Origin of the sequence: Terrabacter sp. NPDC080008, from assembly GCF_040702505.1 — a bacterium.
Lineage (GTDB): Bacteria > Actinomycetota > Actinomycetes > Actinomycetales > Dermatophilaceae > Terrabacter.
The window spans coordinates 1-56313 of record NZ_JBFBLC010000003.1 but is presented as its reverse complement, the minus strand read 5'-3'; the positions used below and the strand labels follow the sequence as shown (position 1 = coordinate 56313).

The following is a 56313-nucleotide window of genomic DNA, read 5'->3' as shown; positions in this document are numbered from 1 at the left end:
CCATCCCCAAACCTCCGCAGACGTCACCCTGTCGCGGCGCCGCCTGCCGTCGCTGCGTAGCCGGCGGCCTCGAGCCCTGCCCAGTCGGACTTCTCCGGTCCCATCTGCTGGCCCTCGGGACAGTGGGCGCGGAAGTCGCACCACGAGCAGATCGCCGACGTGCGAGGGGGGAAGCGCGTCGACTCGACGCCCAGCTCCTTGAACTCCGCGTCGGCGCGGCGCAGGTCCGAGGCGATCGACTCGGCCTCGGCGACCTTGCGGCCCAGCGACTCGTCGGTGTGCTCGTGCGCGGCGACGGTGCCCGACGGCACGTGGTGCAGCTCGACCCGGTGGCACGGCCGGCGGAACATGCGGGAGGCCGCAACGGCATACAGCGCCAAGGGCAGGGACGTGCGTGCGTCGTCGTCGGTGGGCACCTGGCGGCCGGTCTTGTAGTCGACGACGACGAGCTCGCCGTCCCGGTCGTCGAGGCGGTCGATGCGACCGGTGATGGCGACCGCCTCGGTCTTGAGGGAGACGCTGCGCTCGATGCCGACCGGCTGGTTGTCGCGGTCGCTGCGCCGCAGGTAGTCGGTGACCGCGTCGCGCACCCGCAGGCGCCACGCGGAGGACTGCTCGGGATCGCGGAAGCCGACGTCGATCCACGACGAGCGCACGAGCTCGGCGACGCCTGCCGGGGTGCGCTGCCCCACCGGCAGGTCCCAGAAGTCGCGCAGCACGTTGTGGGTCGCGATGCCGACGGACGTGTGGGCCCGCTGGGGGCGCGTCTGCGGGCGGGGGCGGTCGAGGTACTGCATGCGGTAGCGGCGGGGGCAGTCGAGCCAGGCCAGCAGCCTCGACGGGGAGCCGCTGTAGAGGGGCGTGGGCATGCCGGCGAAGGTCGTCTGCTCAGGCGCTCCCGTCGTCACGCGGCCACCCTATGGGGCGCGGCCGACAGCCCGCGGCACCCGTGCACAGGGCGAGGCGATCTCGCGAACGCCCTCACCCTGCAGGCCGCAGCACCTCGGTGACCCCGCTGGCGGTCGCCTCGATGGCCTCCAGCACCTCGGGGGTCGTGGTGTTCTCGCCGAGACGGTTGCGCTTGCCCGTGCCGTGGTAGTCGCTCGACCCGGTGAGGAGCAGACCCAGGCGCTCGGCCAGCTCGGTGGCGTGCGCCACTTCCTCGGGACCGTGGTCGCGGTGGTAGGCCTCGAGCCCGGCGAGCCCGGCCGCACGCATACGGCCCACCAGGTGGTCGTCGACGGCACCCGAGCGCGTGCGGGTGAAGGGGTGGGCGAGCACGGGCACCCCGCCGGCGGCACGGACCAGCTCGACGGCGCGGACGGGGTCCGGCGCGTAGTGCCCCACGTAGTAGGGCGAGTCGTCGCCGAGCCAGGACCGGAAGGCCTCGTCACGGTGCTCGATGGTGCCGTTGGCGATGAGGGCGTCGGCGATGTGCGGCCGTCCGGGCGTCGCCCCGGGCGCCACCTGGGCGAGCACCTCCTGGTAGGTCAGGGGTATGGCGTCCGCCGCCATCCGCTCGACCATGCGCTCGAGCCGGGTGGCGCGGGAGTCGCGGGCGCGGGCCAGCTCCTCCAGCAGGGGCCGGTCGCCCGGGTCGGGCAGGTAGCCGAGCAGGTGGATGGAGGTGTGGCGCCAGGCGCAGGAGATCTCGATGCCCCTGACGAGGGCGATGCCGTGCTCGCGGGCCGCCGCGGACGCCTCGTCCCACCCGGCGACCGTGTCGTGGTCGGTGATGGCCAGGACGTCGATGCCGGCGGCCGCCGCCGAGGCGACGAGCTGCGCCGGGGACTCGGTGCCGTCGCTTACCGAGGAGTGGGCGTGCAGGTCGATGACCGGGCGCGCGCGACCCGGGTCCGGGGCCTCGGTCGCTCTCACGCTCTCCAGCGTAGGGGGCGAGAGCCGCATCCCTCGCACATCGACCCGCGGAGCTGCACGCGTGCGCGTCCGTGCGCTGGCAACCTTTATCGCACGCAGCCCGTAGACAGGGCATGAGCAGGGACAGGGGAACACCGTGAGCCGTCGCCGCGAGGCGCGTGACGCCGACTTCACCGCGTTCATGACGGAAGCCGGGCCGGCGCTGCTGCGCACCGCCTGGCTGCTGACCGGCGACCACCACAAGGCGCAGGAGCTGACCCAGGCCTCGCTCGTCAAGACGTACGTCGCCTGGCCCCGGGTGCGGGAGGGCGAGGCGCTGGCGTACGCGCGACGCGTCCTCGTCAACCACCGCACCGACGTCTGGCGTGCGACGCGCCGCGAGCTCGTCACGGATGCGCCCCCGGAGACCGACGAGCGGGCTGCCCGACGGGACGCCGTCGCCACGAGCGACGACCGCGACCTCGTCGTACGCCTGCTGCGCACCCTTCCCGAGCAGCAGCGCACCGTCGTCGTTCTGCGCTACTACACCGACCTGTCCGAGCAGGCCACCGCCGAGGCACTCGGCATCTCCGTCGGCGCCGTCAAGAGCGCCGGATCCCGCGGCCTGGCCGCCCTGCGGGCGGCGCTGGGAGCCGCCCGGGACGACGACACCCCGCCGGGCGACGACGGTCCTGACCGCGACATGTCGACCCGAGAGAGGAGCGCCCGATGAGCACCGTGCCCGACTCCGACATCCGTGCAGCGCTCGACGAGGCCACCCACGTCGACGGGCTGCGGCTCGACCCAGAGGCGGTCCTCCTCGAAGGCCACCGCGTCGTGCGCCGTCGCCGCATCGCCACCGCCGGTCTCGCCGTCGCGGCCACCGCCGTCGTCGCGGTCGTCGCGGTCCAGCTCGGGGGCGGCCAGCCGCGCGCTCTGCCCGCAGTTGGACCGAGCAGCTCGGCGACCGTTGTGGCCACCGCGCTCGATGAGTCGGCTCAGCTGTCCACCAACGGATCCTCCGAGATCCTGTCCGGACCGGGTATCCGCCTCCGGCTCCGCTCCACCTCGGCTGGCAAGGTCGAGGAGACGTGGGAGGTGCTCGAGTTCACGAAGGCAGTCAGAACAGTGCGCAGGGAGGTGCCCCGTCCCGGCGTCGGCGGCTCGAGCCTGCTGCTTCCGTCCGAGGGCGGGCTGCCCGGCGCCGTCGTCGGCTGGGTCGACACCGGAAGCCCAAGGACCCTCAACGTCAGGCCGGTGTCGGCGCCCCCTGACACGTCCGGCGAGGCCGACACGACCACGCGCCTCGTGGCCTCGGGTGGAGGCGGGTCCTCGACGCGCCATCTCTTCATCGCCCAGATCAACAGGCTCCGCCCCGACAGTCTCGTCGGCGTGGTGTGGTCTGACAGGCTCGACGACGCCGACCCCATGAAGCTGCGGTTGCGCGCGGCACTGACGGGCAATCCGCGCCCCGGCATCGACCGCGCCGTCCTCACCGCCCCCAACGGCGACCAGTGGGTGGCGTGGGCGGACGAAGGCCACTTCGGACTCCTGTCGATGCGAGGCGCGTTGCCAGGCCCCGACGGGTCAGGACCGCTGCGCGTCCTCCCTGTGAGGGGCAGCACGGGCCTCGAGACCACCCCGGACCTGGTCTTCGGGTGGGCGAAGGGCACCGGTTCCGTCACGGCCACCTCGTCCGACCCGGCGGACCACTTCGTTGTCTCCTCTAACCGGGCGGGTGGGCAAACGGCCTTCGTCGTCGCGCCCGCTCCCCCGTCGCTGAAGATCAAGGGCGCGGTGACCGTCACAGCTGGCGGAGCCTCGACGACCGTCAACCTTGCCGCCAAGGGCCGGGGCTGAGATCGTCCACACGCCCAGCGATCAGGCTCCGCGCGGGGCCTGATCGCTCTCGCGGCCGGGCCAGTTGCGGTCGGGCACCGGCACCGGCCGGCCGGGCTGCTCGCCGCCGCGAGCCTCGAGGTAGTTGGCCTTGGGCACCATGACCTTGCGGCGGAAGATGCACACGACGGTGCCGTCCTGCTTGTAGCCGATCGTCTCGACGTGGACGACGCCGCGGTCGTCCTTCGAGCTCGACTCCCACTTGTCGAGCACCGTCGTCTCGCCGTAGATCGTGTCGCCGTGGAAGGTCGGCGCGACGTGCCGCAGCGACTCGACCTCGAGGTTGGCGATGGCCTTGCCCGACACGTCCGGCACCGACATGCCGAGAAGCAGCGAGTAGACGTAGTTGCCGACGACGACGTTCTGCCCGAACTGCGTCGAGCCGGCCGCATAGTGGGTGTCGAGGTGCAGCGGGTGGTGGTTCATCGTCAGCAGGCAGAAGAGGTGGTCGTCGTACTCCGTGACCGTCTTGCCGGGCCAGTGCTGATAGACCGCGCCGACCTCGAACTCCTCGTAGCTGCGCCCGAACTGCATGCCCACTCCTCGTTGCGAGAACTCACCCGGCCCCGCTGGGACGAGCGGCTACCAGCCTGCCCGAGCACACGGCATACGCCGATGGCCGTATGCCGTGTGCTTGCTCACGGTTGGGTGCGCTCGTCGGCGACCGCGAGGGTCGTCTCGGTGGCGGGCGGGGCGTCCGACAGCAGGGGCGCGGTGCTGCCGGGAGCGTCGGGATCTGGGTCGGTCTGCAGGGTGGCGCCAGCGGCCGGGCGTGGTCGCAGGCCGCTGCTGCGCGCGACGAGCAGGCCCGCGAAGTAGGTGCCGAGCGAGACCCCGGCAGCCAGTCCCAGGCCGAGGCCGAACGCCTGCACGAGCGTGGGCACGCCGGTGGCGAAGCCGTTGCCGTCGGGGTCGGTGACGAGCTGCGAGATGCCCTCGTAGGCCATCCGCCCCGGCAGCAGCGGCACGATGGCGGCCGTCGTGACGGCGAGCGCCGAGATCGTGAGCCGGCGGGCCAGCAGGCGCGCGGCGAAGCCGATGACGAGGGCTGCGGTGGCCGAGCCGGTGACGGCCCCGAGCGCCAGCACCCGCTCCCCCAGGGCGAGCACGACCCAGCCCAGCCCCCCGGCGACGCCGGCGACCGCGACCGCCCGGCCGCTCGAGTACGACATGACGGCGAACGCCACCGAGATGACGACCGCACAGACCACCTGCACGACGACGTTGTCGCTGAGGAGGGTCTGCGACGTGATGGCGATCGGGTAGTCGAGGCGTTTGCCGAGCGAGAGCACGACGGAGATGCCGACGGCGATGCCGAGCGACAGCACGACGACCTCGAACCCACGGGCCCCGGCCGTCACGTAGTAGCCCTCGAGCGCGTCCTCGGCAGCGCCGACGACCGACAGCCCGGCCAGCAGCAGGACGATCCCGGACGCGACGACCAGCGACGGCGAGACGTCGCCCACCGCACCGATCCCCGCCGACTGGGCCACGACGACGAGCGTCGCGACCGCGGTGGGGATGGCCGCGCCGACGCACTGGGCGAAGAAGGCCGCGACCCCGGCGTTGGTGAGCCACCCGATGACCCGGTTGACGACGGTCGCCGTCAGGAAGCTGAGCAGGATGATGACCGGGCCGGCGCCGACGAGCCCGGCGGCGCCTGCCGCGAGCGCCCCACCGGCCACGGTCACGAGCCAGCGCCGGTAGGGGTGCGGGGCGGTGATGACCGCGTCGAAGCGCACCCGTGCCTCGTCGACCGGCACCGGGTCGTGCGAGAGCTCCACGATGAGGCCGCGCAGCCGCTCGAGCCGCGTGTAGTCCTGCACGCGGAAGCGCACGATGCGCATCACGGTGATCGGGTCGGCGTGCGGGCCGCGGTGGTAGGAGACGGTGACCGACGTGTAGGTGACGTCGACGTGCACCGAGCTGAGGCCGTACGCCTTCGTCAGGGTGAGCACCGTCGCGGTGACATCGGCTGCCGCTGCGCCCGTGGCGATCATCGCGACCCCCGCCCGCATGGCGAGGTCGATGACGGCCTGCGCGGTCAGGGGGTCGACACCGTCGGGCGTCGTCCAGATCGGGATCTCGTCGGTGGGCGGCCCGCTCGGGCGCATGGCGCGCCGGGTGCTGGCCCGCAGCGAGGGCAGGCTCGCACGTGCCGTGGTCGGCCGGACGGTTCGGTCGGTGCGGGGCACCCGACGACTGTATTGCCCGGCGCACCGACTGGCAGCGGCGGGGCGGTCGTGCTCACGTGAGGGGGACGTCGAGGGCCGAGTAGACCAGCCGGGAGACGGCGTCGACCGTCTCCCGGCCGTAGGTGAAGCCGTTGGGGCTGCGCGAGAGGATCGCGAGGGAGTACCACCGGCCGTTGCCGTGGACGTAGCCCACCGAGTTGACGCGGTAGCCACCCGACCGCGGCCCCCAGCCGTTCTTCGTGGCGGTGAAGACCGACGTGGGCAGCGGCGGGTCGCACACGCCCCAGCGCTGGCTCGCCGTGATCGTGGCCAGGAGGTCCCGCGCCCAGGCCCTGTTCGTGGTGGTCAGGTAGCCGGTGGGCAGGACGACGACGCGCAGCACACGCACGAGGTCTCCGGGGATCGTGGTCGAGTAGCCCCACCACGAGGCTCCGTAGGAGCCGGTCTGCACCACGGTGGAGGCCATCCCCACGTCGCGGGCGACCCGGAGGATCGCGGTGCGTCCGACCTGCGCGACGAGCGAGTCGGTCGCGGCGTTGTCGCTGTAGCGGATCATCCGGGAGGCCAGGGTCCTCTGGGCCGTGGTCAGCGCCACCCGCCGCTCCTGGCTGCGCCGGAGCAGGGTGACGAGGACGAGCACCTTGATCGTGCTGAGGGTCTCGTTCCGGAAGGTGCCGTACGCGACCTCCCGCCCGGTGTGGTGGTCGTGCAGCAGGAGCCCGAGCGTCGCCACCCGCGTGCGCAGGTATGCGTCGAGGGCGGCCTCGAGCGCGTCGGGGGTGTCGATCTCGGCTGCTCGGGCCGCACCGGCAGGCACGAGCCCCAGGACCGGAAGTGCCGCTCCACCGAGGAGCAGCGTCCGCCGGCTCACCGAGCCTGTGCCCTCCATGAGCGAACCCTAGGAGCAATCTGGTTGTCGTGCGTGCCGTTCGCCGTGACACGATGACGGGATGAGTGAAGAGCAGAAGACGTCGCCGGGCCGCAAGCGCCCCACGACCGACGAGTTCCGCGCCTTCGTGGCGAGCGGCTGGGCGCCTCGCAGCACCGGGGTGACCCCTCGGGCCGAGGTCGCCGACCACGCCGCCCGGCGCCGTGACGCAGTGAGCGCCGCCTTTCCCGGCGAGCGGCTCGTGATCCCGGCCGGGGGCCTGAAGGTCCGCAGCAACGACACCGACTACGTCTTCCGGCCGCACAGCGCGTTCGCCCACCTCACGGGGCTCGGCAGTGACCGCGAGCCCGACGCGGTCCTCGTGCTCGAGCCCAACCGCGCCCCGGGCGGGCAGAGCGCCCACGGCCACGAGGCCATCCTGTACTTCCGGCCCCTGGCCGACCGCGACACCGAGGAGTTCTTCGGCGACTCCCGCTACGGCGAGTTCTGGGTCGGGGCCCGCCCGACGCTCGCCGACATCGAGTCCGAGCTGGGGCTCACCGCCCGACACATCGACGAGTTCGCCGACGCCGTGGCCAAGGACGCCGGCCACATCACCATCCGCGTCGTGCGCGACGCCGACGCCGAGGTCGCCGAGCGCGTGGACGCGGCTCGCGCCGGTGCGGCCGACACGCAGGAGGCCATCGAGGCCGAGACCCGCGTCGAGGTGCAGCGCGGCGCCGACGAGGAGCTGGCCGCCTTCCTGTCGAAGCTGCGCTTCGTCAAGGACGAGTGGGAGGTCGAGCAGATGCGCGAGGCGGTCGCCGGCACCCACAAGGGCTTCGACGCCGTCATCGCCGACCTGCCCGAGGCCGTGCGCCGCGGCCGCGGCGAGCGCTGGGTCGAGGGCGTCTTCGGCCTGCACGCCCGCCACCACGGCAACGGCGTCGGCTACGACTCCATCTGCGCGAGCGGCGACCACGCCAACACGCTGCACTGGATCAAGAACACCGGCGAGGTCCGCGAGGGCGACCTGCTGCTGCTCGACGCCGGTGTCGAGGTCGACTCCCTCTTCACCGCCGACATCACCCGCACGCTCCCGGTCAGCGGCACGTTCACCGACGTCCAGCGCAAGATCTACGACGCCGTGTATGCCGCCCAGGAGGCGGGGATCGCCGCCTGCAAGCCGGGCAACAGGTTCAGCGACGTGCACGCCGCCGCCATCCGCGTCATCGCCGAGCACCTGCACGAGTGGGGCCTGCTGCCCGAGGGCGTCGACGTCGAGGGCACCCTCGACGCCGAGCACGGGCAGTACCACCGCCGCTGGATGGTGCACGGCACCAGCCACCACCTCGGCATCGACGTGCACGACTGCGCGCTCGCGACGCGCGAGGAGTACAACGACGCCGAGCTGCGACCCGGCATGATCCTCACGGTCGAGCCCGGCCTCTACTTCAAGGCCGACGACGAGTTCGTCCCGGCGGAGTTCCGCGGCAACGGCGTGCGCATCGAGGACGACGTCCTCATCACCGAGGACGGCTGCGAGAACCTCTCGGCTGCGATGCCCCGCAGCAGCGACGAGGTCGAGCAGTGGATCGCCGGCATCTGGTCGGCACGGGGCTGACCGGCCCACCGAGTCGCCAGTGCGCGAGCCGGCCCCCGACGGTCGTGACCGTCGGGGGCCGGCTCATGTCCAGGTTCGATGTGCCCGGGCGGACTGCTTAGGCGACCGGCGGACCGCTGGGCGGGCCTGCCGTCGGGCCCGCCGGCGGCACCGGCGGTGCCGGCGGCACGGAGGCGCCGAAGCCGGCGGTCCCACCCGGGCCCAGGCCGGCCTTGGCGAGGATCTCGCGCGCCTGCTGGGCGAAGTTGTGCTCGCAGAACACCTCGTAGCGCGTTGCGACGACCTGGCTCACCGAGGAGAAGTCGCGGGCGCCCCGGGTGAACGCGTAGCCGACGACCGACCAGATCAGGCCGAAGAGCGCGCCGTAGAGCGAGGTGTAGACCAGCAGCGTCAGCGGGTTGGACGGCTGCGAGAACAGCGACAGGATAAGGCCGACGAACAGGCCCAGCCACACGCCGGAGAGCAGGCCCCCGAGGGACACCCGGCCCCACGTCAGGCGGGCCGTGACCCGCTCCATCTGCCTCAGGTCCGTGCCGACGATGAGGCAGTTCTCGACGGGGAAATGGTTGTCGGAGAGCGTGTCGACGGCCTTCTGCGCGTCGACGTACTTCTCGAAGACACCCAACGACATGGGGTACTCGAGAGACAGCGTCGCGAATCCCTGGCGGCCCCCCGGACCCTTCGGTTGCAGGCTCATGCCCCCATCCTCGCATTACTGCACGGCACACGTCGGGGCTCACGACCTGAGCTTGTAGTCCTCCAGCAGCCGCCGGCCGATGATCATCCGCTGGATGTCTGCCGTGCCCTCTCCGATCAGGAGCATCGGCGCCTCACGGTAGAGCCGCTCGATCTCATACTCCTTGGAGTAGCCGTAGCCGCCGTGGATGCGGAAGCTGTCCTCGACGACCTGCGAGCAGTACTCGGACGCAAGATACTTCGCCATGCCGGCCTCGAGGTCGTTGCGTTGGCCGGAGTCCTTCTTGCGGGCGGCCTTGACCATCATCTCGTGGGCCGCCTCGACCTTGACCGCCATGTCGGCGAGCCGGAAGAGCACCGCCTGGTGGTCGACGATCTTCTTGCCGAAGGTCTCTCGCTGCTGGGCGTAGGACACCCCGAGCTCGAACGCCCGCCGCGCTACTCCGCAGCCGCGGGCCGCGACGTTGACGCGGCCCACCTCGACGCCGTCCATCATCTGGTAGAAGCCCTTGCCCGGCTCGCCACCGAGGACCTGGGCATCGGTCGTGCGGTGGCCGTCGAGGACGAGCTCTGTCGTGTCGACGCCCTTGTAGCCCATCTTGTCGATCTTGCCGGGCACCGTGATGCCCTGCGCGGTCTCGCCGAAGCCGGGCTCCTTCTCGATGAGGAAGGTCGTCATGTTGCGGTAGACCGAGTCGGCCCCGGTGTCCGTCTTGACGAGGACCGCGACGAGGTTGGCCGACCCGCCGTTGGTCAGCCACATCTTCTGGCCGTTGATGGTCCAGTCGCCGTCGTCGCCCCGGACCGCCTTGGTCTTGATGGCCGACACGTCGGAGCCGCACCCCGGCTCGCTCATCGAGAAGGCGCCGCGGATCTCGCCTGTCGCCATCCTCGGCAGGTAGCGCTGCTTCTGCTCCTCGGTGCCGTGCTGCAGCAGCAGGTAGGCGACGATGAAGTGGGTGTTGATGATGCCGCTGACGCTCATCCAGCCGCGCGCGATCTCCTCGACGCACAGGGCATAGGTCAGCAGTGACTCCCCCAGGCCGCCGTACTCCTCGGGGATCATCAGGCCGAAGATCCCCATCTCCTTCATGCCCTCGACGATCTCGGTGGGGTACTCGTCCCGGTGCTCGAGCTCGGTGGCGACCGGCAGGATCTGCTCGTCGACGAACTCGCGCACGAGCTTGACCAGCTCGGTCTGCTCCTCGGTGAGGTCGTCGGTCTGCTGAAGTCGGGACATGCGCGGATCGCCACCTTGCGTCTGGGCCTTGGGGTTCGGGCTGGGTCGACTGCGATCGAGTATGCCGTCGCGCCGCCGAGGGGTCACCGCGTCGGCCCTGTGAGGGTCGACACCTGTGGTGTCGGTCACCGGAGGGTGGGTCGTCGCCGACCGCCACGGCGCAGGCACCGGTAAATGCGTTGCGCCCGCACCCAGGCGTGCGCGACCCTCGGTGTCGACCGCGACGGTGAACGACCGGAGCACCGGACCCAAGGAGGGTGACATGTCGATGACGGCCTCGGGCATGCCTGCCCACATCTCTTCTTCCTTGGAGTTCACTTGTCTTTCAACGCTTTCCACGACGACGACGTCGAGGCGCCCCGGCGGCTGACCAGGCGGCGCGACCTCGAGGCCGAGCAGTACGCATACGACACGGACCCAGACGCCCCTCCAGAGGGCGATCGCTGGTCCAGCTGGGACGGCGCGAGCCACGGGCCCAAGCCCCGGCCGGACTGGGTCATCACCGACCTCGGCGCGGTCGAGGCCGACCTCGGTGTGCTCAAGACCGGCAAGGAGGCCGACGTCCACCTGGTGCGCAGGTGGGTGCCGGGCTCTCCCGACCGGGACGTGCTCATGGCCGGCAAGCGCTACCGGTCGAGCAAGCACCGCATGTTCCACCGCGACTCGGGCTACCTGGAGGGGCGGCGCGTGCGGAAGTCGCGCGAGACGCGGGCCATCCGCACCCGCACCTCGTTCGGCAAGGAGCTGATCAGCGGGCTCTGGGCCTTCGCCGAGTTCGAGACGCTGGCCCGGCTCTGGGACGAGGGGCTGCCGGTGCCCTACCCGGTGCAGATGTCCGACGACGAGATGCTGATGGAGTTCATCGGCTCTCCCGACGGGCAGGCGGCCCCGCGCCTGGCGCAGGTGCGCCCGGACCCGGCCCTGCTTCCCGGGCTCTTCGAGCAGCTGCGCGAGGCGATGCTGCGGCTCGCGGAGCTCGGGTGGGCACACGGCGACCTGTCGCCGTACAACGTCCTCCTCGACGGCGAGGGCGACGCGGCACGGCTGGTCCTCATCGACTGGCCGCAGGTCGTCGACGTCATCGGCAACCCGCACGGACCCGAGTTCCTCGAACGGGACGCGCGGAACATGTGTGAGTGGTTCACTCGACGCGGGTATGCGGTGGACGATGGCCTGCTCCTCGGTGACCTGATCGCCGCCGCGACGTCGCGCTGGTGACGCCGAGGAGCCGAGGACGAGATGGAGGTCACCCGTTCGTGGGGTGACCTCCATCCGCCGGGCCGGAAGCACCCGGGCAGGTGCGGCGAGCGGGCCGGCCTCAGCCGGTGAGGAAGTCCGCCGTGTGCCCGAACTTGCCGGAGTGCACGAACGCCTCGAGCGGGAGGCGCGAGCGCGGCAGCCGGGCGCGGGTGCGCACCCACTCGGGCAGCTGCGCCTCGTCGTCGGGGCCGCCGGGAAGGCCCAGCGCGATGCCGGTCGTCACGGCCCAGTGCGGCGGCACCGCGAAGCGCTCGGTGGCGGCCCGGTGGTCGAAGCCACCGAACTGGCGCACCTGCAGTCCCATCGAGCGGGCCTGCACCGTGATGTGGGCGACCGCCTGCCCGAGGTCGAACATCGCGTAGTCGCTGTAGGCGATCTCGTGGTCCTCGTCGGTCGCGACCTGGTGCAGCGTGAGGATGATCGCCGAGGCGGAAGGCGCCCACGCCTGGTTCGCCGACGACAGGATCTCCACCATCGCGGCGTGCGTGTCGTCTCCGCGCAGGCCGACGAGGAAGCCCCAGGGCTGCGAGTTGCCGGCCGACGGCGACCACCGCGCCGCCTCGAGGATGGCCCGCAGCTCCTCGGGTCGCAGCTCGTGGGAGCGGTCGTAGACCATGACGCTCTCGCGGTCGCGCAGCAGCGGCGTCAGCGTCTCCGGCTGCGCCGGCGTCACCAGGGGCGAATGCCGTCCCGTCGCGTTACCGACTGCCTCATCCGTCATGCCCGCGTCACCGTCCTCACCCACGGGTCAACCATGCCGGGGCTCCACGGCTTCCCGGCGGCCGGGGTGACCTCGGTCGCGCTCCCCTGCCCGACGGACCGCCACGAGCACGGCTGGCTCTGGCTTTCGAGGCTCAGCAGGCCAGTGGGCCGGCCTTCGTGGCGGTCGGTCGGGTCGCGGCCCGGAGTGTCAGTAAGCGCGTCCGACGACGGCGAGCACCCCGTCGGCCGACTCCGACTCGGGCACCGACCCGTCGGGCATCGTCAGGCAGCGCACGGTGACGGCGGACTCGGCGAGGCGGGCCTCCCCCTCCGGGCCGAGCGTCGCCCACGGGATGGTGGCCCAGCCGGTGCGCGCGCCCTCGGCGGCCTCTGCCTCGGTGGTGACAGCGGCGGTGTGGGCGTCCCGGTGGGCCAGCGCGGCGGCATACAGCGCGTCCTGGTCCTCCTCGAGCGCGGCGGTCAGGGTGTCGACGACCCCGCGCACGGGGACCGCCGTCTTGCCGCCGGCGATCCGGCGCACGACGGTGACGGAGCCCTCGGCGAGGTCGCGCGGACCCACCTCGACGCGCACCGGGATGCCCTTGAGCTCCGCGTCGACGGCCCGGCGCCCGAACGGGGTGTCGACCCGGGCGTCGAGCTCTGCCCGGACGCCGCGGGCGAGCAGGTCGGCGACGAGCCGGCGGGCCGCCTCGAGGACGCCCTCCCCGTCCTTGACGACGAGGACGAGCGCCTGGACGGGGGCGAGACGGGGCGGCACGCGCAGGCCGTGGTCGTCGCCGTGGCCCATGATCAGGCCGCCGAGCATGCGCGTCGAGGTGCCCCACGAGGTGGTCCAGCAGGTCTCCTGCCGCCCCTGCTCGGAGAGGTAGGTGATGTCGAACGCCTTGGCGAAGTTCTGACCGAGCTCGTGGCTCGTGCCCATCTGCAACGCCTTGCCGTCGCGCATCATCGCCTCGAGCGCGAGGGTGTTCGTCGCTCCGGCGAAGCGCTCACGGGCCGTCTTGCGGCCGAGCACCACTGGCATCGCGAGCATCTCGCGCATGAACGCGGCGTAGACGTCCTCGTGGATCCGCTTGGCGTACGCGCGGGCATCCTCCTCGGTGGCGTGCGCGGTGTGCCCCTCCTGCCACAGGAACTCGCTGGTGCGCAGGAAGATCCGCGGCCGCAGCTCCCAGCGCACGACGTTGGCCCACTGGTTGAGCAGCAGCGGCAGGTCGCGGTAGCTCTGCGTCCACTTGGCGAGGTACTCGCCGATGACGGTCTCGGAGGTCGGGCGCACGACGACCTTCTCCTCGAGCTCCTTGCCACCCGCGTGGGTGACGACGGCGAGCTCCGGGCTGAAGCCCTCGACGTGCTCTGCCTCGCGCGTCAGGTACGACTCGGGGATGAAGAGCGGGAAGTACGCGTTGCGGGCCCCCGCCTCCTTGATGCGCCGGTCCATGTCGGCCTGCATCCGCTCCCAGATCGCGTAGCCGTACGGCCTGATGACCATGGTGCCGCGCACCGGCCCGTTGTCGGCCAGCTCCGCCTTCGCGACGACGTCCTGGTACCAGCGGGGGAAGTCCTCCGCCTGGGGGGTGAGCACGGTCTTGGGCATGCGCCCGATCCTAGGGTCGGCCCGGCGGTGCGCCGGAGTCCTTTTCGCGCCCCCGCTCAGCCGCGCCGCATCGTGGCCACGAGGAAGGCCTGCCAGGCCTCGCGGCTGTCGGCCAGCTCCCCCGGGCCGTCGACCTGCTCGAGGATGCGCGTCGTCGCGGCACGGGTCACGTCGTCGAAGGCGCCCGTGAGATAGACGTCCGTGCGGCCCCAGACGTGGCGGCACATGGCCTGCACCGCCTGCACCTGGGCGCGGGACCGGCGGATCAGTCGCGGCTGCTCCGGACCGAACCGGCCGGTGTCGACGTGGATGTGGTTCGCGTGGGCGCCGTCGAACAGGTAGGTCAGCACGTCGGCGAACTCGTGGTGCAGACCGGCGGCGGTGCGCCAGTAGAGCGCGAGCCGGCGGCGCAGCTCCGCGGCCGGCGCATCGCGCCACTGGTCGTGGCGCAGCGAGACGAGGTCGCGGCCGCCGGCCCGGAGCCCGGCGATGTCGAACGCCTCGCCCGAGGCGTGCCACGAGCCGGCCGACGCGGATGCGACCCAGCCACCGTAGGAGCGCAGCTCGTCAGGTGCCGGCCCGACATGGCGCCGGTGCAGCGCGATCCACCGGTCGAGCCGCGCACCGACCGCTTCGGTGACGTAGAACGGAGCCGAGCGGCGGCTCACCTCGTAGACGAGCCGCGCGGGCCCGACCGTCGTTCGCCGCTCGAGGGCCTCTCGCCCCACGGGAACGGGCGAGCGTCGCTGCTCCGGCGGGTACGGCTCGCCGACCCCGGCGAGGGCCGGCAGCTCGAGCGTGCCCCGCGACACGGCATACGCCCCGGCCGAGAGACCGCCCAGACCGAGCGTGCCGGCCACGAGCACGGTGCGCCGATGTGGGCCGCGCCCGGTGCCGCCGCCCGGCCGCTCGTCCCTCATGCCGGGACAACGCGCGGGGAGCCGGAGCGGTTTCCGGCGTGGTGCGGAGGGTGGGCTTGGTCCCGAAGCGGCCACGCCGGGGCGGCTCGGTCGCGAGAATGGCGGTAGGCGGCTCGCTCGGGACCCGCCTCCGGTGGCCACACCGGCGGACCGAGGAGGCGACCGTGGAAGGTCCGCAATCGGGGGCGCGAGGGGAACTCGGCGGTGGCACGACCCTTCGCCGTACGCGTGCCCGCGCCACGTCCGCGACGCCCCTCGTCGCGTTCGCCCTGGCCGGCCGGGGCCTCGAGAAGTGCGGTGACGCCGTGCGCTGGGGGCGGAGCCGCCTCGAGCCTGCCCGCCGCGCGGTCGGGGCTGCGGGCGCCCACCTGCCCCGGTCGGGCTGGCTCAACGCCCTCGACGCCCTCGAGATCGAGGGGGCAGAACGGGCCGAGCGCGCCCGGCGAGCCGCCGACCGGTTCGTGACGACCTCGCTCGGCCTCGTTGCCGATCAGGTGCTCGCCCGCCTCGACGTCGCGGCCCTCGTCCGCAGCCGCGTCGACGTGGACGCCATCGTCGCCGACGCGATCGCCCACGCCGACCTCGACGCCGCCGCGGCCCGCCTCGACGTGGACGCCGTGGTCGACCGCCTCGACCTCACCCGCATCGTGCTCGAGCGCGTCGACCTGCGCGCCGTGGCGCTGGCCCTGCTGGAGCGCCTCGACCTCACCGGCGTCGTCCTCGACGGGGTGGACCTGGGCACCGTCGTCGCTGCCGCGATAGACCGCACCGACCTCGACGCGCTGACGGCGACGGTGATCGAGCACGTCGACCTCGATGCGGCCGCTGCGCGGCTCGACGTGGACGCCGTGGTCGAGCGCCTCGACCTCACGGGCATCGTGCTCGAGCGGGTGGACCTCGAGGCCGTGGTGAACGCGGTTCTCGCCCACGTCGACCTCGTGGCCCTCGCCGGCGAAGTCATCGACGGCGTCGACCTGCCCGAGATCATCCGGGAGTCCACCGGGTCGATGGCCTCGGACACGGTCCGCACCGCCCGCATGCAGGGCATCCGTGCCGACGAGGCGGTCGAGCGTGCCGTCGACCGACTGCTCCTGCGCCGACGCCGCGGCCAGCCGGGTCCGATGGGCGGCCCGGTGAACGGCCCGGTGGGTGGCCCGGCCGGCGGTCCGGCGCCGTCGTGAGCGCCGTCGGGGAGACCCCGGTCCCGCGTGAGGCGCGGCCCTACCAGGGGCGCCACGCCGGGCTGGTCACGCGGCTCATCGCCGCGGCACTGGACCTCGTGGTGGTGGCCGCCGTGCTGGCGGCGGCCTACGCCGGCTGGTGCGGCTTCCTACTGCTGCTCGACCCCCGCGGCTTCTCCTTCCCCGAGGTGGGCGTCGTCTTCAGCCTCCTCTCCGCATTCGTCGTCAGCGTCGGCTACCTCACCGTCGCATGGTCGCTCAGTGGGCGCAGCTACGGAGACCTCGTCATGGGCCTGCGCGTGGTCGGCCCCGGCGGCAGGCGCCTGCACGTCGTCAGCGCGTTCCTCCGGGCGGTCGCCTGCGTCGTGCTGCCCATCGGGCTGCTCTGGATCGGGGTGAGCCGGCAGAAGCGGTCGCTCCAGGACGTCGTGCTGCGCACGTCGGTCGTCTACGACTGGCAGCCTCGCACCGCGCACCCCCGGAAGGCCTGAGTCGTTCCGGCGAGGGGCCTCGTCAGGGCGTCACGACGTCACGACAGCGCGGCGATCGCCTCGGCAGTCGCGAGCACCTTGCGGGCGGTGTCGACGTGGAGGTTCTCGATGAGGCGACCGTTCAGGGTCGCGACGCCGCGGCCCTCCACCTGCGCCGCCTCGAACGCCGCGATCACGGCCTCGGCCTCCTCGACCTGCGCCGGGCTCGGGGCGAAGACCTCGTTGCAGGGCTCGACCTGGCCGGGGTGGATGAGCGTCTTGCCGTCGAAGCCGAGCTCGCGCCCCTGCCGGGCCTCGGCGAGGAAACCGTCGGCGTCCTTGACGTCGTTGTAGACGCCGTCGAGCACGGCGACGCCCGCCGCGCGGGCAGCGAGCACGGCCAGTTGGAGCGAGGTCTGGACGGCCGCCCGGCCCGGCGCGAACGTGGCCCCGAGCTCTTTGTAGAGGTCGTTCGTGCCGAGCACGAGAGAGGCCAGCCGGTCGGACGCCCGGGCGATCTCCTCGGCATGCAGCACTGCGACCGGCGTCTCCACCATGGCCCAGAGTCGGGTGTGCGCGGGGGCCCCTGCCGACTCCATCGCGGCCACGAGCGACCGCACCTCGTCAGCGGAGCCGACCTTCGGCACGACGACCGCGTCGGGGCCCGCGGCGACGGCCGCCGCGAGGTCGGCGTCGTGCCACTGCGACCCGATGCCGTTCACCCGGATCGCCAGCTCACGCCTGCCATACTCACCCGATCGCACTGCGGCACAAGCATTCTCACGTGCGGCGTCCTTCGCGTCGGGCGCGACGGCGTCCTCGAGGTCGAGGATGAGCGCGTCGACCGGCAGCGTCTTCGCCTTCTCCAGCGCTCGCTCGTTGGAGCTCGGCATGTAGAGCACGGAGCGGCGGGGGCGGTATGCCGTCTGCTGCGTCACGAGGTCAGCCTTCCTGCGGGACGGGCGCGGCGGCATACAGCTCCGCGAGAGCGGGGTCGGTCTTCGAGAGGCGTTCGGCCAGCTCGACGATGACGAGGCACTGCTTGAGGCTGGCGTCGTCCTCCATCTTTCCGTCGAGCATGACGGCGCCGGTCCCGTCGCCCATCGCGTCGACGACGCGGCGAGCGTGGGCGACGTCCTCGGCGGACGGGCTGAAGACGCGCTTGGCGATCTCGATCTGCACCGGGTGCAGCGACCACGTGCCGACGCAGCCGAGGAGGAAGGCGTTGCGGAACTGGTCCTCGCAGGCGACGACGTCCTCGATGTCGCCGAACGGGCCGTAGTAGGGGTAGATCCCGTGCATCGCGCACGCGTCGACCATGCGCGCGATCGTGTAGTGCCACAGGTCCTGCTGCGCCGTCGCGCGCTCACCCCGGACGTCGCCGTCGACGGGGTCGGTGCGCACGAGGTATCCGGGGTGTCCCCCACCGACGCGGGTCGTCTTCATCCGGCGGTCGGCCGCGAGGTCGGCCGGACCGAGGGACAGGCCCTGCATGCGCGGCGAGGCACCGCAGATCTCCTCGACGTTGACCATGCCACGTGCAGTCTCGAGGATCGCGTGCACGAGGATCGGGCGCGTCAGGCCCGCCTTGGCCTCGAGCTGGGCCAGGAGGCGGTCGACGTAGTGGATGTCCTCGGCGCCCTGCACCTTGGGAACCATGACGACGTCGAGCTTGTCGCCGATCTGGGTCACGAGCGTGGTCAGGTCGTCGAGCGCCCACGGGCTGTCCAGGGCGTTGATGCGCGTCCACAGCTGGGTGTTGTCACCGAAGTCGGTGGCCTTCGCGATCTCGACGAGGCCGGCTCGGGCGGCCTCCTTGCGGTCGGCCTTGACGGCGTCCTCGAGGTTGCCGAGCAGCACGTCGACGGTGCCGACCATCCCCGGCACCTTCGCGGCCATCTTGGGGTTGCTCGGGTCGAAGAAGTGGATGACCCGGGACGGGCGGGCCGGCACCTGCGTCAGGGGCGTCGGTGCCCCCACCGCGAGCGGGCGGAAGAAGTCCTTGGCGCTGCGCATGCGCGTCAACGTAGCAACGCCCGCACGGCCCGCGTTATGACGACAGTCACGCCTCCCGCCGATGAGGGCGGGATCACTATGGTGGCCGTGTGACCGAGCAGAGCCCCTCCGAGACGCCGGAGACGCCGGAGTCGCCTGCCTCGCCTGGGTCGGCGGGCGCAGCCGCCCTGCTGGGCGAGGCGATGACGAAGTCAGGGCTGCTGTGGATCGACGTCCCCGACGACCGCACCTGGCCGGCCTGGCACGTGTGGGACGAGGGCGCCGCCCTGGTGGTCAGCGGTCCCGGTGAGCAGCCACTGCCGTGGCTGCCGCCCGAGGTCCGGCTGGTCCTGCGCAGCAAGGACACCGGCGGGCGCCTGCTCACCGTCCGGGCGCACACCAACGTCCTCGAGCCCGGCTCGCCGCAGTGGGAGCGCGCCACGGAGCTGCTGCGTGCGTCGCGGCTCAACGCGGTCGACGACTGCCTGACCCGCTGGGCCGCCGAGTGCACCGTCTCTGCCCTCGTCCCCTTCGACAGCCCCGTCGAGTCCCCGGGGGCGTATGCCGCCGGTGACCACCGCAGACCGCCGGCTCGGACAACGGCGACCACCACATCATGGCGCCCGTGGCATCTGGGCGGGCGGGGCGAGGAGCGGGTCGTGCGCCGCGCACTGCACCGGGAGGAGAAGGCTGCGCGCAAGGCCGCCAAGGAGCGAGCGAAGATGCGCAAGAAGCGCCGACGCCGTGGCGGGCGCTGGACCGAGCTCTGAAGCCCATACCCTTGCCCCATGAGTGCGAGCACGCGTGTCTTCGTTGCCCGCCTGACCGGCCTCAGCGTCTTCGACCCACTGGGTGACCAGGTGGGGCGGGTGCGGGACGTCGTCGTGATGTTCTCGGCCAACCGTCCCCAGCCGCGCGTCATCGGCCTCGTCGTCGAGGTGCCCGGGCGTCGCCGCGTCTTCGTGCCGATGACTCGGGTGACCTCCATCGACGCGGGTGCCGTCATCACCACGGGACTGGTCAACATGCGCCGCTTCGAGCAGCGCACCAACGAGGTCCTCGTCGCAGCCGAGCTGTTCGACCGCACCGTGCGGGTCACGACGCCCGAGGCCATCGAGGCCGGGTTCACCACCGCACTCGTCGAGGACATCGCCATCGAGCAGGGGCCCCGGCGGGACTGGATCGGCACGCGGGTCTTCGTCCGGCAGAACACCGCCGGCGTCTCGTCGGCCTCGAAGGCCATGTCCCGGCTGACCCGTCGCCGGTCGGGCAAGACGCTGCTCGTCGACATCCGCGACGTGGTGGGCCTGCACGAGCAGCCGGGCGCGCAGAGCGCCGAGCGCCTCCTCGAGACCTACGACGACCTCAAGGTCGCCGACCTCGCCGAGGTGATCCACGACCTCAACCCCAAGCGCCGCGCCGAGGTGGCAGCGGCCCTCGACGACGAGCGCCTCGCCGACGTGCTCGAGGAGCTGCCCGAGGACGACCAGGTCGAGATCCTCGCGGGCCTGGCCAGCGAGCGCGCCGCCGACGTCCTCGAGGCGATGGAGCCCGACGACGCCGCCGACCTGCTCGCCGACCTGCCGCCCGAGCAGGCCGAGGAGCTGCTCCAGCTGATGGAGCCCGACGAGGCGGCGCCACTGCGGCGTCTGCTCGCCTACGACGAGAACACCGCCGGCGGCATCATGACGACCGAGCCGGTCATCCTCGGGCCGGAGGCCACGATCGCCGAGGCTCTCGCGACGGTGCGCCGAGAGGAGCTGGCCCCCGCGCTGGCGTCGATGGTCTACGTGTGCCGTCCGCCGCTGGAGGCACCGACGGGCCGCTACCTGGGCCTGGTGCACATCCAGCGGCTCCTGCGTGAGCCGCCGCACGCCGCGGTCGGCTCGATCATCGACAAGGAGATCGAGCCCCTGCCGGCGACGGCCTCGCTCGAGACCATCACCCGCACGCTGGCGACCTACAACCTCGTGTCCCTGCCGGTCGTGGACGACGACGGGCGGCTCATCGGCGCGGTCACCGTCGACGACGTCCTCGACCACATCCTCCCGGAGGACTGGCGCGAGGAGCGGCACGAGCTGGAGGTGAAGCCGTGAGCGAGCGCGCCGAGCGGCGGACGGTGTCGCGGCCCGCACCCGCGGACAAGCTGGACCAGCCCCGCGAGCAGCGGGCGCGGCTCCTTCCCCGCGTGACGTGGTCGCAGGAGTCCTTCGGCGTCGTCGCCGAGAAGTTCGCCCGGTTCATGGGAACGGCGCAGTTCCTCGCCTACATGACCGTCTTCATCATCGTGTGGATCGCCATCAACGTGATCGGCCTGTGGGGACTGCACTTCGACCCCTACCCCTTCATCCTCCTCAACCTCTTCTTCTCCACCCAGGCGTCGTATGCCGCGCCTCTGATCCTGCTCGCCCAGAACCGGCAGGCCGACCGCGACCGGGTGGCCATCGAGCAGGACCGCGCCCGCGACGAGCGCAACCTCGCCGACACCGAGTTCCTCACCCGTGAGGTGGCCTCGCTGCGCCTGGCCCTGCGAGAGCAGGCCACCCGTGACTTCGTGCGCTCCGAGCTGCGCAGCCTCCTCGAGGAGCTCGAGGACCGCGCCCTCATCCGCGGTCCGGAGGACCCGGCGGCCGACCAGGGCCTGCGCCGTTCGTCGGGGTGAGGCAACGCACCCCGACCGCGGTCAGGGGCCCCGGCCCGGCGGCATACGATGGAACACATGTCTGTCGCCGCACTACCCAGCCGTGATGCCCTGCTCACGGCACTGTCGAAGGTCAACGACCCCGAGATCCGCAAGCCGATCACCGAGCTCGGCATGGTCAAGTCGGTCGAGATCGACGACGCCGGCAAGGTCGACCTCGCGATCTTCCTGACGGTCTCCGGCTGTCCCATGAAGGACACGCTGACCCGCGACACGAGCAACGCCCTGCTGGCGATCGACGGCGTCACCTCGGTCGAGGTCGAGCTCGACGTCATGAGCGACGAGCAGCGCGCGGCGCTGCGCACGCAGCTGCGCGGCGGTGCTCCCGAGAAGGAGATCCCCTTCGCGAAGCCCAACAGCCTCACGCGGGTGTATGCCGTCGCGTCCGGCAAGGGCGGCGTCGGCAAGTCGTCGGTGACCGTCAACCTCGCGGCCGCGATGGCCGAGCAGGGCCTGCGAGTGGGCGTCGTCGACGCCGACGTCTACGGCTTCTCGGTGCCCCGGATGCTGGGGGTAGAGCAGCGGCCGACCCAGGTCGACGACATGATCCTGCCGCCGATCAGCCACGACGTGAAGGTCATCTCGATCGGCATGTTCGTGCCCGGCAACCAGCCGGTCGTCTGGCGCGGCCCGATGCTGCACCGGGCGCTGCAGCAGTTCCTCGGCGACGTCTTCTGGGGCGACCTCGACGTCCTGCTGCTCGACCTGCCGCCCGGCACCGGCGACATCGCGATCTCGGTGGCCCAGCTCATCCCGACCGCCGAGATCCTCGTCGTCACGACGCCCCAGCAGGCTGCGGCCGAGGTGGCCGAGCGGGCCGGCTCGATCGCGCTGCAGACGCACCAGCGCGTCGTCGGTGTCATCGAGAACATGAGCTGGCTCGAGCTGCCCGACGGCACCCGCCAGGAGATCTTCGGTTCGGGCGGCGGCCAGGCGGTCGCCGAGTCCCTCACCCGGAGCATCGGGGCCCCGGTCGAGCTGCTCGGCCAGATCCCCCTCGACACCCGGCTGCGCGAGGGCGGCGACTCCGGCACGCCCGTCGTGCTCGGTGAACCCGACTCAGCTGCGGGAGTGGCCCTGCGCGGCATCGCTCGTCGACTGGGCACTCGCGCCCGCGGCCTGGCCGGCCGCTCCCTCGGACTCACCCCCGCCGGCCGCTAGCCGCTCGGCGCTCTGCGCCCCGCTCCCCCAACCAACTCGAGAGCGCGTGTCGTCGCACGCCGTTGGGACGAGGCGCGCTCTCGACTGTGACGGGGCGTGCTCTCGACTGCCGTTGCCGCGCCCGCCAACTCGAGAGCGCGACCAGTCCCACGCGTACGTGAGCCCAAGCGCGCTCTCGAGTCGGGCCGTCAGGCCAGCGAGTCGACCCAGGCTCGGTGCAGGTCGGAGAACCGGCCTGAGCCTGCCGCGATGAGGTCGGCCGGTGCGCCGTCCTCCACGATGCGGCCGTGCTCCATGACGAGCACCCGGTCGGCGATCTCGACCGTAGAGAGCCGGTGGGCGATGACGATGGCAGTCCGGCCGGCAAGGATCGTCTGCAGGGCGCGCTGCACGAGGCGCTCCGACGGGATGTCGAGCGAGGAGGTCGCCTCGTCGAGGATCAGCACGGCGGGGTCCGCGAGGAAGGCCCGGGCGAAGGCGACGAGCTGGCGCTGGCCGGCGCTGAGCAGGCCGCCGCGGTTGGACACGTGCGTGGCGTAGCCCTCGGGCAGCGCGGAGATGAAGTCGTGCGCGCCGAGCTCCCGGGCTGCCGCCTCCACCTGCTCGTCGGTGGCCTCCGGACGACCGAAGCGGATGTTGTCGGCCACCGACCCGCTGAAGAGGTAGTTCTCCTGGGTCACCATGACGACGGCGCGGTGCAGGTCGTCCTCGGCCAGCCGCCGCAGGTCGACCCCGTCGAGGAGGACCTGTCCTGAGGTGGGGTCGTAGAAGCGGGTGGTGAGCTTGGCCAGCGTCGTCTTCCCCGCGCCGGTGGTGCCCACGAGGGCGACGGTCTGTCCGGCCGGGACGGTGAGCTCGAGGTGGGGCAGCACCGGCCAGCCGGGGACGTACTCGAACCGGACCCGGTCGAAGTGCACCTCACCCCGCGGGTCGATGAGCGGGACGGGGTCGGTCGGCTCCGGCACCCCCGGCACCTCCTCGAGCACGCCGGACAGCTTCTCGAGCGCGGCCGAGGCGGACTGGAAGGTGTTGTAGAACTGCGAGATCTCCTGCATCGGCTCGAAGAACTGGCGCAGGTAGAGCAGGAAGGCGGCCAGGACACCCACGGTCACGTCGCCCTGGTAGGCGAGGTAGCTGCCGTAGAGGAGCACGACGGCGATCGTGACGTTGCCGATGAGCTTGATGCCGGGCATGAACCACGCGACCAGCCGGAACGCGACGAGGTTCGCCTGGCGGTACTGGTCGTTGACGTCCTCGAAGATCGCCTGGTTGCGCGGCTCGCGCCGGAAGGCCTGGACGGCGCGGATGCCGTTCATCGACTCCACGAAGTGGACGATGACCAGGGCCACCTTCTCGCGAGTGGCGCGGTAGCTGCGCGCCGACGCCTTGCGGAACCAGTTGGTCAGCAGGGCCAGCGCGGGACCGCAGAGCAGCGCGACGAGGCCGAGCTTGACGTCGAGCACCAGCAGCAGCACCGACGTGCCGACCAGGGTCAGGGCGGCGGTGACGAGCCCGTCGAACCCGGTCTCGAGCATCTCGTAGATGGCGTCGACGTCGGAGGTCTGGCGGGAGATGACCCGCCCCGAGGTGTAGCGGTCGTGGAAGGCCGGGCTCAGTCGCTGGAAGTGCCGGAACACCCGGCGCCGGATCAGCAGCAGGATGTCCTGCCCGATCTGGCCGGACCGGACGAGGAAGAGGTTGCGCGCGACCGCCTGGGCGAGGGTCGCGAAGAGCACCAGACCGACGATGAGCAGGAGCGGCTGGAGGTCGCCGGACTGACGGATCGGCGGGATGCCGACGTCGATGCCCTCCTTGACGAGGTACGGGATGGACAGGCGCGCTGCGTTCTCGATGACGACGACGACCATGAGCCACCAGAGGGCGCGCCGCCACGGTCGCAGCACCTCCCCGAGCAGGCGCCGCGAGCGCGTGGCGAGGCCGGCCGACGTCTCGGCCGACAGCTCCCCCTCGATGTCGTCGGCGGCGACGCCGCGCCAGTCCTGGGCCTGCGCGCTCACGCGGACACCTCCGTGGAGATCGACGGGTCGGTGCCGCCGAGGCGGCCACCAGCCGGGTCTGGCAGGTCTGCCAAGGCGGCCGGGTCTGCCGGGTCTGCCGGGTCTGCCGCCAGCAGGTCGCGGTACGCGGGGACGGTGTCGAGCAGCTCACGGTGCGTGCCGACGTGCGTGACGGTGCCGTCCTGCAGCAGGGCCACCTTGTCCGCGAGCATGACGGTGGAGGCGCGGTGGGCCACGATGAGCCCGGTCGTGTCGGAGAGCACGTTGGACAGGGCCTGCTCCACGAGCTTCTCGGTGTGGACGTCGAGGGCCGAGAGGGTGTCGTCGAGGACGAGCACCGCCGGCCGGGACAGTACCGCTCGCGCCAGGGCGAGGCGCTGGCGCTGGCCGCCGGAGAGCGACATGCCCTGCTCGCCGATGCGCGTGTCGAGCCCCCACGGCAGCTCGTGTACGAAGCCTGCCTGGGCGATCTCGAGGGCAGCCAGGACCTCCTCCTCCGGCGCCTCGGAACGGCCCAGCGTGACGTTCTCGCGGGCGCTCATGGAGAAGAGGGTCGGCTCCTCGAAGGCCGTGGCCACCAGGCGGCGTAGCTCGTCCAGCTGCAGGTCTCGCACGTCGACGCCGTCGATCGTGATGCGTCCTCCGGTGACGTCGAAGAGGCGTGGCACCAGGGCTGTCAGGGCGGTCTTGCCCGTGCCGGTGGCGCCGACGAGCGCAAGCGTCTCCCCGGGGGCGACGTCGAGGTTGACGTCGTGGAGCACCAGCTGGTCCGGCGCGTCGGGAAAGGCGAAGTCGACGTGCTCGAAGCGCAGGTGGCCCCGCGCCGAGGCGACCTGCGGCCGGTGCGCTCCCGACACGATGTCGGGCTCGGTGTCGAAGATCTCGAGCACGCGGGCAGCGGCCGTCATGGCCTCCTGCGCCATGGCGAGGATGACGCCGAGCGAGGACACCGGCCACACGAGCGAGAGCATCAGGGTGATGAAGGCGACGAGCTCGCCGGGCGTGAGGCTGCCGCGGCCGACGCCGATGGCCCCGAGCAGCAGCACCACGACGACGGCGAGGTTGGGGATGACCTCGAGGAAGGTCCAGAACTTCGCGGAGAGCCGGACCTTGTCCATGCTCGTGGCCTGCAGCTCGAGCGCGGCCTCGTCGTAGCGGCGGGCGACGTGGTCACTGCGGCCGAAGGACTTGATGACGCGGATGCCGACGGCGCCCTCCTCGGCCTGCGTCGCGAGGTCACCCTGCTGGTCCTGGACGCGCCGGGAGATGACGACGTAGGCCTTCTCGAAGCGCATGGAAAGCCAGACGATCGGCACGGACACGGCCGCGACGACCAGGCCGAGCGGCCAGTACATCGTCAGGAGCACGATCGTGACGACGACGACCTGCAGCACGTTGACGACGAGGAAGACCAGTCCGAACCCGCTGAAGCGGCGGATCGCGGACAGGTCGGTGGTCGCGCGGGACAGCAGCTGGCCCGACTGCCAGCGGGTGTGGAAGCTCATCGGCAGGCTCTGCAGCCGGGCGTAGAGGTCGCGTCTCAGGTCGGTCTCGAGGCCGAGGACGGCGTTGGACTGGACCCAACGGCGCACGAAGATCAGCACCGCCTCGAGCACCCCGAGCACGAGCGCCAGCAGGCCGAGCGGCAGCACCGGGCCGAGCTCGTGGCGGGTGATCGGACCGTCGATGATCGCCCGGGTCACGAGCGGGATGGCGATCGAGAGGCCGACCCCGGCGATGGACGCGGCGAACATGGCCACGAGTGCCCCGCGATGGGGTCGGAGGTAGCCGCGGAGGCGCCACAACGATCGGACGGAGGCGGGCGGCTGGGTGCTGGGTTCGTCTGGCATCAGAAGCCGACGATAAACCCCAGGTCCGACACAGATGCCTCTGGGTCAGATGTTTGTCTCCGGGTGGTCTATGTCGCCTCTGAGTCCCAGGGCGTCGGCAGCGCCGGGTCGTGCCCGCGGGGCGCGCTCACCGGCTTGTCCGCGGCAGGTGAGGGGACGTAGTCGTCGTCCGGTGGCGAGGACAGAGCGTCACGCACGATCTTGCGCGGGTCGTACTGCCGCGGGTCGTAGGCGCGCCAGTCGACGTCGGAGAACTCCGGCCCCATCTCGTCCTTGAGCTGCTGCTTGGCCCGGTCCGCCATGGCGCGGGCCTGGCGGACGAATCGGCCGAACTTCGCGGCGTACTCGGGCAGGCGCTCGGGCCCCAGCACGACGATGGCGAGCACACCGAGCAGGAGCAGCTCCCACCCGTTGATGTCGAACACAGTCCCTCGCTTCTCCCGCGCGTACCAGCGGCGCCAATCCTACGGCTGCCGCCCGAGAGCTACTTGGGCGGATCGGCCTCGAGGGTCATCCGCAGCTCGAGCTCGGTGTCGCCGCGCTTGACCCTGAGCGTCACGGTGTCGCCGACCGCCTTGGCCCGGATGGACACGATGAGCTGGTCGGGCGTGCGCACCCGTTTGCCTTCGAAGCCGATGACGACGTCACCCGGCTTGACGCCGGCCTTGGCGGCCGGTCCACCCGCGGTGACGGCATCGGGCCGGTCCGACACCTGCGCCCCGTCACCGGAGTACGTCCGGTCGAGCTGCACCCCGATGACCGGGTGGGTGGCCTTGCCGGTCGCGATGAGCTGGTCTGCGGTTCGCCGCGCCTGGTCGCTCGGGATGGCGAAGCCGAGGCCGATGCTGCCGCCGGTCGAGCCACCCGTGCCCGGCACCCGGGCGATGGCGCTGTTGACGCCGATGACCTGGCCCGACATGTCGAGCAGCGGACCGCCGGAGTTGCCGGGGTTGATGGCGGCGTCGGTCTGGATCGCGTTGATGAACGAGGACTCCCCGGGATCGCCTGGTGTCACCGGCCGGTTGAGGGCGCTGACGATACCCGTCGTGACCGTCTGGTCGAGCCCGAGCGGGGCACCGACCGCGATGACCTGGTCGCCCACGACGACCTTGTCCGAGGGGCCGAGACGCAATGGCGTCAGGTCGGTCCGCTTGATTCGAAGCACCGCGAGGTCGTAGCTGGCGTCCCGTCCCACGATCGACGCCGTCTCGGTGTCGCCGTTGCTGAGCACGACCTGGATGTCGCCGCTGGCGCCCGCCTCCACCACGTGGTTGTTGGTGAGGATGTGGCCCTTGCCGTCGAGGACGAAGCCGGACCCCGTGGCGGAGCCCTCGCTGCCGCCGCTGACCTTGATCGTGACGACGCTCGGGAGCGCCACCGCCGCGATGTTGGCCACCGAGCCGGCCGGCCGTTGGGTGGCACCGGGTCCGGGCTCGGGCAGCGTGGACCCGGCGAGGTGGATCCGGTCCTCGGTGACCTGGCCGACGACCCCTCCGACGACTCCAGAGAGCAGGCACAGCCCCACGACGGCGGCGACGAGCCGCCCCCTGCCCCGACGGGGACCAGCGCCGGAGCGCTCCTCGGTCAGAAGCGTCCCGGGAGGCGGCGAGCCGCCTTCGCCGACGGTCGAGCCGCCCGTCAGGGGTGCGTCAGCGCGAGCAGGCACGCCGGCACCTCCGGACGGGGGCGCGCCGAAGACGTCGAACCACGCGTCCTCGGGCCGCGTCCGCTGGTCCGCGGTCGGGCCGGGCACCGGCCCTGCACCGCCGGCAGCACCGTATGCGGCCCCGGTCGGCGCCGCATACGGCGAGGACGAGGGCGGCGGAGGGATGGACCGCGTATCGTGCAGGTCGATGATGCCGGTCTGCTCGCCCGCCCGTGCGGGCTCCGGGGGACCGGCCGGTGCGGGCCCCGCACCGGGGGCGGGCTCCGGCGCCTTGGACTCGTCACTCATGGGGTCGATTGTGCCGAACGGACCGTGGTGATCCGCACCGAGTCCACCACCCCGGACACGAGACCAGGCGCCAGTCGCCGTCCCGGGCTGCCCGGCTCGGCGGCCGAACGCGTCGACACCAGCCAGTACGGCACGGCCCCGGAGCCGAGCTCGCTCCGTCGGGAGTCGCCCGTGGGCGGCGCGACCCGGTCGGCGGGCAGCACCGAGCCGCCGAAGCTGACGGCACTCGCCGGGCTGCCGCCGAAGTTGGCGACAGGTCCGCGCACGGAGGGCAGCCGACCGGCCGGCGACGGGGACACCGCCAGGCCCCAGGCCGCTGCGACGGAGGCGCCGGCCGCGATGGAGGCCACGACCGCCGCCCGCATCGGTGAGCGGTGCAGGGCCGGAGCCGTCGGCGGCACTGTGGGCACGGGCTCGTGGAACGGGACGGACGGCATACGTGATCGGTCGGGGACGGGGGGTACGCGATGGCCGCCGTGGTCGCTCGCGCCACCGTCGCCCGGGGCCGCGGCCGCCAAGCCCATCAGGGACGTGCGCAGGCTCATCGGCACGCCGGTGTCGGCGCGCAGCGCGGCCACGATGCGACGCTCCTGGTCAGCTGCGACCCGACACACGTGGCAGCACACGAGGTGCTTGTCGTAGAGGTGCAGCATCGCCGGGGGCAGCGCCCGGTCGACGTAGGCGCGGACGTGTCCCTTCAGATGCGGCGTCACGACATCACCTCGGGTCTTCTCATCGCTGGCTGGCGGCGACCCGACGCCCGGGCAGGCGCAGGCCGGCGCGGGCGGGACGCGACTCGGGCTTGGCAGGACGCGCTGCGGCAGCGACCTCGGGCGCCCGGTGGGCCAGGGCCTCACGCAGCTGGGCACGCCCGCGGTGGATGCGGGAGCGCACGGTGCCGAGCTTGACGCCGAGCGTGGCGCTGATCTCCTCGTAGCTGAGGCCCTCGATGTCGCAGAGGACCACGGCGGCGCGGAACTCGGGCGCCAGGGCGTCGAGCGCCCGCTGCACGTCGTCGTCGAAGCGCGCGTCGTGGTAGCTCTGCTCGGGGCCCTTCTCGGAGCTGGGCAGCCGGCCGGCCGCGTCGTCGGGGAGGGCGTCGAAGCGGATCCGCTGCTTGCGTCGCATCTTGTCGAGGAAGACGTTGGTGGTGATGCGGTGCAGCCAACCCTCGAAGGTGCCGGGCTGGTAGGAGTTGAGGGAGCGGAAGACGCGCACGAAGACGTCGTGGGTGAGGTCCTCGGCGTCGTGCGGGTTGCCCGTGAGGCGGTAGGCGAGGCGGTAGACCCGAGCCGAGTGCTGCTCGACGATCTCCTCCCAGGTGGGAGGTGTCCATGCCGCGTCGGCCTGCTCCACCGGGGTGGGAGAGGTGGACGTCACGCTGGTGCTCACTGGGGGCTGGGCCTTTCAGGCGAAGGATTCACTGTCGACAACGCTGTCGCATCTGGATTCGTTCCCCTCAGGCTCCCGGATGGCACTGTCCGTGGTGTGGCGGGAACCTGTGGGGAGGCTGTGCATCAGTGTGCCTGGGGGCTCCCGTCGTCCGGCGTCGCCTCGTGGTGGCGGCGCCCGTGGGTGCGGCGCTCCTCCTTCATCTCGGCCTCGAACAGGTGCCGTCGGCCCTGGGCGAGCTCGCCGCGCGCATCGGACTCCATGCTCTTGAACACCGAGTAGTACGAGTCGTCGTAGTCCTCGACGATCTGGAAGGTCCACCGGCCCTCGATGACGTTGCGCCCGACGAGCTCGGTCTGGAGCCGGTCGGCGAGCTCGTCGTGACCGGCCTCGCGGAAGAGGACGACGGCCTCGCCGAGGGCCAGGTCGGCCATGCCGGTGAGGCGGTGGAAGCCGTAGAGGTAGCCGCGCGCGTGCTCCACCACCTCGAGGGCCTCCGAGAGCTTGCCCAGGGCCTCGACAGTGGCGTCGTCGACACCCTCGGGACGTCGGTGGTCAGGGGTGGGCCCGTCCTGTTCGCTCATGACGTGATCCTTACCCGCTCCGCGCGAGCGGCGTGCCGAATCGTGCCGGACCACCACAGTAGGGTTGCGGGCATGAGCACGCAGAAGGTCGCCGCCTGGTCGCACGCCGAGGAGTTCGTCACCCCGGGCGAGCACGTGGAGGAGGCCGGCCGCCGTGGTGTGGAGCTCGGTGCGCCGCCGGTCGGCAACGGGATCGGGGCCGTGCTGCAGACGCTGGCGGCCGCGACCGGCGCCAAGGCCGTCATGGAGATCGGCACCGGTGCCGGGGCCTCCGGGCTCTGGCTGCTCGGCGGCATGCCGGCCGACGGCATCCTCACGACCATCGACCTCGAGACCGAGCACCAGCGCGCCGCCCGCGAGGCCTTCGCGGCCGCCGGGGTCGCGCACCAGCGCACCCGCGTCATCGCCGGCCGAGCGCTCGAGGTGCTCCCCCGGATGACCGACGGCGCCTACGACCTCGTCGTGGTCGACGCCGACAAGCAGGAGTATCCCGACTACCTCGCGCAGGCCACGCGCCTGCTGCGCCGCGGCGGCACCCTCGTGATGACGTGGAGCGACAAGGAGTCCGACCCCGCGAGCCGCGACCCTGAGACGCGAACGCTGCGCGAGGTCGGGCGCACCATCCGTGACCAGGGCCGGTTCATCGTCTCGCTGCTGCCCGTCGGCGAGGGCCTGCTCGTCGCCGTCAAGCGCTGAGAGGACGTATGCCGTGTCGCCCGCGTGACGTCATACGCTCGCCCGTCGACGTGGGCGGCCTTGCACGCGAACGGCCCCCGACCACGTGGTCGGGGGCCGTCGGCCGGTCAGGCGGAAGGGTCAGCTGACGCCGTCGCAACCCTGGATCGCGTCGCGCAGTGCTGCGGCCTCGTCCGGAGTCATCTCCACGACGAGCCGGCCACCGCCCTCGAGAGGCATGCGCAGCACGATGCCACGGCCCTCCTTGACGACCTCGAGCGGGCCATCGCCGGTCCTCGGCTTCATTGCTGCCATGGTTCCCCTTCCCTAGGAATCCTGGGTCTTTGGCTTCATTATTCCGTGTCTGGTTTGCGAGACCTAATTGGGATGTGACCGAGCACACGCCGGGCGCGTCCTGAGCCTGCTCCGCTTCCACCACGGGGCCGTTTGGGACAGAGTGGCGCCCATGACGCAGACGCCCGACTCCCCTGACTCCACGGCCACCGCTCCCCTGCTCGTCGAGGTCGTCGACGGCGTCGCCTGGCTGCGGCTCAACCGGCCGGAGGCGATGAACAGCCTCGACAACGCGCTCAAGGACGCCCTCGTGGCCGCGCTGCGTCAGGTCGCCGAGGACCCGGCCGTGCGGTGCGTCGTGCTGACCGGGACCGGACGGGCGTTCTGCGTCGGCCAGGACCTCAAGGAGCACGTCCGCAACCTCGACGACCCGAGCTCCACCCTGGCGACGACGGTGACCGACCACTACAACCCGATCGTCCTTGCGCTCTCCACGATGAACAAGCCGGTCGTCGCGGCTCTCAACGGCGTGGCTGCCGGTGCGGGGATGAGCTTCGCGCTGGCCTGCGACTTCCGTCTGGCCGCCGAGCAGGCCGGGCTCAACACGTCCTTCGCCGGGATCGCCCTCTCGTGCGACTCGGGCGCGTCGTGGTCGCTGCCGCGTCTCGTCGGGCCGGCGCGCGCGAAGGAGCTGCTGATGATGCCGCGGACCGTGTCGGCCCAGGAGGCGCTGGCCCTGGGACTGGTGACGAAGGTCGTGCCGGCCGACGAGCTCGAGGGCGCCGTGACCGAGCTGGCCCGCACCCTCGCCGACGGCCCCACCCTGGCCTACGGCTCGATCCGGCGGGCGGTGGCCTACTCCGCGAGCGCCGACCTGGCCGACGCCCTCGCCAACGAGGCGGAGCTGATGGCGCTGACCGGCGCCAGCAGCGACCACCGGGCCGCCGTGGACGCGTTCCTGGCCAAGGAGAAGCCCACCTACACCGGCTCCTGACGCAGCACTCCGACGCTGTCATCCGCACAGCCCGAGAGCCCCGCGGATGGGGCGGCGGTTGATGCTGCTTCCGCTGGCGTCATAGCCCCACCGGACGCAGCATCATGGCGCGCATCCGGCGGCGATGTGGGGAGGGCCGGTCCCGGGTGACCCCTTGTCCACAGGCCGGTCCGGCTCAACCGGTGGATCCACAGCCCGCGGAACAGATGGCGTAGCAGGTCGAGGGTCGCGGCAGGCTCTCTCCATGCATCTCTCGCTCGCCGCCACGGCACAGGCCAGCAGGCAGGAAGGGGTCCTGTCCCGGAGTCAGCTGCTCGAAGCGGGGGTGACGCCCGACGCCCTGCGTTGGCGGATCGGACGCGACTGGCGCATGGTGCTGCCCGGTGTCTACGCGCTGCAGACCGGAGTTCCGTCACAGCAGCAACGGCTCGTGGCGGCCCAGCTCCTGGCTGGTTCGGACTCCTGGTTGGCCAGCACCACGGCCGCAGCGCTGTACGGCCTGAGGTCCTGTCCGCTGTCACCTCCGATCCGGCTGCTCGTGCCGAGGCCCCGCCGGTCGCGACGCGTCGCCTGGGTCGACATTCGCGCCACTTCGCTGGCCGGTGAGGTCGTCGTCGAGCGAGGTCCCTTGCGACTCGGGTGCCTCCCGAGGGCGGTGATCGACGCGGCATCCAACGCGCCGGACGAGCAGGGAGCCCGGGGCATCGTGCTCGAGGCCGTGCAGCGACGCATGGTGAGGCTGGACGATCTGGAGCACTGGGTCGACGCCCGCGGACGGCCGGGCTCCCAGAGGCTGAGACGCCTGCTCGACGAGGCGGCGTCAGGCGCGTGGTCCGTTCCGGAGTCGGACCTGCTCGCGCTCATCCGGACCTCCCCCACCCTGCCCGAGCCCATGGCCAATCCGGTTCTCACCGGCCCTTCGGGGGCGCAGCTGACGTCGCCCGACGTGTGGTTCGACGACGTCGGCATGGCCGTGCTGGTGCAGTCCCGGCAGTTCCATGCCGACGGGCTCGACTGGGACGCGACCGTGGCCGCCGGATCGGACCTCTCAACGGCCCGGGTCGTGGTGCTCGGCGTGACCCCCGAAGCGCTGAGGCGTGATCCGGCGAGGCAGCTGCGGCGAGTCGAGCAGGCGCACGCTGCGGCCCGCCGCTCTGGGACGCGCGCTCCTGTGATCGCCTCGCCACGGACCCCGGTGCTTTCGGCGGCGTCCGCGCGGCCATTTGAGCCCTCCTTCGCACCGTGCGGTGCCGCATGGTGCTGCGCCAGCTGGCGTCCTGGGGCCAGCGGACGCAGCACCATCTGCAACAGAACGCTGTCCGATGCCGGCGTCCTCAGCCGACCGCGTGCGGCCCCGCCTGCGTCACGGCGGGTAGTCGCTCGGGGGGATGAAGCGCCAGAGGATGTCGGTCCAGTAGTACTGCCCCACGACGCAGAGCACCGCCAGCGGCACGAAACGCCACAGCAGCCGCTTCCAGCCGTTGCCGCGCCGGTCGGCCCAGCCGGCGCCCAGCAGCACCACGAGCAGCGGGAAGAGCGGCACCAGGTAGCGGTAGACGCTGGTGAACGTGTTGATGCCGGCGGTGAAGTACACCGGGTAGGCCAGCGACCACGTGCGCAGGTCGGCGCCGAGATTGCGCGCCCAAGGTCCGGCCACCATCGCGACGAGGACCAGCGGCAGCGCGTAGACCATCACCGGGCCCCACGTGTCACCGAACACGAAGGCCGACAGGCCCTCCCTCCAGGGCTGGAAGGGCTCGAGGCCGCCGGAGCCACGCCAGGTCGCCATCGTGTCGGTGTAGGCGGAGCGGACCCCGGTGCGCCACCACGCGATCGCGGGCCAGAGCAGCCCCGCCACCCCGCAGCCGATGAGCGCGGCAGCCATGGCCGCATACGTGCTCGTGGAGATCGGACGGTCGCGCCGTCGGCGCCACCGCAGCACGACCACGACCAGTGTCACGATGCCGAGCGGGACCGCGATGGGTCTCGAGAGCCCCAGCAGCAGCGCCACGGCTGTCGCGACCAGCCAGCGCTCCTTCGCCAGGGCGTAGAGGTAGGCGACGAGCAGCAGCATCGCGAGTGACTCGGTGTAGGCGAGCTGCAGCGTCACCGACGCCGGGAAGAGGGCCCACAGCGCGACGACGAGGTACGCCGCGGGGTCGCCGATGCGCTCGCGCAGCAGCAGCCCCATCAGCACCGCGGCACCCGCGCCGCACAGCACCGCGATGGTGGAGCCGACCGCCGGGAAGCTGATCCCGGTGAGCGCCATGCCCACCCGGGCGAGAAGCGGGAAGAGCGGGTAGAACGCCCACGCGTTCTGCTCGACGGAGCCGCCCTCGGAGCGGGGCAGCGGTGAGGGATAGCCCTGGTCCGCGATGATCTGGTACCACTGCCCGTCCCAGAGGGCCGTGAACGGGAAGTAGCTGACGGGCACGTCGTCGCCGCCGGTCATCCCGCTCGGCACCTGGTGCTGCATGACGACGAGCAGGACGGTGGTCGACACGACGCGCGTCAGGGCATAGATCGCCAGCACCCAGGCGACGAAGACGCGCCGAGGACGGAGAGTCAGCAGCTCACTCATCGGGCGAGTCGTCGTCGCGCGACGGCTCACCGCGCAGCACGGCGATCTCCTCGTCCTTCTCGCGCAGCTCGCGCCGCAGCCGGTCGACGACACCGTCGACCTGGCTCATCCGATAGCCGCGCAGGCCCACGTCGAAGACGAGGTCGTCGAAGTCGGAGTCGTGGATCGGCTCGTCGGGCAGCGGCTCGTGTGAGAGCGAGGAGGTCGGGCGCCCCAGGCCGCCTCCGGCGAGCCCCAGGATGAGCGCCACGACGAGGCACACGACGATGACGCCGACGAAGAGGATGAACCACTTCACCGGTGGCGCTCCTCGTAGGTGCGGATGACCTGGACCGCCTCGCTCGGGTCGTCGGTGAGGATCAGGCGGTCGAGGTCGGCAGGCCCGATCATGCCGCCCTCGAGCACGGTGTCGCGAAGCCAGTCGAGCAGGCCCTGCCAGTAGGCGACGCCCATGAGCACGACGGGGAACTCGGTCACCTTCTGGGTCTGCGCGAGCGTCACCGCCTCGAAGAGCTCGTCGAGCGTGCCGAAGCCCCCGGGCAGCACGATGAAGCCGCGCGAGTACTTGAGGAACATGACCTTGCGGGCGAAGAAGTAGCGGAAGTTGATGCCGAGGTCGACGTACTCGTTGAGCCCGGTCTCGAAGGGCAGCTCGATGCCGAGCCCCACCGACGTGCCGTCGGCCTCGTACGCGCCCTTGTTGGCCGCCTCCATGGCGCCGGGCCCTCCGCCGGTGATCACGGCGAAGCCCGCCTCGGCCAGCAGCCTCCCCACTTCGACCCCCATGGCGTATGCCGGGTCGTCGGGTCTCGTGCGCGCCGAGCCGAACACCGCCGCCGCGGGCCCGAGCTCCGAGAGGGTCCCGAAGCCCTCGACGAACTCGGACTGGATGCGCATGACGCGCCACGGGTCGGCGTGCAGCCAGTCGGTGCGCTGGCGCCGCTCGAGCAGTCGCTGGTCGGTCGTGGTGGACGGCACCTTGTGCCCACGCAGGGTCACCGGGCCGGTCTGCCGGCGGGTGCGCCTTGAGTTGCCGTGGGTCCCGTTGGTGCCAGGCGACCCGGGGGTGACGGGCACGGGCTGCGGTTCGGTCGTCACAGCGCCACCCTATGCGCAGAGGTCAGGCGAGCCACCGCAGCATGGCGGCCTCGGCCTGCGTGTACTGCTCGACGGGGCAGCGCTCGTCGTCCATGTGCGCGAGGTTCGGGTCGCCCGGGCCGTAGTTGACCGCCGGGATGCCCAGCGCCGAGAAGCGCGCGACGTCGGTCCAGCCCTCCTTGGGACGCACCGGCACCCCGAGCGCCTCGATGAACGCCTTGGCGGCGGGCAGCTGGAGCCCCGGGCGCGCGCCGTCTGCGGCGTCGGTGAGCTCCACGTCGAAGCCGTCGAAGACCTGGCGCACGTGGGCCAGAGCCTGCTCGGTGTCCTTGTCGGGGGCGTAGCGGTAGTTGACCGTGACGGTGCACGAGTCGGGCACGACGTTGCCGGCGATGCCACCGCTGATGCCCACGGCCTGCAGGGCCTCGTGGTAGTCGAGCCCGTCGACGGTGACCGTCTCGGCCTCGTAGGCGGTCAGGCGGGAGAGGACGGTGGCCGCGTCGTGGATGGCGTTGTGGCCCTTCCACGGCCGGGCCGAGTGGGCCGCGATGCCCTTCGTGACGACCTCGACGCGCAGCGTGCCCTTGCAGCCACCCTCGATGCCGCCGTCGGTGGGCTCGAGCAGGACCGCGAAGTCGCCCTCGAGCAGCTGCGGCTGTGTCTGAGCGAGGCGGGCCAGCCCATTGTGGGCCGCCTCGATCTCCTCGCACTCGTAGAAGAGGAAGGTGAGGTCGCGGTTCGGCTCCCGCAGCTGCGCGGCGACCCGGAGCATGACGGCCACGCCGCCCTTCATGTCGACCGTGCCACGGCCCCACAGCTCTCCGTTGACCTGCCGGGTCGGCAGGTTGGGCACCGACGTGAGCGGGACGGTGTCGATGTGACCGGCGAGGACGACCCGCTCGGACCGGCCGAGGGAGGTGCGGGCGACGACCGTGTTGCCGTCGCGCGTGACCTCGAGGTGCCCGAGCGGCCGCAGCGCCGCCTCGATGGCGTCGGCGAGCTGTGCCTCACCGTGGCTGACCGACTCGACGTCGCAGACGGCGGCCGTCAGCGTGGTGACGTCCGACGCGAGGTCCAGGACCACGTCGCCGTCGGCTCCGGGTGCGCCACCACTCCCGGTCGTCGCGTCGGCGCCGGCGGGGGTCGGCTGGTCGGTCTGCGGCGTGGTCGGCATACGGGGAAGGCTAGCCGCAGGTGGGAAGGGCCAGGCGTGTCGGGAGGCGCCCGGGGCGTGAGCCGCGTTTCGCAGGCGTCGCCGGTGACCCATATCCTTTCGGCCATGTCGGAGCGCAGCGCATGGGGACACGGACTGACGACGATCAGCGACGACGGGCAGGTGCTCGACACGTGGTTCCCGCAGCCGGCGCTGGGCACGGCGCCCGCTGACGCCGCTGAGCCCGCGGGGCTGGCGTCCCTCGCCGGCCCGGACACCGTGCGCCGGGTGCGGAGCGAGGTGCGGCTCGTCGAGATCGACCTCGATGCCGCCCCGGCCGACGCCCCCGACGCCTACCTGCGCCTGCACCTGCTCTCCTACTGCCTCGTCCAGCCCAACACCCTCAACCTCGACGGCATCTTCGGCGTCCTGCCCAACCTCGTGTGGACCAGCCTCGGCGCCTGCCCCGTCGAGGGCTTCGAGCAGACCCGGATGCGGCTGCGCACCTCCGGCCAGCACGTCTCCGTCTTCGGGGTCGACAAGTTCCCGCGGATGACCGACTACGTCGTGCCCCAGGGCGTCCGCATCGCCGACGCCGACCGGGTCCGGCTCGGCGCGCACCTCTCGCCCGGCACCACCGTCATGCACGAGGGCTTCTGCAACTTCAACGCCGGCACGCTCGGCACCTCCATGGTCGAGGGCCGCATCGTGCAGGGCGTCGTCGTGGGCGACGGGTCCGACATCGGCGCCGGCGCCTCGATCATGGGCACGCTCTCGGGGGGCGGCACGGAACGCGTACGCATCGGCGAGCGTTGTCTCGTCGGGGCCAACGGCGGCATCGGCATCGCACTCGGCGACGACTGCGTCGTCGAGGCCGGCCTCTACGTGACCGCAGGGACCAAGGTGACGCTGCCGGACGGCTCCGTGGTCAAGGCCAGGGAGCTCTCGGGTTCCAGCAACATCCTGTTCCTCCGCAACAGCGTGACGGGTGCCGTCGAGGCCCGCGACCGCAAGGGGACGGGCATCACCCTCAACGACGCGCTCCACGCGAACGACTGACCGACCAGGCCCCGACCGGCTCACCCCCAGCCGGAACCCCGAAGGACCTCATGCCCACCACCCGCCCCCGTCCGGCCGCCGCCCGCTCCCGGCAGCGGCCTGCCGTGCGTCGGCGCCGTCGCCTGGCCCTCCTCCTCGTGCTCGTGGTCGTGGTGGTCGGCGGCTGGTTCGGGGGGCGGCAGCTGGTGAGCAGCGTGATCAGCCCGAAGTGCACCATCACGGCCGCCGGCATGACCGAGACGTTCGACCCCGAGCAGACCGGCAACGCCGCTCTCATCGCCGCGCTGGCCGTCAAGCGGCAGATGCCCCCGCGGGCTGCGACCATCGCCCTCACGACGGCGTTCCAGGAGTCGAAGATCCGCAACCTGCGCTTCGGCGACCGGGACTCGCTCGGACTCTTCCAGCAGCGGCCGAGCCAGGGCTGGGGCACTGCGGAGCAGATCCTCGATCCCGTGCACGCGACCAACGCGTTCTACGACGCGCTCCAGAAGTACAAGGGCTACGAGACGGCCGACATCACCAAGATCGCCCAGCAGGTGCAGAAGAGCGGCTTCCCCGAGGCCTACCGCGACCACGAGAGCCAGGGCCGCGTGCTCGCCTCCACGCTCACGGGCCACTCCCCCGGCGGCCTCACCTGCCGGCTCGACGCCGTCAAGGGCGCCGCTGCCTCCCCGAAGCGCGTCGCCGGCGACCTGGCCGAGCAGATGGGCGTGACCAGCGTCCGCGCCGGCGCCGGCTCCCTCACCGTCACGGCCCCCTCGACGACGGCCGCCTGGGCCGTGGCCCAGTGGGCCGTCGCGCGGGCCGACGCCTACGGCGCCACCAAGGTCACCGTCGGCGACCGGGCGTGGGACCGCAGCTCCGGTGACCAGGGCTGGTCCTCCGGCAGCGACGGCACGACCGTCACGATCCGCCTGGGCTGACCGGCACCGGCCGACCAGCACCGCCGAGCACGCACCGGCCCACCGGCACCGACACCGGACGGCCCGACCGTGACCGCGAACGACGAACGGGAACGGCGAAGGCCCCGAACCGGTGAGCCGGTTCGGGGCCTTCGACGGGTGAAGCGTGTGACCGGGGATCAGGCCGGGTAGCTGCGCTCCGGCTCGCCGGTGTAGATCTGGCGCGGACGGCCGATCTTCGTCTCCGGGTCGTGCATCATCTCGCGCCACTGGGCGATCCAGCCCGGCAGGCGGCCGATGGCGAAGAGCACGGTGAACATCTTCGACTCGAAGCCCATGGCCTTGTAGATCAGGCCGGTGTAGAAGTCGACGTTCGGGTAGAGCTTGCGCTCGACGAAGTAGTCGTCGGCCAGGGCGATCTCCTCGAGGCCCTTGGCGATCTCGAGCAGCGGGTCGTTGTGGCCCAGCTTCTCGAGGATGTCGTCGGCGGCCTTCTTGATGATCGCCGCGCGCGGGTCGTAGTTCTTGTAGACGCGGTGTCCGAAGCCCATGAGGCGGACACCGTCCTCCTTGTTCTTGACCTTCTCCATGAACTTCTTCGGGTCGTCGCCCGACTCGTGGAGCTTGCCGAGCATCTCGAGGACGGCCTGGTTGGCGCCGCCGTGCAGCGGGCCGGAGAGGGCGTGGATGCCGGCAGAGACCGAGTTGAAGAGGTTCGCGTGGGCCGAGCCGACGAGGCGGACCGTCGAGGTGGAGCAGTTCTGCTCGTGGTCGGCGTGCAGGATGAACAGCAGGTCGAGCGCCTTGGCGACGGTCGGGTCGACCTCGTAGGGCTCGACGGGGTAGCCGAACGTCATCCGCAGGAAGTTCTCGACGAACGACAGCGAGTTGTCGGGGTACATGTACGGCTGGCCGACGCTCTTCTTGTGCGCCATGGCCGCGATGGTCGGCAGCTTGGCGAGGAGGCGGACGGTCGAGATCTCGACCTGCTCCTGGTCGAAGGGGTCGAGGCTGTCCTGGTAGAACGTGCCGAGCGCCGAGACGGCCGAGCTGAGCACCGGCATCGGGTGCGCGTCGCGCGGGAAGCCGTTGAAGAACGCGCGGAGGTCCTCGTGCAGCATCGTGTGCCGGCGGATGGAGTCCTCGAAGCGCGTCAGCTCCTCGGGGGTCGGCAGCTCGCCGTAGATGAGCAGGTAGGCGACCTCGACGAACGTCGACTTCTCGGCCAGCTCCGCGATCGGGTAGCCGCGGTAGCGCAGGATGCCCTGGTCGCCGTCGATGTAGGTGATCGCGCTCTTGCACGAGGCGGTGTTGACGAAGCCGACGTCGTAGGTGACGAGGCCGGTCTCCTTCAGCAGGGACCCCACCCCGAGCCCGTCATTGCCCTCGACCGCACCGACACCCGGGAAGGTGAGTTCCTTGTCTGCGACCTTGAGTGTCGCGTCCACTGCCTTCGTCACTGTTCCTCGCCTTCTGTCGTTCCGGCACAACAGTCGCCGGACATATCCGCGAGCGACGTTACCCCAGCGTCTGGCCGGGGTCGAAACAGCCCCTAGCACCCGAGCCGGGACGAGCAGGTGGATATCGGGGCGTGTCGAGAGCCCTCAGAGCCGTGAGCAGGCCGCGGCGATCCGCTCGTCCGTGGCCGTGAGCGCGATGCGGACGTGCCGCTGGCCCGCGGCGCCGTAGAACGACCCCGGAGCGACGAGGATGCCGCGGTCGGCGAGCTCGGAAACCGTTGTCCAGCAGTCTTCCTCGCGGGTGGCCCACAGGTAGAGCCCCGCCTCGGAGTGGTCGACGCGCAGCCCCGCGCGCGCGACCGCGGCGAGCAGCTGCTCACGCCTGCGGGCGTATGCCGTCCGCTGCGTCTCGACGTGGGTGTCGTCGCGCAGGGCGACCGCCATGGCGTGCTGCACCGGGGTGGGCATGATCATGCCGGCGTGCTTGCGCACCGCCAGGACGGCAGCGACGAGCGCCGGGTCGCCGGCGACGAAGGCGGCGCGGTAGCCGGCCAGGTTGGACTGCTTGGACAGCGAGTAGACGGCCAGCAGGCCCTCGTGGGAGTCGCCGCAGACATCGGGGTGCAGGATGCTCGGCGTCGAGGTGCCGACCTGCCCCTCGCGCCAGTCCAGCTCGGCGTAGCACTCGTCGCTGGCGACGACGACGCCGTGCTCGCGGGCCCACGTCACGACCTTGCGCAGGTGCTCGACCCCGAGCACCTGGCCGTTGGGGTTGCCGGGGCTGTTGAGCCACAGCAGCTTCGGGGTGGTGGCCGCCGTCAGGGGGCCGAGGCTGGTGAGCGACTGGGCCACGACCGCGGTGGCCCCGGCGATGCGGGCCCCGATGTCGTAGGTCGGGTAGGCGACGGCCGGCACGCCGACCACGTCACCGGCGCGCAGCCCGAGGATCGTCGGCAGCCAGGCGACGAGCTCCTTGCTCCCGATGGTCGGCAGCACGGCGTCCGGACCGAGCCCGGGCACACCGCGGCGCCGCTCGAACCACTCGCAGATGGCGGCACGCAGGTCGGCGGTGCCGACCGTCAGCGGGTAGCCCGGGGCGTCGGCCGCCTCGGCCAGCGCGCGGCGTACGAGCTCGGGCGTCGGGTCGACCGGGGTGCCGACGGACAGGTCGACGATGCCGTCCGGATGTGCGACCGCTCGCGCCTTGTACGGCGCGAGCGAGTCCCAGGGGAAGTCCGGCAGGTCGAGCCCGCGACGGGGCACGACGGGCGTGGTCACTCCGCGTGTTCCTGCGGGGGCAGCGCCTCGATGAGCGGGTGGTCCTTGTCGATGACGCCGAGCTTGGCCGCGCCGCCGGGGCTGCCGAGGTCGTTGAAGAACTCGACGTTGGCGTTGTAGTAGTCGGCCCACTGCTCGGGGACGTCGTCCTCGTAGTAGATCGCCTCCACCGGGCAGACCGGCTCACAGGCACCGCAGTCGACGCACTCGTCGGGGTGGATGTAGAGCGATCGCTTGCCCTCGTAGATGCAGTCGACCGGACACTCCTCGATGCAGGCCCGGTCCTTCAGGTCGACGCATGGCTGGGCGATGACGTAGGTCATGGGTTGCGGGCCTCCTGCTGTGGCCGTTCGAGGGCGGATGCTGCACCACCTAGTATGCCGGACATGACTGGCGATCCCCTGCGGGGCACCACGGGCCACCGGCTGACCGCCGGACTCACCGTCGGGGGCCGCGTCGTCGTGCGGTACCGGCTCCAGGAGGGGGACGAGTCCGGCGCGGCGGCCACCGACTTCCTCGGCGAGCTCGTGGCCCGCAACGACGACTTCCTGGTCGTCGACACCAAGACCGAGCGGGTCAAGCTGATCCGCGCCGACGTCATCGCGGCCAAGGACGTGCCTCCGCCGGCGAGCCGCCCCGGACGCGCGCACGAGCGTGTCTCGGCCGACGACCTCGAGAGGGTCATGGCCAAGGGCTGGCAGGCGGTCGACCAGGGAGGCCTCGGCGACTGGGTCCTTCGGGCCGCCGAGGGCTTCACCGGCCGGGCGAACTCCGCGCTCGTCGTGGGCGATCCGAGCCTGCCGGTCGACAAGGCGATCGACTTCGTCGAGCGGTGGTACGCCGACCGCGGGCTCCCGCCGCTCTTCCAGGTCCACGGACCGGCGGGCTCCGACCTGGCCGCGGCTCCCGCCGCGGCGGCCCTGCTCGAGCGCGGCTACACCGTCGGCGGCGGCCGCGAGCAGTGGGAGCGGGTGCTCGTCATGACCGGCCTGTCGGCCGCGGTGCCGCCGCTGACCGAGCAGTCGGTCCCGGTGACGGCGGACGCCGAGCTCAAGCTCGAGTGGCTGATGACCTACGGCGAGCAGCGCACCATCGTGCCGGGCGTCACCGAGGCCGTGCTGACCGGCAGCGAGGGCCAGCTGTTCCTCTCGGTGAGCGACCCGCAGAGCCGGCGGATCATCGCGCTGGCGCGCATGGCGATCCACCCAGGCTGGGCGGGCATCTTCGGGCTGTGGGTGCATCCCGACCACCGCCACGAGGGCCTCGGCTCCACGATCGTCTCGGCGGTGGCGATGGTCGCCCGCGAGAACAACATGCCGGCGATCTACCTGCAGGTCTCGGCGGACAACACCGCCGGCGTGGCGTTCTGGCGAAGCCTCGGCTTCACGGTGCACCACGAGTACGCCTACCTCGCGCGCCCGGCTTCCTGACGCGGGCTCACGGGGGCGTGGCCTTCGGGTTGGTGCACACGATGTGGTCCTCGGGCACGTAGTGCGTGGTCACCGGCTCGGACCTCACCAGCTCGGGTGACCCGGGGCGGCGCCACTCGCGCGTCACCGTGACGTCGAAGCCGGGGTTGGGCTGCTGCGGGTAGCACTTGAGGCTGTCGCTGCGAATCGTCTTGGGCGGCACGACATTTCGCCGCGGCCCCTTGACCGAGGTGATGTCCCACGTCTTGGTGCTCCACACCCGGCCGTGGACGAAGCCGCCCTCGACCCAGGTCTGCAGCAGCATCCCGTGCGGGGTGTCGTTCTTCCACTTGTTGTCGAGGGTCGGCCAGTAGACGGTGGCCTCGCGGCCCTCGGGGTAGCGCGGGATGAAGAAGGCGTGCGGGCTGAACTCGAGGAAGTGCGCCCCGGCGAAGTAGGCGAGGTTGTAGACGACGGTCGAGACCTGGCTGATGCCGCCACCCGTGCCGCGCGTCAGGCGCCCGTCGATGATGACGGTGCCGTCGGCATACCCCTTGTCCTCCGTGCGTTCCCCGAGGATGCCGTTGAGGCTGAAGGTCCCTCCGGGCGGGACGTAGGTGCCGTTGATGCGGCCGGTCGCGACGACGAGGTTCTTGGTGCGGGTGGGGTCGTCGGTCGGGAACGGCGAGCGGAAGTCCACGACGAGGCTCGTGACCCCGGCCAGCTGCGCGTCCTGGGTGGTGAAGGGCGGTTGCGCCACCGCCGGGCTCAGGTCGACCGTGCGGTCGGCGCCGGAGATGGCGGCGACGACCCGCTTGCCCAGGGCCGCCTCGTCGACGACGAGGCCGTCGACGGAGGGGACGAGCTTCGGCTTGCCGTTGTTCGGCTCGAACACCCAGCGGGCACTGCTCGCCGCCCGCGTCGACACCTTGACCTTGCCGGCGACCAGTCGCGCCAGGCCGCGCTCGTCGAAGTGCGGAGCCAGGCCGCCTGACGCGTCCGGCACGACCGAGACCATCGGGGCGTAGTCGGCCGGCGAGAGCAGCACCTTGGTCGGTCCGGACACGAGCGTGAGCGGGCGCGACATGGCGGTGCTGCCGAACTGCGAGGCGACCCGCTGCACCGTCTCCGCATCGACCCGCGGCGCGGTCTCACGCAGGGCGGCCGTGGCCGAGGTGGAGTCCGGGAACGCCCTGCGCAGGGCGAGCTTCGTCGCGGCGACGTCGAGGGTGTGTCCCGACTCGGGCAGGTCGACCGACACCGATCCGCCGGGGAAGGTCACGCGGCCCTCGACCGGAGCCACGGCGAGCGTGGGCGCGATCCGCTGGAGGTACGCCGTCAGGGCGTCGTCGTCGGCCCGGGTCAGCAGCGAGCCGCGGACCGTGCCGGTCAGCTTGCCCCAGATGAGCCGCGGGTCCAGCGTGAAGCCGACGAGACCGTCCAGCGAGCCGTCCACGTCCACGCCGAGGCCGGCATCCTTCGGCACCACCTGGACCGGCTGCGCGCGGCCGGGCACGGTCAGGGCGATCGGGGTGGCGAGCAGCGAGCGCGTTCCTCGCTCGACGGCCGCCCGAGCGGCGTCCTCGGTCATGCCGCCGACCTGGATGCCGCCGATCGACGCGGTGGCCGGCGCGTGCTGCGCCGACCAGGCGCACAGGCCCGCGTATCCACCGCCGAGCACCACGGTCGCCGTCAGCAGCCGCAGCACGGTCGAGCGCCGCTCGCGGCGAGGGTCGTCGTGCCAGTCGTCGGACATGCGCTCTCCGTGCGTGGTGTCAGGTGGCACGACGGTAGCGGCTCGGGCGGCCGAATCCTGCGAGGCGGAGCCCTCCGCGGGGTGGTGTCGGCCGGCGCCGCCTCCTGGTGCCGGGCCGGCGGCTCAGTCCAGCAGGTCCGCCCCGCGGCGTCCGGTCGGCTGCCACGTGCGGGGCTCGACCTGTCGGAAGCCCTCGCGCGCCGTGGTGCGTGCGGCGACCAGGTTGGACAGGGCGTGCACGTCCTCGGAGGCCACGATCACCTGCGTCGCGTGCGCCCGCAGCGCGTCGTTCTTGGCCGCGCGCGCGGCGTCATCAATGACGACGTGGCTGACGAGGTCGTCGTCGACGACCGAGGGCGGGAACGCGTCGTCCGTGGCGGGCACCCGCAGGCTCGGCGCCGCAGGCGAGTCGGTCCCGAGCTCCTGCTCCCCCCACCAGGACGTCGTGTCGAGCAGGGCGGTCTCGGCCGCCTGCAGCCACGCCCGGTCCTCGCGGGCCCAGCCGAGCGGCGTGAGGATCTCGTAGGTGCGCCGCGGCAGCTCCGGGTCCGCGAGCAGCTGCAGGGCCCGGCGGGTCGCTCGGTGCGCCTGGACGTGGTCGGGGTGCCGGTAGCCACCGTGCTCGTCGTAGGTGACGACGACATCGGGCTGCAGCTCGCGCACGACGTCGGCGACGAGTGTGCCGAGGAGGTCGAGGTCGGCGGCGGCGAAGGCCTCGGGCCGCGCGGCGGCGGCCGACCCGGCCATGCCGGAGTCGCGGAAGCGCGAGAGGCGCCCCTCCCCCGGGTCGGCGCCGAGCACGTGCCCCGTGACCCCCAGCCGGGACAGGGCCCGGCCCAGCTCACCGTGGCGGTAGGGCCCGAGCGGGTCGTCAGGGTCGCCCTCGAGGTGCGCGAGCCCCGGGGGGATGACCTCGCCCTCCTCACCGAGCGTGCACGTCAGCACGTGCACCTCGTCCCCTCGCGCCACGTGGTGCGCCATCGTGATGCCGCACGTCAGCGTCTCGTCGTCGGGGTGGGCGTGCACGAAGAGCAGGCGGGGCACGGAGGATCCTCTCGGTCAGCGTACGGCGACGGTGGCGAGGTCGACGATGCCGCCGACCTGGTGGTCCTCGTACGCGGTGACGCCGGCGCCGTGCAGGTAGAGCGCCTTGGTGGCCGCGAGGGCGATGTAGCCGCCCTGGTCGCGGATGGTGCGGTCCGCCTGGCGCCACACGCTCTCGCGGGCCTTGGGCTCCGGCGTCGTGTCGGCCCTGTCGAACAGCGCGTTGACGCCGTCGTCGCTGAAGTAGCCGACGTCCTGGCCCGGCCCCGACGAGTCGAGGTTGATGCGCGGGTCGAACAGCGCCGGCAGGACGCTGCCGGCCGAGGGCCAGTCCGGGGTCCACGCTCCGCGGAACAGGTCGTAGGAGGAGACCGACGTGGGCTTCTCGATGGTCTCGTAGTACTCCTCCGGGGCCACCCCGGTCAGCTCGACCTGGAAGCCCGCGCGCTCCCAGCCGGCGGCGAGGGACGCGTACGCCTTGTCGCCGAGCACCGAGCGGGCGTAGACGACGCGCAGGCGCACCGGCAGTCGCACCCCGGCCTGCTGGAGCACGCGGCGGGCAGCCTCGGGGTCGCCCTCGACGCTCGCGCCCGGCGGGACGTCGACCGAGTGCGGGTCGACGGCGGGCGACAGCAGCGACCACGTGGGAGTGCCTGCCCCCTCGCCGCCGGTCGCGGTGACGTAGGTGGCCCGGTTGGTCGACAGGGCCAGCGCCTTGCGCACCGCCGGGTCGGCCATGACCTTGCTGCGCATGTTGACCGCGAGGTAGTCGACGTTGCCGGTGTAGGGGAACGTGAGCCGCGCTTGCAGCGCGGTGCCCGCCTGGTTGCGCAGCGTCGGGCTCGCCTGCACCCAGGAGACGGCGTAGGCGTCCTCGTCCTGCTGGTTGAGCAGGCGCTGGATCACCGTCGACTCGCCCAGGCCCGAGCTGACCTTGATCGTGTCGGGGTAGGCCTGACGGATCGGGTCGGTGCGCCGGTCCCAGTGCTCGTTGCGCACGAACGTGCCGCCCTGCCCGACCTTCCACGCGCCCTGGAGGCGGTAGGGCCCGCTCGACAGGACGGCATACGACGCCTTGTCGTCGTTCTTGGGGTCCGCGGAGGCCTTGTGGGGCGCGAACTCCGGCAGGGCCACGATGTGCGGGAAGTCCGGCTCGGGGTCGCGCAGCCGGAAGGTGACGGTGCGCCCCGAGCACGACACGGCGCGGTCGAAGTCGGCCTGGTGCGCCGTGTCACCCGGTCCGGCGTAGACCGGCTTCTCGACGCCCTCGGGCGTGACGGCCGTCGGCATGGCGAGCAGGTAGCTCGCGTAGTTGGTGCCGTTCACGTGCGTGCGCCGGTCGAACGTGCGCGCGACACCGTGTCGCACGTCCTCGCAGGTGATCGCCGAGCCGTCCTGCCAGGTGACGCCGGGCCGCAGGGTGAAGGACCAGGTGCGGCCCCCGTCGGCCGGGCGGCCCGTGTCGGTCGCGAGGTCGGCCTGGATGTCGCGCTGGTGCGCGCCCGTGCCGTATGCCGTCAGGCCGCGTGCGAAGGTGCGCTGGGCGAAGAACGCCTCCGGGCCCACGTACATCTGCTGCGGGTCCCAGGTCGCGATGGTGCCCGAGACGAGCACCTGCAGCGTGCCCCCGCGCTGCGGCTGCGCCGCAGCGGAGGACGAGGCCGTGCCGGCCGCCTGCGGGGTCGAGGAGGGGGCCGGCGCCGACGAGCACGCCGCGGCGGCGACTGCCAGCAGGGCAGCCCCGGCCGCGACGGTCACCGAGCGCCGGAACCCGCGCACGACCCCGTGTCCCGCACCGCTTCCACCGCTTCCACCGCGTCCCCACCGGCCCACGACAGGCACGGGTCGGTCAGCCTTCGGCCTTCGCCGCCGACCGCGCGCGAGAGGCTGTGCGGGCGCGCTCGCCGGCGTCGAGGACGACCTTGCGGATGCGGACCGACTCGGGCGTCACCTCGACGCACTCGTCCTCGCGGCAGAACTCGAGGCTCTGCTCGAGGCTGAGCTTGCGTGGCGGCACGATCTTCTCGAAGTTGTCCGAGGAGGAGGCGCGCACGTTGGTGAGCTTCTTCTCCTTGGTGATGTTGACGTCCATGTCGTCGGCGCGGGAGTTCTCGCCGACGATCATGCCCTCGTAGACCTCGGTGGTCGGCTCGACGAAGAGGACACCGCGCTCCTGGAGGTTGACCATCGCGTACGAGGTGACGACGCCCTTGCGGTCGGAGACCAGCGAGCCGCTCGTGCGCGTGGTGATGGTGCCGAACCACGGCTCGTAGTCCTCGAAGACGTGGTGGGCGATGCCCGTGCCACGGGTCTCGGTGAGGAACTCGGTGCGGAAGCCGATGAGGCCACGGCTCGGCACGAGGAACTCCATCCGGATCCAGCCGGTGCCGTGGTTGGTCATCTGCTCCATGCGGCCCTTGCGGGCGGCCATGATCTGCGTGATCGCGCCGAGGAACTCCTCGGGGGTGTCGATGGTGAGGCGCTCGACCGGCTCGTGCACCTTGCCGTCGATCTCGCGCGTGACCACCTGCGGCTTGCCGACGGTCAGCTCGTAGCCCTCGCGCCGCATCTGCTCGACGAGGATCGCGAGCGCGAGCTCGCCACGGCCCTGGACCTCCCAGGCGTCCGGGCGCTCGGTCGGCAGGATGCGCAGCGACACGTTGCCGATGAGCTCCTTGTCGAGGCGGTCCTTGACCATGCGGGCGGTGACCTTGGAGCCGCGGACCTTGCCGACCATGGGGCTGGTGTTGGTGCCGATGGTCATCGAGATCGCGGGCTCGTCGACCGTGATGAGCGGCAACGGGATCGGGTTCTCGGGGTCGGCGAGGGTCTCGCCGATGGTGATGTCCGGGATGCCGGCGACGGCGATGATGTCGCCCGGGCGGGCCTCCTCGGCGGGCTTGCGCTCGAGGGCCTCGGTCATGAGCAGCTCGGTGATCTTCACGCGCTGCTGGGAGCCGTCGTGGCGGCACCACATGACCTGCTGGCCCTTCTTGATCGTGCCGTTGAAGACGCGGAGCAGGGCGAGGCGGCCGAGGAAGTTGGACGCGTCGAGGTTGGTGACGTGCGCCTGCAGGGGCGCCTCGTCGTCGTAGGTCGGCGCGGGGATCGTCTCGAGGATCGTCTCGAAGAGCGCCTCGAGGTCCTCGCCTGCCGGCAGCTCGCCGTTGCCGGGGCGCTCGAGCGAGGCACGGCCGGCCTTGGCCGACGCGTAGACGATCGGGAAGTCGATCTGCTCCTCGGTGGCCTCGAGGTCCATGAACAGCTCGTACGCCTCGTCGACGACCTCGGGGATGCGCGAGTCGGGGCGGTCGACCTTGTTGATGCAGAGGATGACGGGCATCTTCGCGGCGAGCGCCTTGCGCAGCACGAAGCGCGTCTGCGGCAGCGGGCCCTCGGAGGCATCGACGAGCAGCACGACGCCGTCGACCATGGACAGGCCGCGCTCGACCTCGCCGCCGAAGTCGGCGTGGCCGGGGGTGTCGATGATGTTGATGGTGACGCCGTCGGTCAGGCCGCGGTCGAGGGCCGCCTTGCCCGTGTAGTGCACCGCGGTGTTCTTGGCGAGGATGGTGATGCCCTTCTCGCGCTCGAGGTCACCGGAGTCCATCGCCCGCTCGTCGACGTGCTGGTGCTCACCGAACGCGCCGGACTGCCAGAGCATCTTGTCGACGAGGGTGGTCTTGCCGTGGTCGACGTGAGCGACGATGGCGACGTTGCGGATGTCCGCGCGGGTCTTCATGGGCATGAGGTTCAGTCTCTCAGGGTTTTATGGGTGCTTCGGACCACGTCGTCGTGGGCGGTGATGCAGGTGGGTGGTGCGGCAGGCCGGTCGTGCGGCAATTGGGTCGTGCTCGGTCAGTCGGGCCGGTGCCGCCGGAGCAGGGTCTCCAGGGTCTCGACGATCGGCAGGTCGGCGGGCAGCCAGGCGACGGCGCGCAGGTCATCGAGCGGCAGCCAGCGCAGCTCGTCGTGGTCCTCGATGGGCGCCGGGTCGCCGTCGACCACCTCGGCGAGCCACACCAGCATCTCGTACCGGTCGCCGAGGGGCCAGGTGGAGCCTGGGCGCGGCCCGGGCACGTGCGCGCCGAGCCGGATGCGCACGCCCAGCTCCTCGAGCACCTCTCGGTGCAGGGCCGACAGCGGCGACTCGCCGTCGTCCACCTTCCCGCCCGGCAGCTCCCAGCCGCCGGCCAGGGCCGACGGCTCGGTGCGCCGCGCCGAGAGCAGCCGGGTCGGCCGCTCGAGGTCGTCGACGATGGCCGCCCCGACGACGAGGCGGACCGGGGTGCGGGAGTCGGCGGTCATGGCGTCGTCGATGGTGCCACAGGTGGGGGCCAGGCACGGCACCGAGCGGGCGGACGGCATACGTCGGCGGTTTTACTGGAGGGCATGGCACGACGACTCACCGACGAGGAGATCGAGCGCCAGCTCGGCGACCTGCCCGACTGGCGCCGCGACGGCGACACCATCCGCGCCTCGTTCGAGGCCCCGGACTTCCTGGCGGGCATCGCCCTCGTGCAGGACGTGGCGGCAGCGGCGGAGACCATGGACCACCACCCCGACATCGACATCCGCTGGCGCACCGTCACCTTCGCGCTCTCGACGCACTCCGAGGGCGGGCTCACCCAGCTCGACGTCGAGCTGGCCCACCAGATCAGCCAGGAGGCGGCTCGCCGAGGGTCGCGCGCGACGTGACTTAGGATCGCCTCATGCGATCGCACTCACGGTCCGGCTCGCGTCGCGAGTCACAGGAGGGCCATAGTCCCTGGCCGGACCACGTCCGGCCGCCCCTGACCCGCCACCCGCTCACCGGGGTGGTGAACGCGTGAGCACCGCCCTCGGCATCGCCCTGGGCATCGCCCTGATCCTCGCCCTGACGGCCGCCACCGGCTACTTCGTGGCACAGGAGTTCGCCTACGTCGCCGTCGACCGCAACGCCCTGGCGCAGTTGGCCGCCGAGGGCGACGAGCCCGCCCGACGCGCGCTCACCGTCACCTCGCAGCTGTCCTTCACCCTCTCGGCCGCCCAGTTCGGGATCACCGTCACCGCGCTGCTCGTCGGCTACGTCTCCGAGCCGCTCGTCGGCGCCGGTCTCGCCGACCTGCTCGACCCCTCCGTGCCGTATGCCGCCCGGCTGAGCGTGTCGGTCACCGCCGTGCTCGTCTTCTCGACCGTCGTGCAGATGGTGCTCGGCGAGCTGGCCCCCAAGAACTACGCGATCGCCCGCACGGTCCCGCTGGCCCGGGCCCTCAGCCGCTCGACCCTGGTCTACCTCACCATCGCCGGACCCCTCGTGCGGCTCTTCGACCGCGCCTCGACCGCGCTGCTGCGCAAGGTCGGCATCGAACCGGTCGAGGAGCTCGAGCAGGGGGCCACCGCCGAGGACCTCACCCGCATCATCGACGAGTCGCACGCCGGCGGCCTGCTCGACGACGACCTGTCCGAGGTGCTCGAGGGAGGCCTGCGCTTCCGCGAGCTCGACGCCGGCGACGTCATGACGCCTCGCGTCCGCGTCACGACCGTCCGCTCCGACGCGCCCGTGACGCAGCTCGTCGACCTGCTCGACACCGGCTGGTCCCGATTCCCCGTCACCGGCCGTGACGGGGACGACATCGTCGGCGTCGCAGGCCTCCCCGAGCTGCTGTCCGTGTCGCCCGAGCTGAGGTCGGTGACCTCTGTGGGAGCCGTGGCCGCCGAGGCGACCGTCGTTCCCACGAGCGCACCACTCCCCCGGGTCCTCGAGCAGCTGCGCGCCGACCACCGGCAGCTGGCCGTCGTCGTCGACGAGCACGGCGGCTTCGCCGGCGTCGTGACGTTCGAGGACCTGGCCGAGGAGGTCGTCGGCGAGATCCTCGACGAGGACGACGTGGCGTCCCCGGGCGTCGTCGAGAGCGGTCCCGACTGCTGGCTCGTGCCCGGGCACCTGCGTCTGGACGAGCTCGACACCGCCACCGAGCTGCGCCTGACGAGCAACGACAGCCACTCGACCGTGAGCGGCCTGGTCCTCGAGCGTCTCGGCCGCACCGCAGTCGTCGGCGACGAGGTCGTCGTCGAGGCCGTGCGTGAGGTCGTGTCCGAGGTCCGGGCCGTCGAGCGCGTCACCGGCGACGACGAGCCCGAGGGCCGGCACGAGCCCGTGTCGGTGCGCCTCACCGTCGACACCGTCGAGCGTCACGTCCCCTCGCTCGTGCGCGTGACGCTCACCGCCCTGACTGCAGCGCCGGAGGCCCGCCGATGACCACCGCCCTGCTCGTGTCCGTCGTCCTGCTCGTGCTCAACGCCTTCTTCGTCGCGGCCGAGTTCGCCCTCGTCGCCAGCAAGCGGCACCGCCTCGAGGACCTCGCCGACCGCGGCAGCACCGCCGCCCGCGCGGCCGTGCGCGGCAGTCGCGAGCTCTCGCTCATGCTCGCCGGCGCCCAGCTCGGCATCACCCTGTGCACCCTCGGCCTCGGGTCGCTGGCGAAGCCGGCCGTCGCGGAGCTGCTCACCCCGGTGTTCACCGTGGCCCGGGTGCCCGACGCGGCCGCATACGTCATCTCCGTCGTGCTCGCCGTGGGCATCGTCGTCTTCCTCCACATGGTCGTCGGGGAGATGGCGCCGAAGTCGTGGGCCATCGCCCACCCGGAGCGCTCGGCGGTGCTGCTGGCGCTGCCCTTCCGCGCCTTCACCTGGCTGATGCGGCCGGCGCTGCGGCTGCTCAACGCGCTCGCCAACGGCTGCCTGAAGCTCCTCGGCGTGACGCCGCAGGACGAGCTCGGACAGGTGCACGGGCCCAAGGAGCTGCAGCTGCTCATCGCCAGCTCCAAGGACCACGGCACGCTCGCCGAGCCCGAGCACCGCGTCCTGGCCGGCGCCATCGACCTCGACACGACACCCGTCTCCGAGCTGCTCGTCCCCATGGAACGGGCCGTCGGGGTCGAGGCCGCGGTGAGCTGCGCCGACGCCGAGGCGGTCTCCCGCGAGACCGGTCGCTCCCGGCTGGTCGTCCGCGACGGCGGGCGGCCCGTGGGAGTGGTGCACGTCCGCGACGTGGTGCGGGCCCGGCCCGGCACCCCCGTCTCCGCGGTCGCGACGCCGGCCCTGCACGTCGACGCGACGCTGTCTCTGCTCGACGCCCTGTCACTGATGCGGCGCGAGCACGCGCAGCTCGTGCTCGTCGACGGGCCGACGGGGCCGACGGGGCCGACGGGGCCGACGGGGCCGACGGGGCCGCTCGGCCTCGTCACCATGGAGGACCTGCTCGAGCAGGTCCTCGGCCGGTTCGACGACGAGACGGACGCCTGACGGGCAGTCAGGCGACGGGCCGGGAGGCGACGGGCGAACCTCCTGTTCCGGACACCCCGACACCGGAATATCTCCGGCGAGTCACGATTCGGCCAACTTGGTTGCCCGCCGTGTCGGGCCACTGAATGATGGGGCCCGCGGCCGTGGGGGCGGTAGTTTGCGGCTGCCGCAGAAGCAATGACGGACGGCCGACCCGTGCCCCCGGCATCGACCACGACCCGGAGGTGGCGCATTCATGAGCACTCCCCTTGAGCTCGAGCCCGGCGCGGCCACCGCGCAACCGGAGTCGGTGGTCCGGGGCGAGAAGCGCATCGAGGGACGCTCGCTCGGCCAGATCGCCTGGTCACGCCTCAAGCGCGACAAGGTCGCCCTCGGCGGTGGCATCTTCGTGCTGTTCCTCATCGTCGTCGCCGTCGCCGCACCCCTCATCGTCGGCGTGCTCGGCCACCCGCCGAACGACTTCCACCAGGAGCTGATCGACCCCAACACGCAGATCCCGATCGGCCCCTATGGCGGCATGTCGTGGGACTTCCTCTACGGGCTCGAGCCGGTCAACGGCCGCGACATCTTCAGCCGCGTCATCTACGGCTCGCAGATCTCGCTGCTCATCGCCTTCCTCGCCACGCTGCTCTCCGTCGTCATCGGCACGGTCCTCGGCGTCGTCGCGGCCTACTTCGGTGGCGTCGTCGACACCATCGTCAGTCGCACGATGGACGTCTTCCTCGCCTTCCCGCTGCTCGTCTTCGCGCTCGCCCTGGCCGGCGTCGTGCCCGACGAGGCCTTCGGGCTCAAGGGCGACTCCCTGCGCATCGCCGTGATCATCTTCATCATCGGCTTCTTCAACTGGCCCTACATCGGCCGCATCATCCGCGGCCAGACCCTGTCGCTGCGCGAGCGCGAGTTCGTCGACGCGGCCCGCAGCCTCGGGGCGCGCACCCCGTACGTCCTGTTCAAGGAGCTGCTGCCCAACCTCGTCGCGCCGATCCTCGTGTACGCGACGCTGCTGATTCCCAGCAACATCCTCTTCGAGGCGGGTCTCTCGTTCCTCGGTGTCGGCGTCCAGGCCCCTCGGGCCACCTGGGGAGGCATGCTCTCCGACGCGGCCCAGTGGTACCAGATCGACCCGTGGTTCATGGTGTGGCCCGGCCTCGCGATCTTCGTGACGGTCCTGGCCTTCAACCTCTTCGGGGACGGTCTTCGTGACGCCCTCGACCCGCGGTCGCGGTAACCACCGCACCCGCATCCCGTGAGAGAAGGAGCGCATCCAGTCATGAAGAACACACGCGTGATGGCGGTCGCGACCGCGGCCGTCCTCGCCCTGGGTCTGTCTGCCTGCGCCGGCAGCCAGACCCCGGGCACCTCCCCGAGCGGCGGCGGCGGTGGGGGTGGCGCTGGTGCGGCGCCGGCCGCCGATGCAGCCCTGAACTCGATCGTCCGACCCTCCGACAAGAAGGGCGGCACGCTCCGCTTCGGCATCACCAGCGACTGGGACTCGGTCGACACCGGTGACACCTACTACGGCCTCTCGTGGGACTTCCTGCGCAACTACGCCCGCACCCTCGTGGCCTTCAAGGCGGCCCCGGGCAACCAGGGCAACGAGCTCGTCGGCGACCTCGCCACCGGCCTCGGCAAGCCGAGCGCCGACAACAAGACGTGGACGTACACCCTTCGCGACGGCATCAAGTTCGAGGACGGCACGCCGATCACGAGCAAGGACATCAAGTACGCCGTCGCGCGCCAGCTCGACAAGAACACGTTCCCCAACGGGCCGACGTACTTCAACGACTTCCTGGCCAACGTGCCGGCGAACTACTCGGTCTACAAGGACAAGAACCTCGCCGACCTCAAGGCGATCGACACGCCCGACGACAAGACGATCGTCTTCCACCTGAACAAGCCGTTCGCCGGCTTCGACTACTTCGCGCAGCTGCCCGCCACCTCCCCGGTGCCGGCGGCCAAGGACACGGGCACGAAGTACAAGGAGCACGTCATCGCCTCCGGCCCGTACAAGTTCTCCGTCTATCAGCCGGGCAAGCGCATCGAGCTGGTGCGCAACGACCAGTACGACCCGAAGAGCGACCCGGACAGCGGCCGCAAGGCGCTGCCCGACAAGATCACCGTCGAGATCGGCGTCAACGCGACCGACCTCGACAACCGCCTCATGGCCGGTGACCTCGACATCGACCTCGCCGGCACGGGCGTCCAGGCCCAGGCGCAGGGCAAGATCCTCGCCGACCCGACCCTCAAGGCCAAGACCGACGACGTCGTCAGCGCGCGCACGAGCTACACGCAGATCAACAGCGACGTGCCGCCGTTCAACAACATCGACTGCCGCAAGGCCGTCATCTTCGCCTACGACAAGACGGGCTACCAGCGCGCCTACGGCGGCAACATCGGTGCCGACATCGCCACCGGCCTGCTGCCCCCGGTCGTCCCGGGCTTCCAGGAGCAGGACCTCTACAACGCCAAGTCCAAGCCGCAGGGCGACGTGGAGTCCGCCAAGGCCGAGCTCGCCAAGTGCGGTCAGCCCAACGGCTTCGAGACCAACATCTCCTACCGGCCCGAGCGCCCGAAGGAGAAGGCGGCCGCCGAGTCGATGCAGCAGGCTCTCGCCAAGGTCGGCATCAAGGCCAGCCTGAAGGGCTACCCGCAGGGTGACTACTTCAAGCTGTACGCCGGCAAGCCGGACTTCGCCAAGGCCAACGGCCTGGGCCTGATGGTGATGAGCTGGGGCGCCGACTGGCCCGACGGCTTCGGCTTCCTCCAGCAGATCGTCGACAGCCGCGTCATCCGTCCGGCCGGCAACACCAACCTCGGCATCAAGCTTCCCGAGGTGGACAAGCTGATGGACCAGGCGCTGCAGGAGAACGACAAGACCAAGCGTGAGGCCATCTGGGGCCAGATCGACAAGGTCGTCATGGAGAACGCCGAGGTGATCCCGGGCATCTGGAACAAGGCCCTGCTGTTCCGCCCCGACACCGTCTCGAACATCTTCGTCAACAACGGCTACTCGTACTACGACTACGCCGCGGCGGGCGTCACCAACCCGTGACCCCCGGGTCCCGGTGCCAGGCGGGGGGGCCCCCCGCCCCCGGCCCCCCCCCCCCCCCCCCCCCCGAAAGAAGCGGGAGACCCACC

At 71.7% G+C, this 56313-nt stretch carries 52 protein-coding genes; 20 read left to right on the top strand and 32 right to left on the bottom strand.

All coding sequences use genetic code 11. The features are described 5' to 3' along the window. Positions 1–23: 23 nt before the first annotated feature. Both AB0316_RS10490 and AB0316_RS10485 read right to left on the bottom strand, forming a co-directional pair. Positions 24–908 (bottom strand): PD-(D/E)XK nuclease family protein, encoded by an 885-nt coding sequence (locus AB0316_RS10490; protein WP_366272959.1) that lies wholly within the window; start codon positions 906–908, stop codon positions 24–26. Between the two features lie 73 nt (positions 909–981). After that, positions 982–1878: a PHP domain-containing protein gene (locus tag AB0316_RS10485; protein WP_366272958.1), complete on the bottom strand. Its 897-nt coding sequence runs from the start codon at positions 1876–1878 to the stop codon at positions 982–984. A 136-nt stretch (positions 1879–2014) separates the two neighbouring features. Here AB0316_RS10485 and AB0316_RS10480 point away from each other — a divergent pair, with 136 nt between their 5' ends. Next, entirely contained in the window at positions 2015–2590 is a 576-nt protein-coding gene (locus AB0316_RS10480; RefSeq protein WP_366272957.1) for a SigE family RNA polymerase sigma factor, read from the top strand. Further along, entirely contained in the window at positions 2587–3717 is a 1131-nt protein-coding gene (locus tag AB0316_RS10475; RefSeq protein ID WP_366272956.1) for a hypothetical protein, read from the top strand. Before AB0316_RS10480 ends, AB0316_RS10475 begins: the two co-directional genes overlap by 4 nt. Before the next feature lie 21 nt (positions 3718–3738). Here the strand turns inward: AB0316_RS10475 and AB0316_RS10470 are convergent, their stop codons facing one another. The 3 genes from AB0316_RS10470 to AB0316_RS10460 all read right to left on the bottom strand — a co-directional run bounded on the left by AB0316_RS10470 (position 3739) and on the right by AB0316_RS10460 (position 6840). Further along, positions 3739–4290: a MaoC family dehydratase gene (locus tag AB0316_RS10470; RefSeq protein ID WP_366272955.1), complete on the bottom strand. Its 552-nt coding sequence runs from the start codon at positions 4288–4290 to the stop codon at positions 3739–3741. A gap of 104 nt (positions 4291–4394) precedes the next feature. Then, positions 4395–5951: a threonine/serine exporter family protein gene (locus tag AB0316_RS10465; protein ID WP_366272954.1), complete on the bottom strand. Its 1557-nt coding sequence runs from the start codon at positions 5949–5951 to the stop codon at positions 4395–4397. A gap of 52 nt (positions 5952–6003) precedes the next feature. Beyond that, positions 6004–6840 carry a serine hydrolase gene (locus AB0316_RS10460; protein WP_366272953.1) on the bottom strand — a complete coding sequence of 279 codons (837 nt, stop codon included), beginning with the start codon at positions 6838–6840 and terminating at the stop codon, positions 6004–6006. Positions 6841–6901: 61 nt separating this feature from the next. Between AB0316_RS10460 and AB0316_RS10455 the strand changes: the two genes are divergently transcribed. Next, positions 6902–8443, top strand: a complete 1542-nt coding sequence (locus AB0316_RS10455) for an aminopeptidase P family protein (RefSeq protein ID WP_366272952.1) — start codon at positions 6902–6904, stop codon at positions 8441–8443. A 97-nt stretch (positions 8444–8540) separates the two neighbouring features. Here AB0316_RS10455 and AB0316_RS10450 read toward each other — a convergent pair whose 3' ends face one another. Both AB0316_RS10450 and AB0316_RS10445 read right to left on the bottom strand, forming a co-directional pair. Further along, positions 8541–9140 (bottom strand): general stress protein, encoded by a 600-nt coding sequence (locus AB0316_RS10450; protein ID WP_366272950.1) that lies wholly within the window; start codon positions 9138–9140, stop codon positions 8541–8543. A gap of 39 nt (positions 9141–9179) precedes the next feature. Next, positions 9180–10379, bottom strand: coding sequence for an acyl-CoA dehydrogenase family protein (locus tag AB0316_RS10445; protein WP_366272948.1), 1200 nt, complete (start codon positions 10377–10379; stop codon positions 9180–9182). A 318-nt stretch (positions 10380–10697) separates the two neighbouring features. Here AB0316_RS10445 and AB0316_RS10440 point away from each other — a divergent pair, with 318 nt between their 5' ends. After that, entirely contained in the window at positions 10698–11597 is a 900-nt protein-coding gene (locus AB0316_RS10440) for an RIO1 family regulatory kinase/ATPase (RefSeq protein WP_366272946.1), read from the top strand. A gap of 100 nt (positions 11598–11697) precedes the next feature. Here the strand turns inward: AB0316_RS10440 and AB0316_RS10435 are convergent, their stop codons facing one another. From AB0316_RS10435 to AB0316_RS10425, 3 genes are all read right to left on the bottom strand, one after another. After that, complete coding sequence (locus AB0316_RS10435; RefSeq protein WP_366272944.1) at positions 11698–12384, bottom strand: nitroreductase family protein; 687 nt, start codon at positions 12382–12384, stop codon at positions 11698–11700. 165 nt (positions 12385–12549) lie between these two features. After that, positions 12550–13959 carry a proline--tRNA ligase gene (gene proS, locus AB0316_RS10430; RefSeq protein WP_366272942.1) on the bottom strand — a complete coding sequence of 470 codons (1410 nt, stop codon included), beginning with the start codon at positions 13957–13959 and terminating at the stop codon, positions 12550–12552. A gap of 56 nt (positions 13960–14015) precedes the next feature. Continuing rightward, positions 14016–14879 carry an extensin family protein gene (locus tag AB0316_RS10425; protein ID WP_366272940.1) on the bottom strand — a complete coding sequence of 288 codons (864 nt, stop codon included), beginning with the start codon at positions 14877–14879 and terminating at the stop codon, positions 14016–14018. Positions 14880–15043: 164 nt separating this feature from the next. On the opposite strand from AB0316_RS10425, the gene AB0316_RS10420 reads away from it, so the two are divergent. Beyond that, the gene (locus AB0316_RS10420) at positions 15044–16060 is read left to right on the top strand and encodes a hypothetical protein (protein ID WP_366272938.1); all 1017 of its coding nucleotides are present in this window, start codon (positions 15044–15046) and stop codon (positions 16058–16060) included. Beyond that, the gene (locus tag AB0316_RS10415; protein WP_366272937.1) at positions 16057–16551 is read left to right on the top strand and encodes an RDD family protein; all 495 of its coding nucleotides are present in this window, start codon (positions 16057–16059) and stop codon (positions 16549–16551) included. Before AB0316_RS10420 ends, AB0316_RS10415 begins: the two co-directional genes overlap by 4 nt. Positions 16552–16589: 38 nt before the next feature. Here the strand turns inward: AB0316_RS10415 and AB0316_RS10410 are convergent, their stop codons facing one another. Both AB0316_RS10410 and AB0316_RS10405 read right to left on the bottom strand, forming a co-directional pair. Then, positions 16590–17468, bottom strand: coding sequence for a CoA ester lyase (locus tag AB0316_RS10410; protein WP_366272935.1), 879 nt, complete (start codon positions 17466–17468; stop codon positions 16590–16592). A 4-nt stretch (positions 17469–17472) separates the two neighbouring features. Beyond that, entirely contained in the window at positions 17473–18546 is a 1074-nt protein-coding gene (locus AB0316_RS10405; protein WP_366272933.1) for a CoA ester lyase, read from the bottom strand. A gap of 89 nt (positions 18547–18635) precedes the next feature. Here AB0316_RS10405 and AB0316_RS10400 point away from each other — a divergent pair, with 89 nt between their 5' ends. The 4 genes from AB0316_RS10400 to AB0316_RS10385 are packed head-to-tail and all read left to right on the top strand — an operon-like array spanning position 18636 to position 22387. Then, positions 18636–19295 carry a hypothetical protein gene (locus AB0316_RS10400; RefSeq protein ID WP_366272931.1) on the top strand — a complete coding sequence of 220 codons (660 nt, stop codon included), beginning with the start codon at positions 18636–18638 and terminating at the stop codon, positions 19293–19295. Positions 19296–19313: 18 nt separating this feature from the next. Further along, positions 19314–20621: a CBS domain-containing protein gene (locus AB0316_RS10395; RefSeq protein WP_366272930.1), complete on the top strand. Its 1308-nt coding sequence runs from the start codon at positions 19314–19316 to the stop codon at positions 20619–20621. Then, complete coding sequence (locus AB0316_RS10390; RefSeq protein ID WP_366272928.1) at positions 20618–21187, top strand: DUF1003 domain-containing protein; 570 nt, start codon at positions 20618–20620, stop codon at positions 21185–21187. The genes AB0316_RS10395 and AB0316_RS10390 overlap by 4 nt, the downstream gene beginning before the upstream one ends. A gap of 57 nt (positions 21188–21244) precedes the next feature. Beyond that, a complete protein-coding gene (locus AB0316_RS10385; protein WP_366272926.1) occupies positions 21245–22387 on the top strand; it encodes an Mrp/NBP35 family ATP-binding protein in 1143 nt (380 codons plus the stop codon). A 188-nt stretch (positions 22388–22575) separates the two neighbouring features. On the opposite strand, the gene AB0316_RS10380 is transcribed toward AB0316_RS10385, so the two are convergent. The 7 genes from AB0316_RS10380 to AB0316_RS10350 all read right to left on the bottom strand — a co-directional run bounded on the left by AB0316_RS10380 (position 22576) and on the right by AB0316_RS10350 (position 30185). Then, positions 22576–24405: an ABC transporter ATP-binding protein gene (locus AB0316_RS10380; RefSeq protein WP_366272924.1), complete on the bottom strand. Its 1830-nt coding sequence runs from the start codon at positions 24403–24405 to the stop codon at positions 22576–22578. Continuing rightward, a complete protein-coding gene (locus tag AB0316_RS10375) occupies positions 24402–26255 on the bottom strand; it encodes an ABC transporter ATP-binding protein (RefSeq protein ID WP_366272922.1) in 1854 nt (617 codons plus the stop codon). Before AB0316_RS10375 ends, AB0316_RS10380 begins: the two co-directional genes overlap by 4 nt. 68 nt (positions 26256–26323) lie before the next feature. After that, complete coding sequence (tatB, locus tag AB0316_RS10370; protein ID WP_366272920.1) at positions 26324–26680, bottom strand: Sec-independent protein translocase protein TatB; 357 nt, start codon at positions 26678–26680, stop codon at positions 26324–26326. Between the two features lie 59 nt (positions 26681–26739). Further along, positions 26740–28209 carry a trypsin-like peptidase domain-containing protein gene (locus tag AB0316_RS10365; protein ID WP_366272918.1) on the bottom strand — a complete coding sequence of 490 codons (1470 nt, stop codon included), beginning with the start codon at positions 28207–28209 and terminating at the stop codon, positions 26740–26742. Next, positions 28206–28922, bottom strand: a complete 717-nt coding sequence (locus AB0316_RS10360; protein ID WP_366272916.1) for a hypothetical protein — start codon at positions 28920–28922, stop codon at positions 28206–28208. The genes AB0316_RS10365 and AB0316_RS10360 overlap by 4 nt, the downstream gene beginning before the upstream one ends. A 19-nt stretch (positions 28923–28941) precedes the next feature. Continuing rightward, positions 28942–29589, bottom strand: a complete 648-nt coding sequence (sigE, locus tag AB0316_RS10355; protein ID WP_366272914.1) for an RNA polymerase sigma factor SigE — start codon at positions 29587–29589, stop codon at positions 28942–28944. A gap of 137 nt (positions 29590–29726) precedes the next feature. Then, entirely contained in the window at positions 29727–30185 is a 459-nt protein-coding gene (locus AB0316_RS10350; RefSeq protein ID WP_366272912.1) for a hypothetical protein, read from the bottom strand. Between the two features lie 72 nt (positions 30186–30257). On the opposite strand from AB0316_RS10350, the gene AB0316_RS10345 reads away from it, so the two are divergent. After that, a complete protein-coding gene (locus AB0316_RS10345; RefSeq protein ID WP_366272910.1) occupies positions 30258–30881 on the top strand; it encodes an O-methyltransferase in 624 nt (207 codons plus the stop codon). 120 nt (positions 30882–31001) lie between these two features. Here AB0316_RS10345 and AB0316_RS10340 read toward each other — a convergent pair whose 3' ends face one another. Further along, on the bottom strand, positions 31002–31175 hold the full coding sequence (locus AB0316_RS10340) for a DUF3117 domain-containing protein (RefSeq protein ID WP_076262632.1): 174 nt from the start codon (positions 31173–31175) through the stop codon (positions 31002–31004). A 151-nt stretch (positions 31176–31326) separates the two neighbouring features. Here AB0316_RS10340 and AB0316_RS10335 point away from each other — a divergent pair, with 151 nt between their 5' ends. Then, positions 31327–32148 carry an enoyl-CoA hydratase-related protein gene (locus AB0316_RS10335; RefSeq protein ID WP_366272908.1) on the top strand — a complete coding sequence of 274 codons (822 nt, stop codon included), beginning with the start codon at positions 31327–31329 and terminating at the stop codon, positions 32146–32148. A 1363-nt stretch (positions 32149–33511) separates the two neighbouring features. On the opposite strand, the gene AB0316_RS10330 is transcribed toward AB0316_RS10335, so the two are convergent. The 4 genes from AB0316_RS10330 to dapE form a co-directional block, all read right to left on the bottom strand. Beyond that, positions 33512–34729 carry a hypothetical protein gene (locus AB0316_RS10330; protein WP_366272906.1) on the bottom strand — a complete coding sequence of 406 codons (1218 nt, stop codon included), beginning with the start codon at positions 34727–34729 and terminating at the stop codon, positions 33512–33514. Next, positions 34722–35027: a cell division protein DivIVA gene (locus AB0316_RS10325; RefSeq protein ID WP_366272904.1), complete on the bottom strand. Its 306-nt coding sequence runs from the start codon at positions 35025–35027 to the stop codon at positions 34722–34724. The genes AB0316_RS10330 and AB0316_RS10325 overlap by 8 nt, the downstream gene beginning before the upstream one ends. Further along, on the bottom strand, positions 35024–35707 hold the full coding sequence (locus AB0316_RS10320; protein WP_366273336.1) for a TIGR00730 family Rossman fold protein: 684 nt from the start codon (positions 35705–35707) through the stop codon (positions 35024–35026). The genes AB0316_RS10325 and AB0316_RS10320 overlap by 4 nt, the downstream gene beginning before the upstream one ends. A 142-nt stretch (positions 35708–35849) precedes the next feature. Further along, positions 35850–37001, bottom strand: a complete 1152-nt coding sequence (dapE, locus tag AB0316_RS10315) for a succinyl-diaminopimelate desuccinylase (protein ID WP_366272902.1) — start codon at positions 36999–37001, stop codon at positions 35850–35852. A gap of 105 nt (positions 37002–37106) precedes the next feature. Here dapE and dapD point away from each other — a divergent pair, with 105 nt between their 5' ends. Beyond that, positions 37107–38039 carry a 2,3,4,5-tetrahydropyridine-2,6-dicarboxylate N-succinyltransferase gene (gene dapD / locus AB0316_RS10310; RefSeq protein WP_366272900.1) on the top strand — a complete coding sequence of 311 codons (933 nt, stop codon included), beginning with the start codon at positions 37107–37109 and terminating at the stop codon, positions 38037–38039. 50 nt (positions 38040–38089) lie between these two features. Continuing rightward, a complete protein-coding gene (locus AB0316_RS10305; protein ID WP_366272898.1) occupies positions 38090–38962 on the top strand; it encodes a hypothetical protein in 873 nt (290 codons plus the stop codon). A 158-nt stretch (positions 38963–39120) separates the two neighbouring features. On the opposite strand, the gene AB0316_RS10300 is transcribed toward AB0316_RS10305, so the two are convergent. From AB0316_RS10300 to fdxA, 3 genes are all read right to left on the bottom strand, one after another. Then, the gene (locus tag AB0316_RS10300; protein ID WP_366272896.1) at positions 39121–40401 is read right to left on the bottom strand and encodes a citrate synthase; all 1281 of its coding nucleotides are present in this window, start codon (positions 40399–40401) and stop codon (positions 39121–39123) included. Positions 40402–40545: 144 nt separating this feature from the next. Next, entirely contained in the window at positions 40546–41679 is a 1134-nt protein-coding gene (gene dapC, locus AB0316_RS10295) for a succinyldiaminopimelate transaminase (protein WP_366272894.1), read from the bottom strand. Next, positions 41676–42002, bottom strand: coding sequence for a ferredoxin (gene fdxA / locus AB0316_RS10290; protein WP_142177036.1), 327 nt, complete (start codon positions 42000–42002; stop codon positions 41676–41678). The genes dapC and fdxA overlap by 4 nt, the downstream gene beginning before the upstream one ends. Positions 42003–42065: 63 nt before the next feature. On the opposite strand from fdxA, the gene AB0316_RS10285 reads away from it, so the two are divergent. Further along, positions 42066–43109: a GNAT family N-acetyltransferase gene (locus AB0316_RS10285; RefSeq protein WP_366272891.1), complete on the top strand. Its 1044-nt coding sequence runs from the start codon at positions 42066–42068 to the stop codon at positions 43107–43109. A gap of 7 nt (positions 43110–43116) precedes the next feature. On the opposite strand, the gene AB0316_RS10280 is transcribed toward AB0316_RS10285, so the two are convergent. The 5 genes from AB0316_RS10280 to AB0316_RS10260 all read right to left on the bottom strand — a co-directional run bounded on the left by AB0316_RS10280 (position 43117) and on the right by AB0316_RS10260 (position 50196). Continuing rightward, positions 43117–44844: a VanW family protein gene (locus tag AB0316_RS10280; RefSeq protein ID WP_366272890.1), complete on the bottom strand. Its 1728-nt coding sequence runs from the start codon at positions 44842–44844 to the stop codon at positions 43117–43119. A 123-nt stretch (positions 44845–44967) separates the two neighbouring features. Further along, positions 44968–45888 carry an N-acetyl-1-D-myo-inositol-2-amino-2-deoxy-alpha-D-glucopyranoside deacetylase gene (gene mshB / locus AB0316_RS10275; protein ID WP_366272888.1) on the bottom strand — a complete coding sequence of 307 codons (921 nt, stop codon included), beginning with the start codon at positions 45886–45888 and terminating at the stop codon, positions 44968–44970. 15 nt (positions 45889–45903) lie between these two features. Further along, on the bottom strand, positions 45904–47667 hold the full coding sequence (locus AB0316_RS10270) for an ABC transporter substrate-binding protein (RefSeq protein ID WP_366272886.1): 1764 nt from the start codon (positions 47665–47667) through the stop codon (positions 45904–45906). Positions 47668–47737: 70 nt separating this feature from the next. Then, complete coding sequence (typA, locus tag AB0316_RS10265) at positions 47738–49636, bottom strand: translational GTPase TypA (protein WP_366272884.1); 1899 nt, start codon at positions 49634–49636, stop codon at positions 47738–47740. A gap of 110 nt (positions 49637–49746) precedes the next feature. Beyond that, positions 49747–50196 carry a (deoxy)nucleoside triphosphate pyrophosphohydrolase gene (locus AB0316_RS10260; RefSeq protein ID WP_366272882.1) on the bottom strand — a complete coding sequence of 150 codons (450 nt, stop codon included), beginning with the start codon at positions 50194–50196 and terminating at the stop codon, positions 49747–49749. A gap of 84 nt (positions 50197–50280) precedes the next feature. Between AB0316_RS10260 and AB0316_RS10255 the strand changes: the two genes are divergently transcribed. The 5 genes from AB0316_RS10255 (at position 50281) to AB0316_RS10235 (ending at position 56227) form a co-directional block, all read left to right on the top strand. Next, on the top strand, positions 50281–50586 hold the full coding sequence (locus tag AB0316_RS10255; RefSeq protein WP_366272880.1) for a 4a-hydroxytetrahydrobiopterin dehydratase: 306 nt from the start codon (positions 50281–50283) through the stop codon (positions 50584–50586). 130 nt (positions 50587–50716) lie between these two features. Continuing rightward, complete coding sequence (locus AB0316_RS10250; RefSeq protein ID WP_366272878.1) at positions 50717–52129, top strand: CNNM domain-containing protein; 1413 nt, start codon at positions 50717–50719, stop codon at positions 52127–52129. After that, positions 52126–53175, top strand: a complete 1050-nt coding sequence (locus tag AB0316_RS10245; protein ID WP_366272876.1) for a hemolysin family protein — start codon at positions 52126–52128, stop codon at positions 53173–53175. The genes AB0316_RS10250 and AB0316_RS10245 overlap by 4 nt, the downstream gene beginning before the upstream one ends. 235 nt (positions 53176–53410) lie before the next feature. Further along, on the top strand, positions 53411–54403 hold the full coding sequence (locus tag AB0316_RS10240) for an ABC transporter permease (RefSeq protein ID WP_366272874.1): 993 nt from the start codon (positions 53411–53413) through the stop codon (positions 54401–54403). Positions 54404–54445: 42 nt separating this feature from the next. Further along, positions 54446–56227 carry an ABC transporter substrate-binding protein gene (locus AB0316_RS10235; protein WP_366272872.1) on the top strand — a complete coding sequence of 594 codons (1782 nt, stop codon included), beginning with the start codon at positions 54446–54448 and terminating at the stop codon, positions 56225–56227. Positions 56228–56313: the final 86 nt, after the last annotated feature.

Excerpts from the sequence above, each read along its gene's own strand:
- AB0316_RS10255 (WP_366272880.1), top strand. The coding sequence starts at position 50,281 with ATGGCACGACGACTCACCGACGAGGAGATCGAGCGCCAGCTCGGCGAC.
- AB0316_RS10340 (WP_076262632.1), bottom strand. The coding sequence starts at position 31,175 with ATGGCAGCAATGAAGCCGAGGACCGGCGATGGCCCGCTCGAGGTCGTC.
- AB0316_RS10455 (WP_366272952.1), top strand. The coding sequence starts at position 6,902 with ATGAGTGAAGAGCAGAAGACGTCGCCGGGCCGCAAGCGCCCCACGACC.
- AB0316_RS10365 (WP_366272918.1), bottom strand. The coding sequence starts at position 28,209 with ATGAGTGACGAGTCCAAGGCGCCGGAGCCCGCCCCCGGTGCGGGGCCC.
- AB0316_RS10240 (WP_366272874.1), top strand. The coding sequence starts at position 53,411 with ATGAGCACTCCCCTTGAGCTCGAGCCCGGCGCGGCCACCGCGCAACCG.
- AB0316_RS10470 (WP_366272955.1), bottom strand. The coding sequence starts at position 4,290 with ATGCAGTTCGGGCGCAGCTACGAGGAGTTCGAGGTCGGCGCGGTCTAT.
- AB0316_RS10425 (WP_366272940.1), bottom strand. The coding sequence starts at position 14,879 with ATGAGGGACGAGCGGCCGGGCGGCGGCACCGGGCGCGGCCCACATCGG.
- AB0316_RS10395 (WP_366272930.1), top strand. The coding sequence starts at position 19,314 with ATGAGTGCGAGCACGCGTGTCTTCGTTGCCCGCCTGACCGGCCTCAGC.
- AB0316_RS10460 (WP_366272953.1), bottom strand. The coding sequence starts at position 6,840 with ATGGAGGGCACAGGCTCGGTGAGCCGGCGGACGCTGCTCCTCGGTGGA.
- AB0316_RS10330 (WP_366272906.1), bottom strand. The coding sequence starts at position 34,729 with ATGAGTGAGCTGCTGACTCTCCGTCCTCGGCGCGTCTTCGTCGCCTGG.
- AB0316_RS10335 (WP_366272908.1), top strand. The coding sequence starts at position 31,327 with ATGACGCAGACGCCCGACTCCCCTGACTCCACGGCCACCGCTCCCCTG.
- AB0316_RS10450 (WP_366272950.1), bottom strand. The coding sequence starts at position 9,140 with ATGAGCCTGCAACCGAAGGGTCCGGGGGGCCGCCAGGGATTCGCGACG.
- AB0316_RS10345 (WP_366272910.1), top strand. The coding sequence starts at position 30,258 with ATGAGCACGCAGAAGGTCGCCGCCTGGTCGCACGCCGAGGAGTTCGTC.
- AB0316_RS10405 (WP_366272933.1), bottom strand. The coding sequence starts at position 18,546 with ATGCGCAGCGCCAAGGACTTCTTCCGCCCGCTCGCGGTGGGGGCACCG.
- AB0316_RS10385 (WP_366272926.1), top strand. The coding sequence starts at position 21,245 with ATGTCTGTCGCCGCACTACCCAGCCGTGATGCCCTGCTCACGGCACTG.
- AB0316_RS10285 (WP_366272891.1), top strand. The coding sequence starts at position 42,066 with ATGACTGGCGATCCCCTGCGGGGCACCACGGGCCACCGGCTGACCGCC.
- dapD (WP_366272900.1), top strand. The coding sequence starts at position 37,107 with ATGTCGGAGCGCAGCGCATGGGGACACGGACTGACGACGATCAGCGAC.
- dapE (WP_366272902.1), bottom strand. The coding sequence starts at position 37,001 with ATGCCGACCACGCCGCAGACCGACCAGCCGACCCCCGCCGGCGCCGAC.
- typA (WP_366272884.1), bottom strand. The coding sequence starts at position 49,636 with ATGCCCATGAAGACCCGCGCGGACATCCGCAACGTCGCCATCGTCGCT.
- AB0316_RS10245 (WP_366272876.1), top strand. The coding sequence starts at position 52,126 with ATGACCACCGCCCTGCTCGTGTCCGTCGTCCTGCTCGTGCTCAACGCC.
- AB0316_RS10280 (WP_366272890.1), bottom strand. The coding sequence starts at position 44,844 with ATGTCCGACGACTGGCACGACGACCCTCGCCGCGAGCGGCGCTCGACC.
- AB0316_RS10350 (WP_366272912.1), bottom strand. The coding sequence starts at position 30,185 with ATGAGCGAACAGGACGGGCCCACCCCTGACCACCGACGTCCCGAGGGT.
- AB0316_RS10235 (WP_366272872.1), top strand. The coding sequence starts at position 54,446 with ATGAAGAACACACGCGTGATGGCGGTCGCGACCGCGGCCGTCCTCGCC.
- fdxA (WP_142177036.1), bottom strand. The coding sequence starts at position 42,002 with ATGACCTACGTCATCGCCCAGCCATGCGTCGACCTGAAGGACCGGGCC.
- AB0316_RS10260 (WP_366272882.1), bottom strand. The coding sequence starts at position 50,196 with ATGACCGCCGACTCCCGCACCCCGGTCCGCCTCGTCGTCGGGGCGGCC.
- proS (WP_366272942.1), bottom strand. The coding sequence starts at position 13,959 with ATGCCCAAGACCGTGCTCACCCCCCAGGCGGAGGACTTCCCCCGCTGG.
- AB0316_RS10445 (WP_366272948.1), bottom strand. The coding sequence starts at position 10,379 with ATGTCCCGACTTCAGCAGACCGACGACCTCACCGAGGAGCAGACCGAG.
- AB0316_RS10375 (WP_366272922.1), bottom strand. The coding sequence starts at position 26,255 with ATGCCAGACGAACCCAGCACCCAGCCGCCCGCCTCCGTCCGATCGTTG.
- AB0316_RS10475 (WP_366272956.1), top strand. The coding sequence starts at position 2,587 with ATGAGCACCGTGCCCGACTCCGACATCCGTGCAGCGCTCGACGAGGCC.
- AB0316_RS10305 (WP_366272898.1), top strand. The coding sequence starts at position 38,090 with ATGCCCACCACCCGCCCCCGTCCGGCCGCCGCCCGCTCCCGGCAGCGG.